The sequence below is a fragment of the Streptomyces sp. NPDC001270 genome (assembly GCF_042896695.1).
Classification (GTDB): Bacteria; Actinomycetota; Actinomycetes; order Streptomycetales; family Streptomycetaceae; genus Streptomyces.
The window spans coordinates 451,352-507,870 of the sequence record NZ_JBIAXM010000001.1 but is presented as its reverse complement, the minus strand read 5'-3'; the positions used below and the strand labels follow the sequence as shown (position 1 = coordinate 507,870).

Sequence of the window (56,519 nt, the reverse complement as noted above, 5' to 3'; positions counted from 1 at the left end):
CCGGACCCGCGACCTCGTACGCCCAGCGCACCGTGACCTCGCCCTGGGCGGCCTGCTCCGGCCGGCGGCGCTCCAGCGTCTCGCGCAGGTGGTCCATGATCTGGTCGGTCTCCGCCCGCACCGGACCGGACGGCTCGGCGCCGTCCGCCTGGCCGCCGCCGAAGCCGAAGGCCGCGCCGCGGCCCGCACCGGCCACCGTGCCCGCCCGGCCGCGGCCGGACGTGCCGGACTCGCCCGACCCGCCGGACCGGCCGCCGGGACGCGCCGCCGTCTCGGCCCGCGCCTGCCGCCGGACGGCCTTCTTACGGGCCCGCAGCGAGACGGGGATGGCCCACAGCTGGTACTTGGCACCGGACTGGGCGACGACCTCGTTCGAGTAGCCGGAGCGCAGGCCGGCGATCTCGCCCCAGGGCAGGGTGATCACCCGGAACGGGTTGCGCACCCGCAGCCGGTCCTCACCCTCGAACACGGCCGGGCGCAGGGTGAAGGCAGCCACCAGCGGCACGAGGAGGATCATCGCGGCGAGGGCCAGCCACGGGGCCCGGCCGTGCCCGGTGAACAGTGCGTCGAAGCCGAGCCACAGGACGAGGGCGAGCAGCAGCACCCCGCCGGTGAGCGCGGCGGGCGACCGGTACACCCGGTCCTTGGCGGTGGGCACCGGGGGCTGTGGCACGGAAGACGGGTGGTCCGGGGTCGTCATGGTCCCGATTCTGCACGACGCCGCCCGCGGCCCTCCCCGCGGCATCGGATCGGACCCGGGGCCGTGGACCGGAAGGGGGGTGGTCCGCGAGGCGAAACGGGACGGGAGACCCGCGGAACAGCCGCCCCGGGCCCTGTCCGGCGGCGGCCGGTCCCCCGCATCCGCCCCCATTACGGGGCTGTACAGCCGCTACGCGCGTAGATATGCTCGTCTGGTGACCATGCCCACCACTGATCCCGCACCAGCGGCCCACGCTCTCGCCGACGTCACCGCGTCCGACAGCTCGCTGCGCCGCTTCCTGCACGGGCTGCCCGGCGTCGACGCGGTCGGCCTGGAGGCGCGCGCCGCCTCGCTCGGCACCCGTTCCATCAAGACCACCGCGAAAGCGTACGCCCTCGACCTCGCCATCTCGATGGTCGACCTGACGACGCTGGAAGGCGCGGACACCCCGGGCAAGGTCCGGGCGCTCGGCGCCAAGGCGGTCCACCCGGACCCGACGGACCGTACGGCCCCGACGACCGCGGCCGTCTGCGTCTACCCCGACATGGCCGCCGTCGCCAAGGAGGCCGTCGCGGGCTCCGGCGTCAAGGTCGCCTCGGTCGCCACCGCCTTCCCGGCCGGCCGTGCCGCGCTGGAGGTCAAGCTGGCCGACGTGCGCGAGGCCGTCGCCGCGGGTGCCGACGAGATCGACATGGTCATCGACCGCGGCGCGTTCCTCGCCGGCCGGTATCTGAAGGTGTACGACGAGATCGTCGCCGTGAAGGAGTCCTGCGGCGCGCACGCCCGCCTGAAGGTCATCTTCGAGACGGGCGAGCTGGCCACGTACGACAACATCCGGCGCGCCTCCTGGCTCGGCATGCTCGCGGGCGCCGACTTCATCAAGACCTCCACGGGCAAGGTCGCCGTCAACGCCACGCCCGCGAACACCCTGCTGATGCTCCAGGCGGTGCGCGACTTCCGCGCCCAGACCGGCGTGCAGGTCGGCGTGAAGCCCGCCGGCGGCATCCGCACCAGCAAGGACGCGATCAAGTTCCTCGTCCTGGTCAACGAGACGGCCGGCCCGGACTGGCTGGACAACCACTGGTTCCGCTTCGGTGCCTCCTCGCTCCTGAACGACCTGCTGATGCAGCGTCAGAAGCTGGCCACCGGCCGCTACTCCGGCCCCGACTACGTAACGGTGGACTGACTCATGGCATTCGAGTACGCACCCGCGCCCGAGTCGCGCGCGATCGTCGACATCGCCCCGTCGTACGGCCTCTTCATCGACGGGGAGTTCGTCGACGGCTCGGGCGGCGACCTGGTCAAGACGGTCTCCCCGGCCACCGAGGAAGTGCTCTCCGAGTACACGCAGGCCACCGCGGAGGACGTCGACCGCGCGGTCGGCGCCGCCCGGAAGGCGTTCGAGACGTGGTCGGCGCTGCCCGGCGCCGAGCGCGCCAAGTACCTCTTCCGCATCGCCCGGATCATCCAGGAGCGCAGCCGCGAACTCGCCGTCCTGGAGACGCTGGACAACGGCAAGCCCATCAGGGAGACGAGGGACGCCGACCTGCCGCTGGTGGCCGCGCACTTCTTCTACTACGCGGGCTGGGCGGACAAGCTGGACCACGCCGGTTTCGGCCCGTCGCCGCGGCCGCTGGGCGTGGCCGGCCAGGTCATCCCCTGGAACTTCCCGCTGCTGATGCTGGCGTGGAAGATCGCCCCGGCGCTCGCGACCGGCAACACGGTGGTCCTGAAGCCGGCCGAGACGACGCCGTTGTCCGCCCTCTTCTTCGCGGACATCTGCCGCCAGGCGGGCCTGCCCAGGGGTGTCGTGAACATCGTGACCGGTGACGGCAGGACCGGCGCCGCGCTCGTCGCGCACCCGGGCGTCGACAAGGTCGCCTTCACCGGTTCCACGGCCGTCGGCAAGGCGATCGCCCGCACGGTCGCGGGCACCCGCAAGAAGCTCACCCTCGAACTCGGCGGCAAGGGCGCCAACATCGTCTTCGACGACGCCCCGATCGACCAGGCGGTCGAGGGCATCGTGACCGGCATCTTCTTCAACCAGGGCCAGGTCTGCTGCGCGGGCTCGCGGCTGCTGGTCCAGGAGTCGATCCACGACGAGCTGCTGGACTCGCTCAAGCGCAGGCTCGCCACGCTGCGCCTCGGCGACCCCCTGGACAAGAACACCGACATCGGCGCGATCAACTCCGCCGAGCAGCTCGCCCGGATCACCGCGCTCGTCGAGCAGGGCGAGGCGGAGGGCGCCGAACGCTGGTCCCCGGCCTGCGACCTGCCGTCCGCCGGCTACTGGTTCGCCCCGACGCTGTTCACGAACGTCACCCAGGCGCACACCGTCGCCCGCGACGAGATCTTCGGGCCGGTGCTGTCGGTGCTCACCTTCCGCACGCCGGAGGAGGCCGTCGCCAAGGCCAACAACACGCCGTACGGCCTGTCGGCGGGCATCTGGACGGAGAAGGGCTCCCGCATCCTGGCGGTGGCGAACCGGCTGCGGGCCGGGGTGATCTGGTCCAACACGTTCAACAAGTTCGATCCGACCTCGCCGTTCGGCGGCTACAAGGAGTCGGGCTTCGGCCGCGAGGGCGGTCGCCACGGCCTGGAGGCGTACCTCGATGTCTGACCACGTGTCCGTGAGCGGCTCCGCCGCACGGCTTCCCGACGACCGTCCCAGCAACCGTCTCAGCGTCTTCAAGACCTACAAGCTGTACGTGGGCGGCAAGTTCCCGCGTTCCGAGAGCGGCCGGGTGTACGAGGTGACAGCAGGAGCATCAGCCGCGGACGCGGCGGGGAAGGGCGAGTGGCTGGCGAACGCGCCCCTGGCCTCCCGCAAGGACGCCCGGGACGCGGTGGTGGCCGCGCGCAAGGCGTTCGGCGGGTGGTCCGGCGCGACCGCGTACAACCGGGGCCAGGTCCTCTACCGCGTCGCGGAGATGCTGGAGGGCCGCCGCGAGCAGTTCGTGCGCGAGGTCGCCGACGCGGAGGGCCTGTCGCCGGCGCGGGCCGCCACGCAGGTGGACGCGACGATCGACCGCTGGGTCTGGTACGCGGGCTGGACCGACAAGATCGCCCAGGTGGTGGGCGGCGGGAACCCGGTCGCGGGCCCGTTCTTCAACCTCTCCTCGCCGGAGCCGACGGGCGTGGTCGCCGTGCTGGCCCCGCAGGAGTCGTCCTTCCTCGGTCTGGTGTCGGTGCTCGCCCCGGTGATCGCGACCGGCAACACCGCGGTGGTCGTGGCGAGCGAGCGGTCCCCCCTCCCGGCGCTCTCCCTCGCCGAGGTGCTGGCCACCTCGGACGTGCCCGGCGGCGTCGTCAACGTGCTCTCCGGCCGTACGGCGGAGATCGCGGCGCCGCTGGCCGCGCACCAGGACGTCAACGCGATCGACCTGGCCGGCGCGGACACCGACCTGGCGAAGGAGCTGGAGATCGCGGCGGCGGACAACCTGAAGCGCGTCCTGCGTCCACAGTCTGTGGACGACTGGTCGGCGACCCCGGGCACCGACCGCCTGACGGCGTTCCTGGAGACGAAGACGGTCTGGCATCCGACGGGTTCGCTGGGCGCGTCGGGCTCGTCGTACTGACCGCCGCCCGCACCCCATGACCGAGCGCCGCGTCTCCCCTCCGCCCGGGGGAGGCGCGGCTCTCCTCCGTACGGCCGCCCCGTCCCACCGCCCCGGCCGGACACCGAGACGACGCCGACGGAGACAGCGACACCGACTCCACGATTAATACATGCCACACACACAACTCCCCCATATCCGCGTATCGTTGCCCGGGTTTGCATCGCAAAGTGCATGCCAACGGTCAACACTTGGGGGGTCAGGTGTTCCATCACCTGCGCACGAACGGCCGTACCCGGCGCACTCACCGTACGGCCACCGCCACCGCCGTCGCCGCCGTCCTCGCCGCCACGCTCACCACCGTCCTGCCGGTGACGGCGCACGCGGCCGACGCGGCCGAGGTGCTGATACCCGCGCCCGACGCCTACGGCGACGGTCCCGAGACGGTACTGGCGACCGGCAGCCAGGGCGTCCTGCACCGCGAGGGCGGCAGCTACCTCTGGACGACGACGTACAACCGCACCACCAAGTCCGTCCCCGCCCTCGACGGCGTACCGCAGGACGCCATCGTGCCCACCCACGACGAGTACAACCGCGCCGGCTACCTGGCGCCGCGCGCGGACGGCGGCACGGACCTCGTGCGGATCGGCATCGAGGACCCCGCCTTCACCAGCACCATCAGCCTGCCCGCCGGCTACCTGAACCCGCGCGTCGCGAACGGCTGGGTACTGGCCACCGTCGATCAGGGCGACGGCACGTACCAGTTGCGCGTGGCACGCGGCGGGAGCCCGGCGAGCGACCCCGTCGTCAAGCTGCCCGCCGGGGCCACCACCGGCGCCGAGCCCGAACTGCTCGGCGCCTACTACAACCAGCTCGTCATCGGCTACCGCACCGCCGACGGCACCCCGGGCTACGGCATCCTCACCGCGTACAACGGCGCGGTCACCCCGCTGCCCGTGACCGGCGAGGCGAGCAGTTTCCGCATCACGCAGACCACGGTCAGCTGGTTCTCCCGCGGCGACCAGCCGGGCGTGCGGGTCATGCCGCTGGGCAGCACGGCCGCCCCGCGCGTCGTACCGCTCGCCACCCGGACCCCGGACAGCCGGGTCACCGCCTTCGTGGTGGGCGACAACGTGCTCTGGTACGAGGGCGACGGCGGCCCGCTGCACCTGACGCCGTTCGCCGGGGCGGACACCGAGCGGACGCTGCTGAGCGACGTCCAGCAGGTGTTCCTGCGCAGTGAGGGCAAGGGTTCGCTGGTCGCGCTCGGCAGGGACGCCGACGGCAGCCGCGCCGTGCACCTGTTCAGCGTGGACGGCCTCGGACTCGTCGCCGGCCTGCCGCTGCGCCAGGTGGCGGACGTCAAGACGGCGGACGGCACGACCGAGGCGCTGAGCCTCGACCGGGGAACGCTGCGGTACGTCAACTCCCTCGCCGGAACGCGGACGTTGAACGGCAAGGACATCGGCACCGGACCGGACCCGGCGGACGGCCCGGCGCTCGCGGCCTTCCCGGGCCTGGCGGCCGGCCGCTTCGCCGACGGCCCCGACGAGGGGCCGGCCCGGCTGGTCACCGACCCCGGCACGGGCACCGACGCGCTGGTGACCGGCGACGACCCGGACCACCCGGCGGACAGCTTCCCGCTGCCGGGCCACAACGGCCGGATCCTGGACGCGGCACCGGAGTTCGTGCTCTACGAGGCGAACGGGGAGCAGTACGTCGTGGACACCGCCCGTGACCTGATCGTCCGCGAGCAGCCGGCGCAGGCCGCCGTGCTGGACCAGAAGCGGCTACTCAAGCCGGCGCTGAACCAGCCCGGCACGGTGAAAGTCATCAACGTACGCTCCGGCAGCCTCCTCGACACCGTCGACCTCGGCAGCGCCTGCGTCCCGGACGAACTGCAACTCGGCGGCACCCTGCTGTACTGGAGCTGCGCCGCGCAGCACACGGCGGGCGTACGCGATCTGGCGACCGGGCAGACCTTCCCCGCCCCGGCGTCCGGCGTCCTGCTGGGCGACCGTTTCCTGGCGCATCGCGAGGCGTCCGGCGAACTGCGCCTCACCGGCCTGGGCACGGACGGCGCCACCGCCGACCTGGGCACCGTCACGGGCCTGAAGCAGCCCGCGGACGGCGACGGGCGCGGCACCACCTGGGCCGTCGACCCGGGCGCGGGCAAACTCGCCTGGGTCGACGCGGACGACACCGTCCACGTCACCGCGCCGCAGCACGACGTCTCCGCGCTGCGCGTCGCCCGCACCGCCGCGCCCGGCACCACGACCGGCGCGTGGTCCGCCACCTGGTGGCTCTCCAAGCCCGCGGCCTCCTGGCAGGTGACGCTCACCCGCCGCGCGACCGGCGAGACCGTCCGCACCTGGACGGACGAGGGCACCCGCAGCGCGGTACGGGTCACCTGGGACGGCACGGACGGGTCCGGCGCCCCGGCGGCGGCCGGTGGCTACACCTGGCGGCTGACCGCCGCCCCGGCGGACGGCACGGGCCCGGACGTGACGGCCTCGGGCGTCGTGACGGTCACCGGCTGAGCACAGCGGCACCGGGCGGCCGGTCCCTTCCCCGGCGTGCGCAGGACGGGACCGGCGCCCGGTACACCGCCGGACGGACCTCAGCGCTGCGCGCCCTCGACCAGCCTCGCCGCCGGCCCCACCACCGGCATCTCACCGACCGACTCCGCCTGTGCCACGGGCCGGGTCAGGGCCTGGCTGTTCAGCGGCTTGAAGTCGGCGAGCTGGGTGCCGACGCCGTTGTCGAGGGGATCGACGCCGGTGCCCGCGAGGGGGTTGGGCTTGAGCGCGGTGACCGGTCCGGTGACGTAGGGGACCGAGCCGGTGACGCCCGCCAAGCCCGCCTGCGGGTCGAGGCGGCCGAGCGAAGCGGGCCGGTGCGGCAGGTCCACGGCCGGGTCGGTGGCCGCGGCCGCCGTCGCCGCGCCCGCGCCCAGGGCTGCCGAGGCGGTCGCGAGGGCGATCAGGGCGCGCTGCGCCGTGGGGTGCTGGGAGGAGGTGCGTCCGGCCATCACTGATGCCACCTTATGAGTGCAAAGAGTAACAATTTCGACACATAGGGTAGTTGAGGTGTGGCGTGTGCTCCAAAGCCGACCCGCGGGGTCGGCAAGAGCCCGGTCTTACGTCAAACTGGTGTTCCGTGAGCATTCATCCCCCGTCCCCCGCCCGCGTCGTGCTGCTGTGCGGCCCCTCCGGCTCGGGCAAGTCCCTCGTCGCCGCCCGCTCCGGACTGCCCGTGCTGCGCCTCGACGACTTCTACAAGGAGGGCGACGACCCGACGCTGCCCCTGGTGGCGGGGAGTTCGGACATCGACTGGGACCATCCGCTGTCCTGGGACGCGGACGTCGCCGTCGAGGCCATCGCCCGGCTGTGCGCCACGGGGTCGACGACCGTCCCGGAGTACGACATCGCGCGCAGCGCCCGCACCGGCGAGACGGCGCTGCACATCGGCCGCACCCCGCTGTTCGTGGCGGAGGGCATCTTCGCGGCCGAGATCGTCGCGCGCTGCCGTGAACTCGGTCTGCTCGCCGACGCGCTGTGCCTGAGCCGCGGTCCGCTCACCACGTTCCGCCGCCGCTTCCTGCGGGACCTGAAGGAGGGCCGCAAGTCGGTGCCCTTCCTGGTGCGCCGCGGCGTCCGGCTGATGCGCAGGGAGCAGTCGATCGTCGCCCGTCAGGTGTCACTGGGCGCCCACGCCTGCGACCGGGACGAGGCACTGAGGCGGCTGGCCGTCGCGGTGACGGCCCGGCGGCCCCGGCCCGCGGCGGGAGCACACCCGCGGACGCGGCCGGAGAACCAGACGCAGACACCGGCGTAGCCGCGGCGGCCCGGCATCCGGCGCGGCCACCGCGCCCACGGGAAGCGGAACCGGAAGGACGTACGGGCGGGCGGAGCCGGACGGACCCGCGGGCGGACGGGACCGCACGGACACACGGGAAAGCGGGACTGGACAGACCCCCCGGCCCTCCAGTCCCGCTCATCCCCCGTGATCTCCCCCGTGACCCCCGTGCACCCCCTCGGGACCCCCGTGTCCCCCAGCCTTCAGGCGACCAGTTCGCCGAAGGCGCTCTCCTCGTCACGGCCGAAGCTGAGGACCTCGTCCTCACGCAGCCGGCGCAGCGAACGCCAGATGCTGGACTTGACCGTGCCGACACTGATGCCGAGTATGTCCGCGATCTCCGGATCCGTACGGCCCTCGTAGTAGCGCAGGACCAGCATGGTGCGCTGGAGTTCGGGCAGCCGGGCCAGCGCCTGCCACAGGACCGCGCGCAGTTCGGTGCCGCGCATCGCGTCCGTGTCGGCGGGCGTCTCCGGCAGTTCCTCGGTCGGGTACTCGTTGAGCTTGCGGCGCCGCCAGGCGCTGATGTGCAGATTGGTCATGGTGCGGCGGAGGTATCCGCCGACCGCCGCCTTGTCGCTGATCCGGTCCCACGCCCGGTACGTCGAGAACAGCGCGCTCTGCAACAGGTCCTCGGCCTCGAACCGGTCACCGGTCAGGTGGTAGGCGGTGGCGTACAGGGAGGCGCGGCGCTCCTCGACGTAGGCGGTGAACTCCGCCTCGCTGGACGAACGCCGCTCCCCCGAGTCCTCCCTGTACGCGGCTCCCCCGTGAGCCCCCGTGGTGCCCGCCCCCGTATGTGCGTCGACCACCGTCATGTACGCGGTGTGCTGACGCCCGGCGCCGCGGGCGCAACTCCGCCCTCCCCCGAGCGGAGCGGTGCCCGCACCGGCACCGGACTTCTCCGAACCCCGGTTCACGTCGTGCAGACGCGTGACCACTGCGGTGGTGCTCATACCGTGCAGCGTGTTCATCTCGCGCCCCCTGTCGTGGACTTCGGTGTTCGGTTCTTCCTTGCCTGTGCCGAGAAGCCTGCCGGGGCGACTTCATGGCCGTGTCCCCCGACTGTCACAGACGTGTCACAGGGGCCCGGCACACTGGTATTCACAGAGAGTGCATGGGCTGTGGCGGTAACGGGGTTTCCGGCACCCGCGGGACCCACAGGTCGTACGACACCCCCTCCATGGGCCAGAATGAGCCTCGTGCCTTCCCTGTTGCTGATCGAGGACGACGACGCCATCCGAACGGCCCTGGAGCTCTCACTGACGCGCCAGGGACATCGGGTGGCCACCGCTGCCACCGGCGAGGACGGTCTGAAACTGCTGCGTGAGCAGCGGCCGGATCTGATTGTGCTGGACGTGATGCTGCCCGGCATCGACGGCTTCGAGGTGTGCCGGCGGATCCGGCGCACGGACCAGTTGCCGATCATCCTGCTGACCGCGCGCAACGACGACATCGACGTGGTGGTCGGGCTGGAGTCCGGCGCCGACGACTACGTCGTCAAGCCCGTCCAGGGCCGGGTGCTCGACGCCCGGATCCGGGCCGTGCTGCGCCGCGGGGAGCGGGAGTCCAGCGACTCGGCGACGTTCGGGAGCCTCGTCATCGACCGTTCGGCGATGACCGTGACCAAGAACGGCGAGGACCTCCAGCTCACCCCGACCGAGCTGCGGCTGCTGCTGGAGCTGAGCCGGCGGCCCGGCCAGGCGCTGTCCCGGCAGCAGTTGCTGCGGCTGGTGTGGGAGCACGACTACCTCGGTGACTCGCGGCTGGTCGACGCGTGCGTCCAGCGGCTGCGCGCCAAGGTCGAGGACGTGCCGTCGTCCCCGACGCTGATCCGTACCGTCCGTGGTGTCGGCTACCGCCTGGACGTCCCTCAGTGACGAACGCGCAACAAGGGCTCCGCAGTTGGGCCGACGGTCGTAGGGGAGCCTTGTCACGGCTGCGTTTCACCAGTCTGCGGCTACGGCTGGTGGTGGTCTTCGCCCTGGTCGCGCTGACGGCCGCGGTGTCCGCGTCCGGCATCGCCTACTGGCTCAACCGGGAGGCCGTGCTCACCCGGACCCAGGACTCGGCGCTGCGCGACTTCCGGCAGGAGATGCAGAACCGCGCGAGCGTGCTGCCCGTGCAGGCCACCCAGGACGAACTGCAGCACACCGCGAGCCAGATGGCGGGCAGCAGCGAGCGCTTCAGCGTGCTGCTGGTCGGCCAGGACACGACCGGCCGCACGGTGTACGGCAACTCCGGCGGGCTGAACGGGTTCTCGCTGGAGGACGTGCCCGCGTCGCTGCGCGCCACCGTGGGCAAGCAGCAGCCGCTCGGCGACGGCAACAAGTCCCCGTACCACCTGTACTGGCAGCGCGTCGACGCGCACGGCACCCCGTACCTGGTGGCCGGCACGAAGGTGATCGGCGGCGGTCCGACCGGCTACATGCTCAAGTCCCTGGAGCCGGAGGCGAAGGACCTCAACTCCCTTGCCTGGTCGCTCGGCATCGCCACGGGGCTCGCGCTGATCGGCGCGGCGCTGCTCGCGCAGGCCGCCGCGACGACCGTGCTGAAGCCGGTGCACCGGCTGGGCGTGGCGGCCCGGCGGCTCGGCGAGGGCCGGCTGGACACCCGGCTGCGGGTGTCCGGGACGGACGAACTGGCCGATCTCTCCCGGACGTTCAACAACGCGGCCGAGGCGCTGGAGAAACGGGTCGCCGACATGGCCGCCCGGGACGAGGCGTCCCGGCGCTTCGTCGCCGACATGAGCCATGAGCTGCGTACCCCGCTGACCGCCATCACCGCCGTGACGGAGGTGCTGGAGGAGGAGCTGGAGTCGGAGTCCGGGAGCGTGGATCCGATGATCGAGCCCGCGGTGCGGCTGGTGGTGAGCGAGACGCGGCGGCTGAACAACCTGGTCGAGAACCTGATGGAGGTCACCCGGTTCGACGCGGGCACGGCCCGGCTGGTCCTGGACGACGTGGACCTCGCCGACCAGATCACGGCCTGCATCGACGCCCGTGCCTGGCTGGACGCGGTGGACCTGGACGCCGAGCGCGGCATCCACGCCCGGCTCGACCCGCGCCGCCTCGACGTCATCCTCGCCAACCTGATCGGCAACGCGCTCAAGCACGGCGGCTCGCCGGTGCGGGTCTCGGTGCGGGTGGCCGACCACCCGAACGACGGGACGGACGGGGCCGACGGGGCCGACGGGGCCGACGGGACTGGCGAGGCCGACGGGGGCTCGCAGATCGTCATCGCCGTCCGCGACCACGGGCCCGGCATCCCCGAGGACGTCCTCCCGCACGTCTTCGACCGCTTCTACAAGGCCAGCGCGTCCCGCCCGCGCTCCGACGGCAGCGGACTCGGCCTGTCCATCGCCATGGAGAACGCGCACATCCACGGCGGCGAGATCACCGCCGCCAACTCGCCTCAGGGCGGTGCGGTGTTCACGCTGCGGCTGCCCCGGGACGCCTCCGAGCTGACGCGGCGGACCGAGGAGCCGGCCGCCGGCGGCGACGACGGGGGGCAGGCGTGACGCGGGTTCGGCGGCTGCTGGCCGTCCCCGTGCTCGCCGTGCTGCTGGCCGGCTGCGGGATCCGGGCCACGCAGGTGCCGACGGACTTCGGCGGGGCGCCCTCACGGGTGCCGTGTTCGCTGTCGGAACCGGACCCGTCGGCGCAGACCACGCGGGGCGTGCCCGTGCAGGTGTTCCTGCTGTGCGGTTCGTCGCTGGTGACCGTGGACCGGTCGGTGACCGTCCCGGACGGCACGGTGGACAGCCGGCGCCGGGTGCTGGTGGCGCAGGCCCTGCTGGACCAGCTCGCCCGGACACCGTCCGAGGGCGAGCGGAACGCGGGCTACACGACGTACGTGCGGGGCGGCATGACCGTGAGCGGGCCGCGGGCCAAGGACCCCGAGGACACGCTGCGGCTGAGCACGGCACCTGAGCAGCTGACCTCGTACGCGCTCGCCCAGATCGTCTGCACGTTCTCCGACTCCACGGCCGCCGAGGGCGACGGCTCGGTGATCCTGGGCGGGCCGGACGGCGAGCCGCTGCGCCGCTACGAGTGCAGCGACGACGTCCGCTCCCGCCCCGGCACCACCCGGCCGCCGTCCAGCGAGGTGACGGCCGGCTGAGCCGCGTGGGAGCGGCGGCGGACCCGGCCCGCACGGTGCGGGGCGGCCTGGCCGGTGGGCGGCGGCCGGTCCGCCCGCGGGCGGGGACGACGGGATGTGTCGCACGCCTCACGCGGTGCGGGGCCGCTGCGGAACCGATCGTGCATGGGGGCGCGTCTAGGGGGGCGTGCAGCGTCAAGGCTCCATCGGCGGCAGCGCCGCGATCCGTATCCGGGTGACAGGGAGTGTCCTCCTCGTCGCGCACCTCGCGCTCGTCGCCTGGCTGATGCTGCGCCCGCTGCACGTGCCCTGGGTGCTGCCCGCCAACCTGCACCCGCTCGCCGGCATCCGGGCCGATCTGGCGCTGGGCTGGCCCCAGGCGGCCCAGCGGATCGGTGAGGGACTCGCCCTGCTCGCCCCGCTGGGCGTGCTGCTGCCGATGGCCCACGGCCGGCTCGCCGTCTCCCCGCTCGCCTCCCTGCTGCGTACGGCGGCGGCGGGCGCCCTGCTCTCGCTGGGCATCGCCCTGCTGCAGACCGGTGTGCCGGGCCGGGTGGTGGACGTGGACTCGCTGCTGCTGAACACGGTGGGCGTGGCGGCGGCGCACCTCGCCGTGGTACCGGCGGGCCGCCACCGGCTCCGCCGCAGGGGCGAGCGGGCCGGGCGCGCGCCCCTCCCTCAGGAGGAAGCGACTCAGGGCCGCACCCCGACGATTCCCAGGGTCGGCATCGCTCCGTAGAGCGACGCCCCGCGGGCCGCGGCTCCGTAACGTTGCAGGCAGCTGGGCAGCCGAGCCCACGAGAACAGCGTCCAGGGCCGTCGCGGGCCCGTGTCCCCACGCATCGGCCGGGAGTGTGCCGAAGGGGGCGCGCCGGTGGCGGGAGGGCGAGCCGTCCAGGTCCGCGGGGCCGGGCACGGCCGCCGTCCCGCTGTCGGCTGAGGCGCCCCATGGACACACGACCAGATCGAGCCCGATCAAGCCGGACCGAGCCCGATCAAAACCGATTCAGCCTGATTCATCCTGTTCAAGAAGGAGGGCGACATGAGTGCCCTGGCCCGCCCCACCCACGGCCGTGTGATCGGCGGAGTGTGCGCAGCTCCCCCAGACTCCGTCCGGGGGTACCCCCAGCGCGGCGCTTCGGCACCTCGGCGACGACGATGCGGGTGATCTTCCTGGTGTCCTGCCTGCTGCCGGGACCGCAGTTCCTGGTCTACCTGGCGCTGTGGATCCTGCTGCCCGCGGAGGGGAAGGCCCGGACGGCCTGGTAGCCGCCCGGCCGGATAGCCGCCCGGCCCGGTCCGCAGACGCGAGAACGCCGTTGGAGCGCACCCCGGGAGGAGGAGGTGTGCCCCAACGGCGCGTCGTGGTGCCGGCTCAGCCGAGCGGGATCCCGTTCACCGGCAGGCCGTGCGTGGGCAGCCCCTGCACCGGCAGTCCGCCGATCAGGCCGGCGGCCGGCGCGGCCGGCGCGGCCGGACGCTTGGCGAGCGCCTTGTGAGCGGCGGGCCGGGCGGTGGCCAGCCCGGTACCGAGGGCAGCCTGTCCCTGGGCGAGTGCCCCGCCGGCGCCCGGCAGCGCCTTCGTGACGGTCTCGGCGGGCAGCGTCCGGGTGATGCCGTCCAGCGCCTGGGCGGCGGCCGGGGCGGCCGGGGCCGCGTCGGCGGTGCCCGCGCCGACGGCGGCGAAGGCGGCACCGAGGGCGGCGACACCGAGGGTCTTGGCAGCAGACTGCTTCATGGTGAATGCGTCCTTGAATGCGTTGACGGGGATGAGCGGTTCCCGACCGTAAACACCGCGGGCCGCCCGCCGCAAACATCAAAATGCGGACGGGTCGTGAAACCCGTCCGCATTCCGTACACCCCGACCGGGTGAATTCACCCCTCCTGCGGGACAGAGCCGCTGGTGGAGGCGGTCTGCCGGAACAGCCATTCGGATTTCAGCTCCGCATATCCGGGCTTTACCACGTCATTGATCATGGCCAGGCGTTCATCGAAAGGAATGAACGCTGATTTCATCGCATTGACGGAGAACCACTGGAGGTCGTCGAGCGTGTAACCGAACGCGTCGACGAGGTGCTCGAATTCGCGGCTCATGCTGGTGTGCGACATGAGCCGGTTGTCCGTGTTCACCGTGGCCCGGAAGTGCAGCCGGCGCAGCAGCCCGATCGGGTGCTCGGCGTAGGAGGCCGCGGCACCGGTCTGGAGGTTGGAGCTGGGGCACAGTTCGAGCGGGATGCGCTTGTCGCGGACGTACGAGGCGAGCCGGCCGAGCTTCACCGAGCCGTCCTCGGCGACCTGGATGTCGTCGATGATCCGCACCCCGTGCCCGAGCCGGTCGGCGCCGCACCACTGGAGGGCCTGCCAGATGGACGGCAGCCCGAACGCCTCACCGGCGTGGATGGTGAAGTGGTTGTTCTCGCGCTTGAGGTACTCGAACGCGTCGAGGTGCCGGGTGGGCGGGTAGCCGGCCTCGGCACCGGCGATGTCGAAGCCGACGACGCCCAGGTCCCGGTACCGGTTGGCCAGCTCGGCGATCTCCAGCGCGCGGGCGGCGTGCCGCATCGCGGTGAGCAGGGCGCCGACCCGGATGCGGCGGCCGTCCTCGCGGGCCAGCGCCTCACCCTGCCGGAAGCCCTCGTTCACGGCCTCGACGACCTCTTCCAGGGTCAGGCCGCCCTCCAGGTGCTGTTCGGGGGCGTAGCGCACCTCGGCGTAGACGACACCGTCCGCGGCGAGGTCCTCGGCGCACTCCCGGGCGACCCGGACCAGCGCGTCCTTGGTCTGCATCACCCCGACGGTGTGCGAGAAGGTCTCCAGGTACCGCTCCAGGGAGCCGGAGTCGGCGGCCTCGCGGAACCAGACGCCGAGTTTGTCCGGATCGGTCTCGGGGAGCTGGGAGTAGCCGGAATCCCGGGCGAGCTCGATGACGGTGCCGGGGCGGAGGCCGCCGTCGAGGTGGTCGTGCAACAGGACCTTGGGGGCGCGGCGGATCTGGTCCGGTGTCGGGACGGTCCCGGTTGGCGCAGTCTGGCTCGTCATTTCCGCACTGTAACTCCTACGCGCGTAGAACGCCCGTCCCCGGACGGCGTCGATACGTAAAGGTGACCGCACGGAGGGGTCGCGTACATCGGCACTTCTGACACTGTTCTGCCATGGCACAGCAAGCGACACCGGTACGAACGGCCAGGCTGGGGAGGGCAGTCGGCCAGGAGCCGACGGCGGTGAGCGGGGCGGTGCTGCTGCTGCCCGGCGGCGAGGAGGTGTCCGGCCGCAGACCGTCCCCCGTGTGGGCGACGGTGTTCGTCCGTGCGCTGGGCCGGACCCTCGCCCGGGCGGGCCGCGGCGAGGGGCTGGTGACGCACGCCGTCCACTACCGCTACCGCGGCTGGAACGGCAGCGAGGCGCACCTCGCGCGGGACGCCTCCTGGGCGGTCGAGGAGGTCGTACGGCGCCACGGCGACGTGCCGGTGTGCCTGGTCGGGGTCGGCATGGGCGGCCGGGCGGCGCTCCGCGCGGGCGGCCACGAGGCGGTCAACTCCCTGGTGGCCATCGCCCCTTGGCTGCCCGAGGACGACATGGCGGCACCGCCGGAACCCGTACGGCAGCTGGCGGGGCGCCGGGTGCTGATCGTGCACGGCACGAACGACGAGCGGACCGACCCGGAGCTGTCGTTCCGGCTGGCCGCCCGCGCGAAGAAGGCGAACCGGGACGTGTGCCGGTTCGAGGTGCACTCCGACGGGCACGGGCTGCACCAGCACCGGGACGAGGTGCTCGCGCTCGCCGCGGACTTCGCGATGGGCGCGCTGTTCGGGCACCCGGTCTCCCGGCCCGTGGAGGACGCCCTGGCCGCGCCACCGCCCATCGGCCTCAGAATGCCGCTCGCCGCCGGATTCGGCAGGTCACTGCGCCGAGGCTGAGGCGGGACGCGGGCCGGGCGTCCCGGCTCAGGCGAGCAGGCTGCCCCGTTTCGACAGCAGGAACCGCTTGAACGCCGCCACCGGCGGGGTGTCCGGACGGCCGTCCAGCCAGGCCACGCCGATCTCCCGGACCACCCGCGGCGCCGTCACCGTCAGCTCGACCACGCCCGGACGCGGGACGGCCGGCGGCGGCAGGAGGGCCACGCCGAGACCGGCCGCGACCAGCCCTCGCAGGGTCTCCACCTCCTCCCCCTCGAAGGCCACCCTGGGCTTGAAGCCCGCCTCCCGGCACGCGTCGTCGGCGATGCGGCGCAGGCCGTAGCCGGGCTCCAGGGTGACGAAGGTCTCGTCGGCGGTCTCCGCCAGCCGGATCCGGCGGCGGTCGGCCAGGCGGTGGTCGGCGGGGACGACCAGGCGCAGCCGCTGCTCGTCCAGGCGGCGGGCCACCAGGTCGGGGGCGTCCGGGACCGGGGAGGTCAGACAGAGGTCGAGTTCGCCCCTGCGCACCCGTTCCACCATGGCCTCACCGTAGTTCTGCACCAGGCTGAATCGCACCCGCGGATGGTCGGCGCGGAACTCGTGGATGAGGCCGGGAACCGTCTCGACACCCATGGTGTGCAGAAAGCCGAAGGCGACCTTGCCGGCGGCCGGGTCGGCGTCCGCGCGCACCTCGTCGGCGGCCCGCCCGATCTCGGTGAGGGCGCGTTCCACGGAGGCGAGGAAGGTGCGGCCGGCCGGGGTGAGGGAGACGGTGCGGCCGCGGCGCGTGAAGAGGTCCACGCCGAGGTCCTGTTCGAGGCGGACCATGGCCCGGGACAGCGTGGACTGCGGGACCTGTGCCTCCAGCGCGGCCCGCGTCACGTGCTCGGTACGGGCGACGGCGGCGAAGTGGGCGAGCCGCGGGGCCAGCAGTCTCGCCATGTCGGCCTTGTCTTCTACGTCACTGGACGGTGACAGGCGAGGCTGTGGCCTTTGCTGATGCACCATGGGAACGATTATGCCGATTCCATGCATTGGACGGATGAACCGCGGGGTCCGTAGCGTCGCAGCATGTCTCCCGCCAGTACCGGGGCGTCCACCACCGTGGGCGCCGTCCCGACCCCTTCCGCCGAAGTCCCCGTCCCCGATCCGGCCACCGCATCCGGCTCCGCATCCGGCTCCGACCCGGCGGCCGCGTCCGACGCCGAAGCCGCCGACACCCGGCTCGCCCCGGGCGACCCCGGCTACCGCCGGATCAGCTTCGCCCTGTTCCTGGCCGGTGTCGCGACCTTCGCGCTCCTCTACTCCACCCAGGCCCTGCTGCCGCTGATCTCCGGGGAGTTCGGGGTGGCGGCGAGCGACGCGAGCTGGACGGTGGCGGCGGCGACCGGCGGACTCGCGCTGTTCGTGCTGCCGATGAGTTCCCTGTCGGAACGTTTCGGCCGTCGTACGGTGATGACGGCCTCGCTGGCCGTCGCGGTGGCGGTCGGCCTGCTGGTGCCGTTCGCGCCCTCGCTGGGCGTGCTGGTGGTGCTGCGGGCGGTGCAGGGCGCGGCGCTGGCCGGACTGCCCGCCTCGGCGACGGCGTACCTGGCCGAGGAGGTCCGGCCGCGGGCGCTGGTCACGGCGATCGGCCTGTTCGTCGCGGGCAACAGCGTGGGCGGCATGAGCGGCCGGATCATCACCGGCTGGGTCGCGCAGGAGTGGGGCTGGCGGGTGGCGGTCGGCGTGGTCGGCGTGCTCGCGGTGGGCTGCGCGGTGGCGTTCCGGATGCTGCTGCCTGCGCCGAGGCACTTCACGCCGGGCTCACTGCGCCCGCGCGTCCTGCTCCGCACGGTCCGCGACCACCTCGCCGACCCGCTGCTGTGCCGCCTGTACGCGATCGGCGCGCTGTTCATGACGGTGTTCGGCGGCGTGTACACGGTGATCGGCTACCGGCTGAGCGAGGCGCCGTTCGGGCTGCCGCAGGGCATCGTCGGCTCGATCTTCCTGGTGTACCTGGTCGGTACGGTGTCGTCGGCGGCGGCCGGCCGCCTGGTGCTCCGCCTCGGCCGCCGCGGCACCCTGTACCTGGCGGGCGGTACGACCGCGGCCGGGCTGCTGGTGTCCCTGGTGCCCTCGCTGCCGCTGGTCCTGCTGGGCCTGGTGCTGATCACGGCGGGCTTCTTCGCGGGGCACGCGGCGGCGTCCTCGGCGGTCAGCAGGACGGCGACGCACGGCCGGGCCCAGGCCGCGGCGCTGTACCAGTCCGCGTACTACATCGGGTCCAGCGCGGGCAGCACGGTGGGCGCCCTCGCCTTCCACGCGAGCGGCTGGTCCGGGACGGTCGGGGTCGGTGTGCTCGCGGTCGTCGGTGTCGTGGTCATCACGGCCTTCGGTTCGCTGGCGGCCCGGCACGCCGCGCGCCGGGAGCCGGTGGCGGCCCGCTGAGTTCCGGCCTTCCCGGTACCGGTGGTCCGGCCTTCCCGGTGCTGGTGCCGGGTCGCGGCAAGCGGTCAGTAATGCGAACAGTCCGGAAGCAAATGGTCTGGCCTGGGCGTTTGTTGGCTCGGGGGGCCATTGTCAGTGGGCTGCGGTAGCTTCCCGAGTACTGGGCGCGACGACGCGCGGACCGGAACGGCCACAGGGGTGGGTGGACGATGGGCAACAGTACGGCGACGACAGATCTTGACGTCGCACTGGAGAAGCACCGGATCGAGCTGACCGGCTACTGCTACCGCATGCTCGGGTCCTCCTTCGAGGCCGAGGACGCGGTGCAGGACACCCTGGTGCGCGCCTGGCGGAGCTACGCGAAGTTCGAGGGCCGCTCCAGCCTCCGCTCCTGGCTGTACCGCATCGCGACGAACGTCTGCCTGGACATGCTGGCGGCCGGCACCAAGCGGGCCCGGCCGGTGGACCTGACCGACGCGACACCGCTCGCGCAGGCGGCCCTCACCCCCCGTCCGGACAACACCTGGCTGGAGCCCATGCCGGACGCCCGTGTGCTGCCCACCCTCGACGACCCGGCGGAGGCCGCCGTCGCCAAGGAGTCCGTCCGGCTGGCCTTCATGGCGGCCCTGCAACAACTGCCGTCCAAGCAGCGCGCGGTGCTGATCCTGCGCGAGGTGCTGGCGTGGAAGGCGAGCGAGGTCGCCGAGCTGCTCGGCACCACGGTGGCCTCCGTCAACAGCGCCTTGCAGCGAGCCCGGGCGACGCTCGCCGAGCGGGCGGACGCGGGGGCGGACGCGGCCGTCTCCGACCCGTTGGACGAGGAGCAGCAGAGACTCCTGGAGCGCTATGTGAAGGCGTTCGAGGGGTATGACATGACGGCGCTCACCGCCCTGCTCCACGAGGACGCCATCATGACGATGCCGCCGTTCGACCTGTGGCTGCGCGGCCCGGCCGACATGGCCGGCTTCATGACCACCATCGGCGCCAGTTGCGCGGGTTCCCGGCTGCGGCCGGTCCAGGCGAACGGGCTGCCCGCCTTCGCGCACTACAAGCCGGACCCGGAGAAGGGCGGTTTCAGCCCCTGGGCGGTGCAGGTGCTGGAGATGTCAGGGGGCCGCATCACCGGAATGCACTGCTTCCTCGACACCGCCCGCTGGTTCCCCCTGTTCGGCCTGCCGCTCCATCTGGAAGCGGAGACCGACGACATCGAGGAAGGCGCGTAACGCGGGATCGGTGTCCCGCAGCCGAATCCGCCCGCCGGCCCGGCGGGCGGTCAGTTCCAGCCGGGCCAGCAGGTCCACGGCTGCGAGTCCCGGCGGCCCCAGCCCGCCCACGTCCACGACGACATGCCCGAGCCCGGTGGCCTCCAACAGCCCTCGCACGCGGTCGCAGAGCCCTGTCACCTCGTCCTGGGCGACGGGGCCGGTCAGCACGAGCACGGCTGGTGTCTTGGCGTCCACGTACGGATAGACCGCACGGGCGGGCCCAACTCATCGGCGGGCAGGCGTGTCCCCGCCCGGCCGGACTACTCCGCCGGGAACTCGGCGGTGTCGACCGTGATGCCGAACGGCTCCGGCAGCTTGATGGGATCACCGAACTTCACGGCGCTGAGGACCCGGTAGACATCGCCCTTCGGCTCGCCGTAGAGCGTCACGGTGGGACCGCCGGGGGCCCAGCGGTCGACGAGGAGGTAGAGCGGGATGCCTGCGGTGGCGTAGGCGGCGGGTTTGGTGACCCGGTCGTGACGGCCGTTGGACTGGGACGTGACCTCGACGACGAGTTCAGCGAGGCTGGCTGGAAGGTAATTGTCCGTCTCCGGGTTCTCCTGGAGTGGAGCCACCACCAGGTCGGGGATGAACATGCCCAGACGAGAAGGCACAGCGATGGCCTGTGTCTGGAAAACCTCCCAGTCGTCGGGGATCACGGAGTAAAGGCGACGCTGGATGCGTGCCGCGATCACATTGTGGCGGTACGCGGGAGCAGGTGACACGGTGACGATCCCCTCGATGATCTCCACCTTGCAGCCCTCTGGCGCGTCCGTCTCCTGCCAGATCCGGACGAGGCCGTCCCACTCGTGGCCGTTGGCCGTCATGTGGTCGACGGTGAGTGCGCTCATGGCGGTATCTCCTTCGGTACGTCACCGATCCCAGCATGCCGAACGGGACCGGCGCGGGTCCACCGATCCCGTTCACCCGAAAGGGAATGTCCGGGGAATCTCCCCTGGTCAGGCGATTCGTTCCAGCACCACCGGCGATGCGGTGAAGGGAGTGCCCGCGGGCGCGACGTCGTAGGCGCCCTCGATCGCATCGAGCGCGTACGCGAAGCGTTCCGGGGTGTCCGTGTGCAGGGTGAGCAGGGGCTCGCCCACGGTCACCGGCTCGCCCGGCTTGGCGTGCAGCTCGACGCCCGCCGCTGCCTGCACCGGGTCCTCCTTGCGGGCGCGGCCCGCGCCCAGGCGCCAGGCGGCGACCCCGATGTCGTAGGCGTCCAGGCGGGTGAGGACGCCGGTGGCCGGGGCCGGGACGACGTGCTGTTCGCGGGACGTGGGCAGCGGGGCGTCGGGGTCGCCGCCCTGGGCCGCGATCATCCGGCGCCAGACGTCCATCGCCGAGCCGTCGGCGAGGGCCTTCGCCGGGTCGGCGTCCCGGATGCCCGCCGCAGCCAGCATCTCCCGGGCCAGGGCGAGGGTCAGCTCGACCACGTCCGCGGGGCCGCCGCCGGCCAGCACCTCGACGGACTCGCGTACCTCCAGGGCGTTGCCGGCCGTGCGGCCGAGCGGGGTCGCCATGTCGGTGAGGAGCGCGACGGTCCGTACCCCGTGGTCGGTGCCGAGGCCGACCATGGTCGAGGCCAGTTCGCGGGCGTCCTCGATCGTCTTCATGAAGGCACCGGAGCCCACCTTGACGTCCAGGACGAGCGAGCCGGTGCCCTCGGCGATCTTCTTCGACATGATCGAGGAGGCGATCAGCGGGATCGCCTCGACCGTGCCGGTGACGTCCCGCAGCGCGTACAGCTTCTTGTCCGCCGGGGCCAGCCCGTCGCCCGCCGCGCAGACCACCGCGCCGGTGGTGTCGAGGACGTGCAGCATCTCCTCGTTGGAGAGCAGCGCGCGCCAGCCCGGGATGGACTCCAGCTTGTCGAGGGTGCCGCCGGTGTGGCCGAGGCCGCGTCCGGACAGCTGGGGCACGGCGGCCCCGCAGGCCGCCACCAGGGGCGCCAGCGGCAGGGTGATCTTGTCGCCGACCCCGCCGGTGGAGTGCTTGTCGGCGGTGGGCCGGGACAGCGAGGAGAAGTCCATGCGCTCGCCGGAGTCGATCATCGCGGCGGTCCAGCGGGCGATCTCGCGCCGGTTCATGCCGTTGAGCAGGACGGCCATCGCGAGGGCGGACATCTGCTCGTCGGCGACCTCCCCGCGGGTGTACGCGTCGATGACCCAGTCGATCTGCTCGTCGGTCAGTTCGCCGCGGTCCCGCTTGGTGCGGATGACGGAGATGGCGTCCATGGCCATGGCATTCCTTCCGGAGGTGCACAGGGGTGCGGCCCCCCTGAGCGAAGTCAAAGGGGCCGCACGGGAGTTACTTGGTGAGATGGTCCGGACCGAAGGCCTGCGGCAGCATCTGCGACAGCGGCAGGACGCCCGCCGGGGTGTCGAGCACCAGATCGGGCCCGCCGAACTCATACAGCAGCTGGCGGCAGCGCCCGCACGGCACGAGCAGCTCGCCCCTGCCGTCCACACAGGTGAAGTGGGTGAGCCGGCCGCCTCCGGTGCGCTGGAGTTCGGAGACGAGACCGCACTCCGCGCACAGGCCGAGACCGTACGAGGCGTTCTCCACGTTGCAGCCGGAGACCGTGCGCCCGTCGTCGACCAGGGCCGCCGCCCCGACCCGATAGCCCGAGTAGGGGGCGTACGCATGGGACATGGCCTCCCGCGCCTCGGCGCGCAGCGCCTCCCAGTCGACGTCGTCGGCCCGGGTCACTTGCCCTGTCCCTTCCGGTACGGCAGGCCGTCCGCCTTCGGCATCCGCAGGGACTGCGCGGACAGCGACAGGACCAGCAGGGTGACGAGGTACGGGGTGGCGGTGACGACCTGGTTGGGCACGTCGTCCGTGGTGGCGTACCAGAGGAACATCAGGGCCGTGATCACGGCGGTCACGACGGCAGGGACGTACTTCTTCCGCCAGGCGAGGTACGCCGCCCCGAAGACCAGCAGGATGGCGAGGAGCAGGATCAGCGCGTGCACGTTCACCGTGCCGCCGCGCAGGTTGAGGCTGTCGGTGTAGCCGAACAGGCCCGCGCCCAGCGCGAGGCCGCCCGGCATCCAGTTGCCGAAGATCATCGCCGCGAGGCCGATGTAGCCGCGACCCGCGGTCTGGCCGTCCAGGTACACGTTCGAGGCGACGATGGACAGGAAGGCGCCGCCGAGGCCGGCGAAACCGCCCGAGATGATCACCGCGAGGTACTTGTACTTGTAGACGTTGACGCCGAGGGATTCGGCCGCCACCGGGTTCTCGCCGCAGGAGCGCAGCCGCAGGCCGAAGGACGTGCGCCACAGCACCCACCAGGTGACCGGCACCAGGGCCACCGCGATGACGGTGAGCGGCGACAGGTCGGTGACCAGACCGCCGAGCAGCCCGGCGATGTCCGAGACCAGGAACCAGTGTTTCTGGTTGAGGGTGTCCAGCCAGCCGGACAGTCCTGGAATGTCGAAGGTGCCGAGCGAACTGATCGGCGGGGACTGCTTGGCGGAGCCCTGCGGTGCGTCGGCGAAGGTGAACTTCGACAGATAGCGGGTGGTGCCGAGGGCGAGGATGTTCAGGGCCACACCGGAGACGATGTGGTTGACGTTGAAGGTGACGGTGGCGACGGCGTGCAGCAGGGCGCCGAGCGCACCGCCGATCACGCCGAAGAGCACACCGGCCCACGGGCCCCACTGGTATCCGGCCCAGGCGCCGAACCAGGTCCCGAGGATCATCATGCCTTCGAGGCCGATGTTGACGACGCCGGCGCGTTCGGCCCACAGACCGCCGAGGCCGGCGAGCCCGATCGGCACGGCGAGGCGCAGGGCGGTGGACATCTGGCCGGTGGAGGTGATGCCGTCCGCGCCGGTGACGAGGCGGACGATCGCCGTCAGCACCAGGACACCCGCGATGATCAGCAGGAGTACCGGGAGGGACAGGCGGCGGCTGCCCCGGACGGGCTGGGGCGCCTTCGGCTTCGTGACGGTCGCGGTGCTCATCAGGCCGCCACCTCTTCCTTCTTGATGGTCACGGCGGCGGCGGCCAGTTCGGCACCGACCTGGCGCTGCTGGCGGCGCAGACCCCACTGGCGTACGGCCTCGTACGAGATGACGACCGCGAAGACGATCAGACCCTGCATGATCGTCGCGATCTCCTTCTCGTACGCCACCGGGGTCGCGTAGTCGAGGGCGGGCGATGCCTTGTCGAGGAAGGCCCACAGCAGGGCGGCCAGCGCGATGCCGCCGGGGTGGTTGCGGCCGAGCAGGGCGATGCCGATGGCGGTGAAGCCGAGGCCGGCCGGGAAGCTCAGGCTGTAGGTGTGGGTGTCGCCGAGCAGCAGCGGCAGGCCGGACAGGCCCGCGACCGCGCCGGAGATCAGCATGGAGACCAGCACCATGCGCCTGGCGTTGACGCCGGAGGCCGCGGCGGCGGTCTCGGAGGCGCCGGTGGCGCGCAGGTCGAAGCCGAACCGGGTGCGGCCCAGGACGAGCCAGTACAGGACGCCCAGTACGACGGCGAGGAAGACCAGGCCGTAGATCTCGCCGACGTCGGAGCCGAGGTCGATGCCGGGGAACCAGCCGGACTCCTTCATGACGCCGGTCGTCATGTTGTTGCCGACCTGCACGCCCCAGACGTTCGCGAGGGTGACGTAGCCGATGACGGAGGTCGCGATGGAGTTCAGCATGATCGTGGCGACGACCTCGCTGACCCCTCGGGTGATTTTCAGGACACCGGCGATGCCGGCCCAGAAGGCGCCGGTGAACATGGCGACCAGCAGGAGCAGCGGTATCTGGAGGAAGGCCGGCAGGCCGATGTTCGCGCCGACCACGGCGGTCATCACCGCGGCGAGCCGGTACTGGCCGTCGACACCGATGTTGAACAGGTTCATCCGGAAGCCGAGGGCGACCGCCAGGGCGGCGATGTAGTACATCGACGCCTGGTTGACGATCAGGACCTGGATGTCCGAGTACGGCAGCTGCTGGAGCATCAGCACGTACGGCTGGAACGGGTTCTTCCCCGAGGCGAGCAGCACGATCGAGGTCAGCGCGATCGCGAGGACGAGCGCGATGACCGGCCCGGCCACCGCGAGGAGCACCCGCTCCTTGTCGAACTTCTTCATCGGGCCTCGTCCTCCGGAGGGGTGCCTACGTGTTCGAGGTGGCCGGAGACGGCCCCTGTCATGGCCGAGCCCAGTTCCTCCGGGGTGACGGTGGCCGGGTCGGCGTCCGCGACCAGCCTGCCGTTGTAGATCACCCGCAGGGTGTCCGACAGGCCGATCAGTTCGTCCAGGTCGGCGGAGATCAGCAGCACCGCCAGGCCCTCGCGGCGGGCCTGGCGGATACGGTCCCAGATCTGCGCCTGGGCGCCGACGTCGACACCGCGGGTGGGATGCGCGGCGATCAGGAACTTCGGTGCGTGGCTCATCTCACGGCCGACGATCAGCTTCTGCTGGTTGCCGCCAGACAGCGAGGCCGCGGTGACGTCGATGCCGGGGGTGCGGACGTCGTACTCCTCGACGATCCGCCGGGTGTCCGCCTGGGCGCTGCCGAGGTCGAGCCAGAAGCCCCGGGCGTTGGGCTTCTCGGTGACATGGCCGAGGATGCGGTTCTCCCACAGCGGGGATTCCAGCAGGAGGCCCTGGCGGTGGCGGTCCTCGGGGATGTAGCCGACGCCGGACTCGCGGCGCCTGCGGGTGGGCCAGGGGGTGATGTCCTCGCCGAGGAAGACGATCCGCCCGGAGTCGGCGTGCTTGGTGCCGATCAGCGCGTCGATCAGCTCGGTCTGGCCGTTGCCCTCGACACCGGCGATGCCCATGACCTCGCCGGCGTGGATGGTGAAGGAGACGTCGTCGAGGACGCGTTTGGCGCCGTCGGCGCCCGCGGACTCGGTGCGGCCCTGGCCGGCCGGTTCGGCCTCGGTGCCGAGGGAGGCGCCGCCGCCCGCGTAGACGGTGAGGTCGTCCACCTGGAGGACCACCTGGTCGGTGACGGTGGACTCGGCGGTCTCCGGGGTGGGCAGCTCGCTGCCGACCATCATCTCGGCGAGCTGGCGCGGGGTCGTCTCGGACGGGACGGCGGTGCCGACCGTCGTGCCGCGCCGGATGACGGTGATGTCGTCGGCGACGGACAGCACCTCGCCCAGTTTGTGCGAGATGAAGATGACGGACAGGCCCTCGGACTTGAGTTCGCGCAGGTTGTCGAAGAGGGCGTCGACCTCCTGCGGCACGAGGACGGCGGTCGGCTCGTCGAGGATCAGGATCCTGGCGCCGCGGTAGAGGACCTTCAGGATCTCCACGCGCTGCCGGGCGGCGACGCCCAGGTCCTCCACCAGTACGTCGGGGCGGACGCCCAGGCCGTAGCGGTCGGAGATCTCCTTGATCTTCTTGCGGGCGGCGCCGCCGATGCCGTACAGCTTCTCGCTGCCGAGGGCCACGTTCTCCAGCACGGTCAGGTTGTCCGCCAGCATGAAGTGCTGGTGCACCATGCCGATGCCGTGGGCGATGGCGTCGGCGGGGCTGGCGAAGGCGACCTGTGCGCCGTCGACGGCGATGGTGCCCTCGTCCGGCTTCTGCATGCCGTAGAGGATCTTCATCAGGGTCGACTTGCCGGCGCCGTTCTCGCCGACGAGGGCGTGCACGGTGCCCTTGCGGACGCTCAGGTGGATGTCGTGGTTGGCGACGACACCGGGAAATCGTTTGGTGATGCCCGCGAGCTCGACCGCGGCTGTCGACGGAGCGGTGGGCGGAGGGCTGCTGGACGCGTCGATGGCGCACTCTCCTCGGAAAAGGGGCCGCTCTACGCGCATAGCGCCCCTGCTTTAGATAGTGCTCGGGTCCGGTCGACTTGTGTCGCACTCGATCCGTTCCGAGCGGTCTGCCGCGCGAACGGGGCACGGGGAGGTCATCCTCCCCGCACCCCGTTCCGCGGCCGTAACGCTGCCATTACAGCGCTCTTTTGGCCATGCCCCGGACAGGCCGGCGCTCCGGTTCAGGACGTCTTGACCGTGATGCTGCCGTTCTTGATGCCGTCCTCGGCCTTCTTGAGCGCGGCCTGGAGGGCGGCGTTGTTCTTGAAGACCGGGTTGGAGTCGGCGATACCCACGCCGCCGTTGTCAAGGGAACCGCGGATCTCGCCCGACAGCGGCTTCTTGTCCTTGAGGACGGACTTGGCGAGGTCGTACACCGCGCCCTCGACGTTCTTCGTCGCCGAGGTCAGGATGTGGTCCTTGTACTGGGCGAGCGCGCCCTGGAGGTACTGGTCGGAGTCGACGCCGATCGCCCACACCTTGTGTCCGGCGGCGGACTTGATCACGCCCTGGCCGGAGAGACCGGCCGCCTGGTAGACGACGTCGGCACCGGCCTCGATCTGACCGTCCGCCGCGTTCTCGCCCTTGTCGGGGCTGGAGAAGCCGCCCTCGGCGGCGGTCTCGGTCAGGTACTGCTTCTCGATCTTGATCTTCGGGTTGACCGACTGCGCGCCCTGCACGTACCCGGCCTCGAACTTGTGGATCAGCGGGGTGTCCACGCCACCGATGAAGCCGATGTGGTTCTTCTTCGTGGTCATGGCCGCGGCCACGCCCGCCAGGTACGACGACTGCTCCTCGTGGAAGACCATGTCGGCGACGTTGTCCGCCTTGATGGTGTCGTCGTCGATGATCCCGAAGCTGACCTTCGGGTACTTGGCGGACACTTCCTTGACGGCCGGCGCGTACGCGTAGCCGACCCCGATGATCGGGTTGTAGCCCTCCTTGGCGAGGGTGTCGAGGCGCTGCACCTTGTCCGCGTCGGACTCGCCGTCCTGCGGCTCGATGTCCCGGCCGCCGGCGCCGAAGTCCTTCTCGGCCTTCTGGAAGCCCGCGTAGGCGGCGTCGTTGAAGGACTGGTCGCCCTTGCCGCCGACGTCGTACGCCAGACCGATACCCTTGGACTTTCCGCTGCCCGCGGACGAGGTGGACGAGCTGCCACAGGCAGAAACTGTGACGGCGAGGGCTGCGGTTGCAACGCCCGCAACCGCGATACGGGACACCCGGCGCATGGAACGAGACTCCTTCGTGCAAGCGCCCATACCAGGCGCTGATTCCGGCGCAGCGTAACGCGCGTAGACCAGACGGAAAACCCCTTCTGTCCGCTCCGTTATCGAGATGTGGCGTAAGCCGGGCCCAGCCGACACACAGCAACGTGCCCCTTGCGGGAGGCAAGGGGCACGTCATCGCGGGGAAGCGCGGGCGGCGCCGGCCGGGACCAACCGGCTTCGGTGCCGGGGCGCGGGTCCCGGTGGGCTCAGGTCCGCGGGCTCACTGGGTCCTGACGGTGATCTTGCCGTCGATGATGTCCTGCTTGGCCTTGTCCACGGCCGAGACGACGTCCTTCATCGCCTGGTACTTGGGGTTGGTGTCGGCGAAGCCCACCCCGCCCGACGTGAGGTCGCCGCGCACCTCACCGCTGAGCGGCTTGCCGTCGACGACGGACTTGGCGAGGTCGTACACGGCCCCGCCGACGTTCTTCAGGGCCGAACCGAGGATGTAGTCCTTGTACTGGGCGAGCGCGCCCTGCTCGTACTGGTCGGAGTCGACACCGATCGCCCACACCTTGTGCCCGGCGGCGGACTTGATCACACCCTGACCGGAGAGACCGGCCGCCTGGTAGACGACGTCCACGCCGGCCTCGATCTGACCGTCCGCCGCGTTCTCACCCTTGTCCGGGCTGGAGAAGCCGCCCTCGGCGGCGGTCTCGGTCAGGTACTGCTTCTCGATCTTGATCTTCGGGTTGACCGACTGCGCGCCCTGCACGTACCCGGCCTCGAACTTGTGGATCAGCGGGGTGTCCACGCCACCGATGAAGCCGATGTGGTTCTTCTTCGTGGTCATGGCCGCGGCCACACCCGCCAGGTACGACGACTGCTCCTCGTGGAAGACCATGTCGGCGACGTTCTTCTCCGTGATGGTGTCGTCGTCGATGATCCCGAAGGTGACCTTCGGGTACTTGACGGAGACCTCCTTCACCGCCGGGGCGTAGGAGTAGCCGACCCCGATGATGGGGTTGTAGCCCTGCTTGGCCAGCGTCTCCAGGCGCTGCACCTTGTCCGCGTCGGACTCGCCGTCCTGCGGCTCGATGTCCCGCCCGCCGATCTTGAACTCCTGCTCCGCCTTCTGGAAGCCGGCGTAGGCGGCGTCGTTGAAGGACTGGTCGCCCTTGCCGCCGACGTCGTACGCCAGGCCGATGCCCTTGCCCGCGTACTTGCCGTCCTTGGTGGTCCCCGCGGAATCGCTGCTGGACTTGCCGCATCCCGCGGCGGCGACGGCGACGACCGCGACGGCCACCGCGACTTGGGAGAACCCCGTCCTCCGAGAGTTCAGACGCACAGCAAGCACCCCTTCATCCCCACGGCGCCGTCGCCGGCCCCGCCGCTTCCCCAATGTGCCGCCTCTGGAGGCGATTTCGGCGCACAGTAACGCGCGTAGAAGGGGAGGGGAACGGGGTTGTACCCGGCCGTTACCGATTCGTGCCGCCCCATGGTTACGGCCCCGCGTCACGGGTTACGCCCGGATGACACAAGGGGACGAAGCGGCACCGATCCGGCACCGCTTCGTCCCCTGTCCTCTGCGTCGTCTCCTGCTGGCGTCGGCGCCGTCTCCTGACGTCTGCGCCCCGCGCGGCGGGCTTCGCCCGGCCCCGCTTACCGTGCCGCGTCGAGCAGCACGGCGGCGGTGAACAGCTCGACGCCGACCGTGATGGCGTACTCGTCCACGTCGAAGTCACCCTGGTGCAGGTCGCGCGACTGCCGCTCACCGGGCGGCCGTACGCCGAGCCGGGCCATGGCGCCGGGCACGTGCTCCAGGTACCAGGAGAAGTCCTCGCCGCCGAGGCTCTGCTCGGTGCCCTCCACGGCCTCGGCACCGCGCCGGGTGACCATGGCGTCCCGCAGCAGTTCGGTCACCGCCGGGTCGTTGACCACGGGCGGCACCCCGCGCACATAGGTGATCTCCGACTTCGCCCGGTGCATGGTGGCGACCTCGTCGACCGCGGCGTGCACCACGTCCGGGGCCAGCCGCCAGGCTCCGAGGTCGAGGCAGCGCACCGTGCCCGACAGCTCGGCGTGCTGCGGGATCACGTTCGGCGCGTGTCCCGACTCGATCCGCCCCCAGGTCACGGCGAGCCCGCCGCGGCTGTCCACCCGCCGGGCCACCAGCGCGGGCACGTCGGTGGCGACGCGGGCCGCGGCGGTCACCAGGTCGGTGGTCAGGTGCGGCCGGGCGGTGTGCCCGCCGGGGCCGTCCAGGGCCACTTCCAGCCGGTCGCAGGCGCTGGTGATCGCACCCTGCCGCAGCCCGATCCGTCCTGCGTCCACCCGTGGATCGCAGTGCACGGCGATGATCTTCCCCACGCCGTCGAGCACCCCGGCCTCGATGGCGTCGGCGGCGCCGCCGGGCAGCACCTCCTCGGCGGGCTGGAAAAGCAGCCGCACGGGCCGCGGCAGCAGCCCCTGCCGGTGCAGCTCGGCGAGGACGAGACCGGCCCCCAGCACCACCGTCGTGTGCACGTCATGCCCGCACGCGTGGGCCCGGTCCGGCACCGTCGACCGGTACGAGCAGTCACTCTTGGTGTCCGGGATGGGCAGGGCGTCGATGTCGGCGCGCAGGGCGAACAAAGGTGCGGACGGGCCGCTCTCCGGTACGCCGATGTCACAGACGAGACCGGTTCCGAGGGCGAGGACCCGGGGTGCGAGCCCGGCCTGTTCGAGTCTTGCCTTGATCGCCTCGGTGGTACGGAACTCCTGGTTGCCGAGTTCGGGGTGCATGTGCAGGTCGCGCCGGAACGCCACCAGCTCGGCGTGCAGCGCCTCGCTGAGCGTGCCGGGGAGCACGGCATCCTCGGGAAGGTCGGCCTCGGACTCTCTGGACATCAGTTGGTTCACCCTTTGAAGGGTATGCCGACCCGCCGGTCAACTACCCCTCGATCAACAAAACTTCAGCCCGTCAGGCGAAAAAACCTGGCCACCGGGCGCATAGCGGTCGACAAAGATGGGTAAACTCGCTCGCTCGTCGTCCGTGACGATCATGAACCCGACGGTTCCTCCCTCCACGACTACCACGCCCGGCCCGGCCGGGGCCCCGGCCGTCCACCTGGCGGGACCACCGGCGCGGGTCCGCGGCGGTGGTCCCGGGAGGGCCCGCGGCAGCACCGCACCCGGCCGCGTTCAGCCACCACAGGCCCGGTAGCCCGCGCCGACGTGACCGACGCCGACACCACCACGGATTTCCTCGACGCCACCCGTTCCTTCTCTCCTACGACGTCATCGCCCCCAGGACTACGCGGGCCGCTTCCCGGACGGGTTCGGGGAGGGCGTCGACCATGGTTCCCGCGGAGGTTCGTCCCGGCCCGGAAGGCCGGGTGACGCGTGCCGAGCCGGGGGGAGCCTGATCACCGGGGAGGCCGGCCCGGGTGTAGGTCACCCGCCTCCGGATACGCCGCGCCGACTATTTCTTCCGGGGTGTACCGGATCCCGTCCTGGTCCAGGAGAACGTGGCCGGGATCGCGGTAGTAGGCCGACATCAGACGACCGTTCCACGGAGTGATGACCCGCTCCATCGGATAAAAGCCACAGGAGTGGTAGTCCAGATCCGCCTTTCGCGCCAAGTCGGCGGCAGAGGTGAATATCTTGTGTTCCGACAGATCCTCGACGCTGATGAGCAGGCGTTTTTCACCCGCTTGTTGAGCGGTGCCCAGATGAAGGTACTCAACGGCGTAGGAAGTATTTGCCACGTCTCGCAGACTCAACGGCTTTTTTGATGCGGCAACCGGACGCCAGAGCGGATCCATTCCGGCCAGATGATCGACGGTCTCCACCGGATCGAGCGTTCCTCCGTGGTTTGTTTTCGACTCGATCAGCGGCATCAGGACCGACAAGAAGTCGGAGGCACTTATCGTCGGCGACGTATGCACTTCATTGGCCGCCAGATATCTGCGCAGGTGCGTCTTGAAGACACTGCACAGCAGCTCGTGCCGCTCGTCCACCAGGAACATCCATTGCTCCAGTGCCTGCCTGGTGAGCGTTCCCTGCGCGTACCAGGGAAAGAGGTGGAGGTAGTACTGCACGCGGGGCACCTGGATGACCACGTCGACGGGGATCGCGGTCGGCAGGACCGATACCAGTGCGGCCGTCATGCCGGCGAGCAAGGTGCCCATCTGTATCTCGTACAGGTTCAGGCGGGGATCGCTCCTTATCTCGTGGATGACGTGGCGTGGGTCGGGCTGGACATCGAGTATGGGCGCGTCGAGCCGACTGCCGTTTTCGAGGTGGGCGTGTACGGAGCGCGCACTGAACAGGCATGAACCGAGGACGAGGGTCACCCGGTCGTATTCGGATACTTTCTTCAGCAGGTTCGCGCCGCGCCGCAGCAGCGCGAAGTCGGTCGTCCCGCCGACGGTGACCTGCGGCAGGAACACCGCGGAGCCGTCGCCGCGTGTCTCACGTATGACATCTCCGCCAGGGTTCACCTCGGCCGTCTCAAGGAATTCGGCGAACCATCGGATACGGTCGCGGCTCCGCCGGAGGGGTCGGGCGTCCTGGTGGGCGACAGGGTCCGGTCGATGGGCCGCCTTGGGCCGTTCGGCTGCTTCGTCGAACTCGGGTAGGCCGACGACGGTGAGGTTTTCGGCATTCTCCAGGGGACGGTCTCGTCGATCAGCACCAAGATCCTGCCACGAAAACCTTGCTTCACTCCCATCCTCATGCATGACCGAGGTTGTCTGTTCATCAAATATCGCAACCTTTGGCGACATCTTACCGCCCTTCGTGATTCAGATTCGGCAGCAAGGCCGCACGGCAACGTATTCGCATTCCCCGGCAGCCCCCTTTCACTTTTCTATCGATCACGTGCGTCCTACAATCAATTACCTGGTGAATTCGCGGTCGACCTTGACCATCAAGTGGGTTCGCATCCTCAGGCACGGTCGTCCGGCGCCGAGCGGCGGGGCCCGATGACGTATCGGGAGGCGTTCGATGGCCAGGGCGGGGTAGACGTGCAGGATCGGCGGTAGGCGGTGGGACACCGGCCGGGCGACCGAGCGGCCCGGTGCCGGGGAGGGGAGACCGAGGTATGACAGCGGAGCGGGCCGACGCGGACACGGTGGAAGCGCTCGTCGGCTACGACGGTCGGCTGCTGCTCATACGCGGGACGGACGGCTGGGGTCTACCCTCCGGCACCCCGCAGCCGGCCGAGACGGCCGAGGCCACCGCGGCACGTGTCGTCTACGAACTGACGGGCTATCTGGTCGACGGCGCCCAGCCGCTGGAGCCTCAGGAGGGCGTGGTACCGGCCGTGGTGTGCCAGTTGCTGAGCGAGTCACCGTCGGAGGGCGGCCGGCTCCCATCCGATCGGATCCGCTGGATCCCGTACGAGGAGACCGCGGAGGCGGCGCTGTCCACGGTCGTACGGGACTATCTGGAGGGGCACACGCCCACGTGACGGCCCCGTTGCAGCCCTGGCCCGGCGGCGGCAGGGCGTGGGCCGTCTTCCGTCTGCGGCGGCAGTGTCGTGATGGGCCGCCGCCCGCTCAGGCTGCGGCGAGTTCGCACCACACGTATTTACCCCGGTCCCCGAACCGGGCCGAGGGCCGCCAGCCCCAGCAGTCCGCGCAAGCCATCACCAGCCCCAACCCCCGCCCCTCCTCCACATCCAGGGCCAACTCCAACGGCTTGGGTGGTCCGGCGGCTCCGGGTCGGTGTCCCACGCCCCGATCCACACCATGCCCTCCAGGGAACGCCGGACCCTGAGCGCGGCCGGCCCCTTCGTATGCCGCACGGCATTGGACACCAACTCCGCCGCCAGCAACTCCGCCGTGTCCACCAGCCCGATCAGACCGTGGACGGTCAGGATCAGACGGAGAGTACGACGGCAGACCGTGACCGCTCTGAGGTCGTTGGGAACATAGAGGGTGTAGTCCCAGCTCTCGTGCACGTTCTCGGGCATGCAGCGTCAACTCCATTGCGGTGAAGGGGATTTCGCGCGCGGTGGCATTGCCGCAGCCGTCGCGGCAGGACGGGGCGGTGCGCTTCCGCAGCGTGTGCGGTACATCACCGACGGTAGACCTTAGAATTAAGAATTGGCAAGCCGATCCCGTAATCTGGCCCCCGAACGAGTTGCACAGCCACACATGTTGAACCAGGAGCGGCCCATGGGGACCAAGCGCGAACCCACAGCGCGACAGATGCGGCTGGCCGTGGAACTGCGCAGGCTCCGCGAGGCGGCAGGCATCAGCTCCCGTGAGGCAGCCGCACTGCTCGGCGTGAACTCCGTCCAGATCAGCCAGATCGAGTCCGGCACGTCAGGGGTGAGCGAGGAGCGGTTACGGCGAATGGCAGCCAACTATGCGTGCGTGGACAGCGAGTTCATCGACGGTCTGTCAGCAATCGCCACGGATCGGACGCAGGGCTGGTGGGAAGAGTACCGAGGCCGACTGCCTACACCGTTCATGGACCTGCCCGAGCTTGAACATCACGCCCGCTTTCGATGGGATGTGGAATTCCTGCACGTCCCGGGCCTTCTCCAGACGGAGGATTACGCTCGGTCTCTCTTCTCGTACGTGAACCCGGAGTTTCCGCAGAGCGATGTCGAGCAGTGGGTCGATCACCGGATGAAGCGCAGGGTCATCATCGAACGCCCGAACCCGGTGCCGTATGAGGCGGTGATCCATGAGGGAGCACTGCGCATCAGGGTTGGCAACCGACCCACAGCGCAGGTTCAGCTCTCCCGCATCCTGGAGCGCTCCGAAGCCGACCATGTCACCGTACGTGTAATCCCCTTCGACTTGGACGACTTCGGTGGAGCGGGAAGCGCAATGGTGTATGCGGGCGGCTCCACTCCCAGGCTGGACACTGTTGTCCGTGACGGCCCCGGCGGCCCGGTCTTCATCGATGCCGAAGCCCAGCTCAACCGATATCGAGCCCGGTTCCATAAGGTGGAAGCAGTGTCGTTCGACCCCAGCCGTTCGCGTGACTTCATCCACCGGCTATCGAAGGAGCTGTGAGCATGCTGTCCCCCGCCCCCTGGCAGAAGTCATCCTTTTCCGGTGGCGACCAGGGCGACGCCTGCGTCGAAGTCGCCGACCTGGACACCCACATAGCCATCCGCGACTCCAAGGACCCCGCCGTGGGCACCTTAGCCTTGCCCGCCGAGGCATTCACGGCGTTCATCACGGCATTGAAGGCGCGGCCGAACCTCTGAGGAGACACCAGGTCAAGCGCCGGGTGTCACAGCCAACGGGCCTCTATCCCACGGCCGTTCGGCAAGGTGGGGCACGGCGGACCATCGGCCAGCACGAACCCGGCGGCCGTCGGCCCACACGCCGACGCGGCCTTCCTCGACTCGCGCCCCGCCCGTATCGTCCGCAGCCCCAGGTGGGCGCGGCCGAGGTGCGCGGCGACCCAGAACACCACCCGCGCCCAGGCCCTGGCCCTGGCCGCGCGAGCGGAAAGCCAACTCTCCGCCGCCCCCGTATCCGGTCATGAGGGGGCGGGCAACCAGTGACAACTGCGCCCGCCGGTGGGCGCCCCGCTGGCGTGAGCGCGGCGCTGCCCACCGGCGTCCGGACGTCTTCGGCAAGGTCCACCGGTCACGTAAAGCACCGGTCGTCGGACCGTAAAGACTCCGTACAACCATTCCCTGGTCCCGCGTGTCGTGATCGCGGACGCTCTTTTCCGCGTCCTGATCCGATCAGAGGACCGAATGAACCCAGCCAGACGACGCACGACCGCCGCCACCGCCACCGCTGTCGTGCTCGCCACCACGGGCGGCCTGCTCACCGCGCTCGCCACGCCCGCCTCCGCAGCCGTCAACTGCACCTCCCCCGTCTACAAGCGGCAGTTCTTCGCGAACACCGCGTTCTCGGGGACGCCGAAGAAAACCGACTGCGACTCCACGATCAGCGAGAGCTGGGGCGCGGGCGCCCCCGCCTCCGGTCTGCCGTCCAACAACTTCGCCGTCCGCTGGTCACTGACCCGCGACTTCGGCTCCGGCGGCCCCTTCGCGCTCAGCGCGTCGGCCCAGGACGGCATCCGCGTCTACCTCGATGGCACCCGCAGGATCGACCTCTGGAAGAACGTCTCGTCGACGGTCTCGAAGACCGTCAACGTGACCGTCCCCGCGGGCAAGCACACCCTCCGCGTCGACTACGTCAACTGGACCGGGAACGCCAACGTCAAGTTCGCCTACGCGCCCCGGACCACGGCGGCCGTGGACAAGGTCAAGCCGCTCGCCCCGGCCGGAACCTCCGTGTCGTACGACAAGGCGACGGGCAAGGCCAAGCTCGCCTGGTCCAAGAACAAGGAGATGGATCTCGCGGGTTACCGGGTCTACCGGCGCCCGAAGGACAGCACCACGTGGACGAGGCTGGCGGCCACCACCGCCACGTCGTACACGGACGCGACCCTGCCGGTGACCGGCGCCGCCTACTTCTACGAGATCCGTGCCTACGACAAGGCGGGCAACGAGTCGGCGGGCACCGCCGATCAGCTGGTCACCACCGTCGACCGCACGGCGCCGGCCGTGCCGACCGGCCTGAGCGCCGACTCAAGACAGGACGGTCTGCAGGTCGGCTGGAGCGCGGTGCCGGGAGCGGTGTCGTACCGGGTGTACCGGGCGGCCGGTGCCGACGGGACCTACACCCGCGTCGGCAGCACCGGCCAGGTCTCGTACCTGGACACCTCGGCCGCCGAGTACACCCCCTACTACTACCGGGTTACCGCGCTGGACGCGGCGGGCAACGAGTCCGCGCGGTCCGCCGCCGTCAGCGGCACGCGCGAGGACCTCACCCCGCCGTCCGCCGTCACCGGGTTGACCGTCACCCCGACCGAGTACGGCTTCGAGGTGCGCTGGGACGCCAACCCGACCCCCGACCTGGGCTGGTACGTGGTCCATCGGGGCGAGCTGATGGAGTACGACGAGGGGCAGTACGTGTGCTACGCGAGCGGGGCGGGCACGTACCTACCGGCCGGCACCACCTCGTACACCTACACCGCCCTCCCGGACGGCGAGGAGTCCTGTTTCATGGTCGACGCCGTCGACGACGCCTCGAACTCCTCGTACGAGTGGACCGGCGAGATACAGGTCGTGAGCGCGACCGAGCTGGACATGACACCGACCGTGGCGACGCCGGAGGGCTCACCGGTCCGGTTGACGGCGGAATCCGTAGGGACGGGTGTCGCACTGTCCTGGTCCTCGGTGACCGACGCCATCGGTTACCACGTCTACCGCTGGAACCCGGACACCGAGACGTACGACAGGCTGGCGGCCACGGCGGAGACCTCCTACAAGGACACCGGCGCCGCCAAGGGCACCTCCCACTTCTACTGGGTGACCGCCCGGTACGCGGACGGCACCGAGTCCGCGCCCGGCGCCGACGGGGCGGCCCTGGCGCCCTGAGCGGACGGGACGGGGCCCGGAGCAGTCACCGGGCCCCCGGCCGAAGCGGACCGCTCCGCGGCCTGTACCCGATACCGCCCGGGTGTGGTGCCGAACTCCCTCTGGAAGGCGTGGGAGAGCGCGTACGGACTGCCGTAGCCGACGCGGCCGGCGATGGCGGCCAGGGTGTCCGGAGTGTCCCGGAGCAGACCGGCGGCCAGGATCAAACGCCACCACGTGAGGTACGCCATCGGCGGGCGGCCGATCCGGGCGGTGAACCGGCGCGCCAGTGTGGGCCGGGAGACGCCCGCCTCCGCCGCGAGGCGGGCGTTGTCCCACGGCGCGGCCGGGTCGGAGTGCAGCGCCCGCAGGGCGGCGGCCGTCACCGGGTCACCCAGCACACCGGGCCAGACTCCGCCGGTGGACTCGGTCATCCAGGCCCGGATCATGTAGACGAGCAGGAGGTCGAGCAGGTTCGGGAGCGCGACGCAGGAACCGGGCCGCCGTTCGTCCAGCTCACCGGCGAGCAGGTCGATCGCGGCACGCAGTTCGAAGTGGCCGCCCACCCGGTTGGGCAGGTGAACGACCTCGGGCAGCTCCGCCATGAGCGGGTGCATGCGGTTGCAGTCGAGCCAGTACGTGCCGCACAGCAGCTCCGTCCCGTCACGGTCCGGCCGCTCTCCCGGTCCTGTCCGCAGTTCCGTCCCGTCACCGTCCGACCGCTCTCCTGGCCCTGTCCGCAGCTCCGTCCCGTCACCGTCCGGCCGCTCTCCCGGTCCTGTCGCCGCGAGCCAGTGCGCGAACGGCACCGCCTTCTCCCGCGCGACCGCCGCGTCCAGCGGCGCGTCGGCGATCACATGGCCGGTGCCATGAGGCAGCAGCGCCGCGTCACCCACGCCCAGCGGCACCGGGGCACCGCCGTCGGTGAGCAGCCAGCAGGCGCCCTTCAGAACGACGTAGAAGCCCGCGCCGTCGTACGGGTCCAGCCGCGCGCACCAGCTCCCCCTCGTCCGCACCCGGTGGGACGAAGGGCGCCCGAGGTGCGCGGCAGAGATCGCGTCGCTCACCACATCCATCCGTGCAGCGTATCGCCCGTATGAAGGATGAGACGGATGCGTATTTCATTGAGCTGGATACGCATTGAAGGGATCGTTCCGGACTTCTTAGGGTCGGGCACGTGACGGATGAGGACAAGGACGAGAACGTGAACGAGCGTGTGCAGCGGATGGTGCTGGGGGATGTCGAGGTCGTCCGGGTCGTCGAGTGGCACAGACCGTTCGCGCCGGCTTCGGGCATGTTCCCGACAGTCGCCGCCGAGGTGTGGCAGGACAACGCGGACTGGCTGGCACCGGACCACTGGGAGCCGGACAGCGGCCGGGCGGTGCTCGCGCTCCAGACGTGGGTGCTGCGCAGCGGCGGGCGGACCGTCCTGGTGGACACGGGTGTGGGCAACGGGCGCGAGCGGCCGGGCATGCCGCCGTTCCACCGGTGCCAGGGGGATTTCCTCGGCCTGCTGGCGCGGGCCGGTGTTCGCCCGCAGGACGTCGACATCGTCGTCAACACCCATCTCCACGTCGACCACGTCGGCTGGAACACCGTCGACGCCGACGGGGAATGGGTACCGACGTTCCCCCACGCCGAATACCTCATTCCGGCCGCCGACGACTTCCATTACGGTCCGGACAACGCGTACGGGCAGGGTAAGCAGGAGGTCGACCGCCTGATCTACGAGGACAGCGTCGCGCCCGTCCACCGGGCCGGGCAGGCCGTGCTGTGGGACGGCTTCCACCGCATCGACGAACACCTCACCCTGGAGTCCGCGCCCGGCCACACCCCCGGCTCCTCCGTACTGCGCCTCACGTCCGGGAGTGACCGCGCGGTGTTCGTCGGGGACCTGCTGCACAGCCCGGTGCAGATCCTCCAGCCCTGCTGCAACAGCAGCGCCTGCCTCGACCCGGAGCAGGCGGTGACCAGCCGCCGCGGGATCCTCGCGCGGGCAGCCGACGAACGGGAACTGCTCGTCCCCGCGCACTTCGGCGGCCCGGGTGCCCTGGAAGTCCGGCGGGACGGTGCCGGGTTCGCCCTCGGGCCATGGGCGGCGGCCGGCCCGGCGAGGAGCGCGGAGGGCGGGAGCGCGGCAGAGGACGGGAGCGGGGCGGAGGACGCCTCCCGGTAGCGAGGACGACCGGGAGCGTCAGCTTTCCCCGGGCTTCCCGGTGTCCACGGGCTTCACAGGCTTCCCGGTCGTCCAGGTGTCCACAGTCCCCCCGCTGTCCATGCTGTCCATGCTGTCCACGCTCTCCCCGCTCTCCCCGGGCGTCAGCATCTCGCGCAGGTCCGCGCGGCTGGTCACGCCGGTCTTGCGGTAGACCCGGTAGAGGTGGTTGTCGACGGTCCGTACGGTGATGCCCAGCCGGTCCGCGACGTCCCGGCTGCTCAGGCCTGCCGCGGCGAGCCGGGCCACGTCGCGTTCCCGGTCGGTCAGCTGGGGAGACCGGCAGGCCAGCACGGCGGGCGTGGTGACGCCCTCGCACCGGCGGGCGAGGCGGTGGCAGCGGTCGGCGGCCCGTTGGGCGGCCAGCGTGCGGCCCGTTCCCGACCACAGGCGCGCGGCCTGCGCGGCGGCCTCCGCCGCGTGCAGGTGCAGGCCGCCCGCCTCGAACGCGTCGCAGGCCCGTTCCAGGGCGTCCGCGTCGCGGGCCGCCAGGGCCGCGGCATGGTCGGCGTAGACGGCGATGTGCGGGGCGTCGCAGACGGCGACGAGTTCGGCGAGCCGACGGGCGACGGTCGAGGACCGGCCGAGGCGCACCGGGATGTGCAGCAGCTCGGCCTCCCACAGCAGGGCCCGCCGGTCACGGGCGTCAGCCGCGGTGCGCAGCGCCTGCCGCACGGCGTCGTGCCCGCGGCCCTGGGCGACCAGGATCCACGGCCGGGCCAGTTGGAACGCCGGCACGTCGAGGACGCGGTACGACTCCACGCGCGCCAGGTGCGCCCGGTCGAGCAGGGTCCGTGCCTCGGCCACCTCACCGAGCAGGGCCTCGATGGTGGCCAACTCCCCGAAGACCAGGGCCTGCTGACCCCAGGTGGTGTCCTCACGCAACGTCGAGGCGGCCTCCCGCATGTGCCGCCGGGCCGACCGGAGCCGCCCCCGGCGAGCGGCGATCCGGCCCAGGAAGAACTGCCACGCGCCCTGGTTGCCCACCCATCCGGACTCCCGCGCCACCCGGTACTGGGCGTCGGCGGTGGCCTCTGCCTCGTCCAGTCGTCCCGCGAATGCCTGGGCGGTGGCGAGCCAGCTCAGCAGCCCCACGCCCAGCATGGGCATGTCCTCCTCGGCGTCCCCGGCCGCCAGGGTCGCGAGGGCCGACTCGGCCAGTTCGAGCGCCGCGCATGTCCGGCCGTGGGTGAAGGCCGCCACGCATTCGGCGTAGCGAGTCCTGACCAGGGTGGCCGAGCCCGGCGACGCGTGCGGCCGGGCGCGCGCCAGGTCCCGTTCGCAGGCGGGCCAGTCGGCCTGGGTGGCCTGCAACACGGCCTGGAGTCCGGCGAGTTCGGAGCCGGCCGCCGGGTCGCGCACGGTGCTCTCGGCGCGGCGCAGCAGGTCGAGCGCGTCGGTGGGCCGGTCCAGCGACAGGTACATGTTGGCCGCCCGCAGTTGCACCGAGCGCACCTGTTCGCGTTCGGACGTGCCGGTCTGCGGCAGGCCGCGGTGCACCTCCTCGGCCTGGACGCCGTCCCCGGTGTGGCCGAGCGCCGCGGCCAGCACGCGCCGGGCGGGGCTGCCGCCCCCGGCGGCGCAGGCCGCCTCGGCGAGCCGGGCTGCCAGCGCGAAGTCCAGGGTGCGGACGGCGTGTTCGGCCGCGGCGAGCAGGAAACGCGGGTCGGTGTTGTCTCCGGCGGCCAGGCGCCAGGCACCCACCCGTGCGATGTCCCCGCGTCGGCGCAGACCCGTCCGTTCGGCCGCCGCGGCCAGTTCACGGCAGCGCCGGCGCCGCCGGTGGGGCGGCGTTCCCCGGCGCAGCACCTCGCCGTAGAGGGGGTGCGCCAGCCGGAGCAGGGTGCGCCGGCCGTCCTCCTCGCCGAGGACGAGGCCGTGCCGGTCGAGTGCGTCCACGACGGTGGGACCGGTGAGGTGTTCGAGGACGGCGGCCCCCAGGGGCTCGCCGAACGCCAGTAGTTCGGCGGCGCGTTGCTCGTCCGGCCCGAGCCGTCCCATCCGGTGGCTCACCAGGTCGGTGAGTTCCGTCGGCAGCCCCAGCGGACCCCGCCAGCGCCACACCCTCGCGACGGGCGCCAGTGTCCCTGCGGCGAGTCCCGCCTCCACGAGCTGCCGCAGCCACAGCACGTTGCCGCCGCTGACCTGCCAGAGCCGATACGCGCTCGCGGTCTCCACCTGCCCGGCCAGCGCCCTCTCCAGCAGCCGGACGACATCGCCTTGGTCCAGCGCCGGCACTTCGACGCGCGTCGCGTAGTCGCCGCGCAGCAGCGCCTGCACGGCGTCCGGTACCGGAGCGCCGGAGCGTGCGGTGAGGACGATCCGGGTACCGCCGCGCACGGCCAGGTGCAGCAGCAGGGCCGCGGAACCGTCGTCCAGCAGGTGCGCGTCGTCCACGAACAGGGTCCGGTCGTCGCCCGCCTCGGCGAGGAGCGCGTCGGCGAGGATCCGCAGCAGGTTGGGCCGCCCGCCGGTGGCCGGCAGGGACGCCGGCAGCAGGTGGGCGAAGGCTCCGAACGCAAGCTCCGCGGTGCTCTCGGTCGCCGCGACCACCAGGGCCCGGCCCGCGGCCGACCTCGCCAACAGCTCGCGGGCCAGCCGGGTCTTGCCGACCCCCACCGGACCCGTGATCAGAACGCCGGCCCGAGCCGGATCCGCCAGCAACGACGTCAGCTCCGCCAGCGAACCGTCCCGGCCGGTGAACGGCCATGAGCGGTCGAGGACGGGGCCGGGGCCTGGGCCGGGACCGGGTCTGTGGTCCGGCGCGTTCTCCTGATCCTTCATCAGCAGCCCCTCCACCCCTCCGCACAGGTCGGCCCGGGGCCGCCGGGCAATCCCGGGTCCGCACATTGAGTAACACATTACTCACGACTGGGCGCCGCATTACAGGTACGTTTTCGCCTTGCCGGCACGCGCCACAGGGAACGATTCCTCGGGCCACCCGAACAAATCGGCAGAGGAATTCATTAAACCGACGCGTGAATTCGACGTTTCCTTGCATCCGACCTATCCAGAGGGGTCACATGCGCGACACCGGAAACACCTCCGCCCGAAAGAGCCGAAAGGCCCGATCCGCTCGGCAGGCCCGATCCACCCGATCCATCCGGCCCGCCCGACGCGCCCGACGCGCCACGGCCGCGCTGGCCGCTGGGGCCGCACTGGTGACGGGTCTACTGGCGACGACGGGCGCCCAGGCGAGCGCGGCCGACCTGCCGTACGGGCCGTACACCTGCGTGAACGGCTATGTCTGGCGCACGGCCGTCCCGTCCGACCTGGTCTGCGTCACCCCGCAGGTCCGCGACCAGACCGCCACGGAGAACTCGCTCGCCGCCTCGCGTCGCGAGCCGAACGGCGGCCCCTACGGGCCCGACACCTGCAAGCAGGGCTACGTATGGCGGGAGACGAACCCCACGGACCATGTGTGCGTGCCGCCGGCCGCCCGCGACCAGGCCCGCGCCGACAACGGCAACGCGCCCTGGCGACTGGTCGACCCGGGCGCCACACCGCGCGGCGGGGTGTCGGTGACCACTGAATACGGCTACTCGACGGGCGCCTACCTGAAGGCCACCGGCAACGGCCTGTCCCCCGGCGGCACCGTGTCGTTCTACGCCGTCGGCATCAACACGACCGGCCCGTTCTCGTTGGGCCAGTTGACCGCCGACGCCTCCGGCCGGATTCCGGGCTACCAGTACGTCGGGTTCATCAACTGCCGCAGCGGCGTCACACAACCCGCCACCGTCGTGGTCCTCGACCGGAATTCCGGCCTCGTCACCACGGCCGGGACCACGGACGCGTTCCGCAGTTGCGGCTGAGCACCGCATCGTCCGCCCCGGGCACGGCGACGATGTCCGCCCCTGTTCATTCCTCCGCACTCGAAACAGAAAGCAGGCGACGACGACCATGTACTTCAAGGCTGCTGGACTGATCGCGGCAACCGCGGCGGCGATCGGCGGTTCGCTCCTGACCGCGCCGACCGCCTCGGCGACCGCCTCGGCATCCGGTTCGGCGTCCGGTCCCGCGTCGGTGACGCCCCGAGCGGCGTCCGCGACACCGGCGGCGGGGGCCGGGGCGGCAGCGTTCGGCCTCTACCTCGTGAATTCCAACAGCGGCAAATGTCTCAGCCCCGCCGGTGGCCGGGTGGACAACAACGCCTTCACCGTCATCTACAACTGCGACACCGACCCGTCGCGTTCCTGGTATCTGGTGAACAAGGGGAACAACATCTACCAGATCCTGAATCTCAACAGCGGCAAGTGCCTCAGCCCCGCCGGGGGTGCCGGCACCAACAACACCGAGACCGTCATCTACAACTGCGACAACGACCCGTCGAGACTCTGGTACTTCGTCGACAAGGGCAATCTCAATTACCACCTGGTGAACAACAACAGCGGCAAGTGCCTCAGCCCGGCAGGCGGGGGTGTCCTGAACAACACCCCCACCGTCATCTACAACTGCGACACCGACCCGTCGCGTCTTTGGTCCCTCAGAGCGCAGTAGCGCCCGCCCGGACTCAGAGCGTGAGCAGCCGCTTCATGAGGTGGGCCGCCGTGTCGGGCCCCGCTTCGAGGACGACACGGCAGTGCGCGCCGGGCTGGGCGGGGTAGCCGAGGTACTGTCCGCGCAGGTCGCAGATGGTCTGGTCGCGGCCGGGACCGTCCGTGGCGTCGACGAGTACGTCCACCACGGGTGCCAGGGTGGGTACGACGCCGCCGACGGCGACGGCCGCGGCCAGCGGGTCGTGGACCGCGGAGCAGCGACGTCCGTAGGTGGCCACGTGGAACTCGAAGTCGAGGTCGGTCGATCCTCCAGTCACCCCAGCCGGGAGCCATGCTGCGGTCCTGATCCGGCGCGGACCCGAACCCCGGCGGACATGACCCGGCACCGGCGAGCCCTGCTGCAACAGCAGCGCCTGCCTCGGCCCGGAGTAGGCGGCGGCCAGTCGCCGCCGGATCCTCGGGCAGGCCGCCGAAGAACGGGAACTACTCATCCCCGCACACTTCGGCGGCCCGGGAGCCGTGGAAATCCAGTGGGACGACGACTGGTTCGCCCTCGGCTCATGGACGGCAGCCGTCAGCCGGGCCAGAAGGACGGGAGCGGCGCAACGGGCGCCTCTCGCGCACAAGCCCCGCCTTGACCTGGGCCTTTCGGAGCCCTAGGGACTTACCTACCTAGTGGGACCGGACGCCCCTCCACCCCTCGACTGATGGGCCGTTCTTGCCAAGTACGCAGCACGCTGGCGCGACGCCTGCTCAGCCTGACGCCGCTGGGCCGCGCGGTCTGCGGCCCTGGCCAGCCCCGCGGGGTCCGTAACGATCGGGTGCGTCCAAGCCCCCGCCCCCCGGCGTTGTTGCACCTCCTGGTACGACGTCGAATGACCCTGCTGCGCTTGCTGTCCGTACTGTGCCTGTCCGTACTGCGCTTGTCCGTGCTGCGACTGCTGTCCATACTGCACGGGCTGCTGCTGGTACAGCGTCGCCTGACCGGCTTGTCCCGGCAGGAACGACATCGCCTGATGAACCGCAGGATCCACCGCGCTGACCGGACTTTCCGTCGGCGCCTGCGAGTAAGGAGCGGGGTAACTCGCGGCGTAAGCCGCGAACGATGCCGTTCCGGGCTGCGCGGCCTGGTTCGCTGCGGCTTGCTCCCGCAGCCTCCGAGCCCCCACACGACTTTCTCGCGCCCGGTCCGCAGCATCGTACGCACCCGCCGCGAACCTTGGACTGGTTACCCACAGTTGCTAGTCGTCACCACTTGCTCCATAAGGGTTCTGGTTTCCGCTCATGTCATCCCTACGTTGTGTATCCGCTCATGGTTCATTTTTGGCTTCCTGGCGTCAGGACGCGGTGGTCGGGCCCGCTGCCCGCTGCCGCGATGCGCGTGCTCGGGCGGATCGCGGCACAGGGTGATGCCTTGGAGTTGGGCATACAGCCGGAACGTTCGGCTTGGCGGTGGAATGCCGACGGCCCGGTCGGCATCATCACTTCTTCTTCAGATGGTTCTCTGTGCCGATTGGTTCGGTCATCTTGGCTGAATTCACAGTTCTCACGGAAGATCCACACAGAGGTGACAGGTAGGTACCGGCGTACGCGACGACGGTTGCCCGGACACGCCGGGCCAGGGCCCGGCACTTCATCGGGAAGCCGACGGCCAGGATCTTCGCACGCGGGGCCCGCTCGTGGAGGACTCCCGGGGCTGGGGGCGGACGACCCGCTGCTGATCCTGACGCAGACCGTCCAACTGGGCGGCAAGGCGGCCTACTTGGCGAAGTATCCGGTCGCGCCCACCGGAGACCGCTGTCGATCCTCCAGTCACCCGAGCCGGGAGCCACACGCGGTCCTGATCCGGTGCGGACCAGAACCGCAGCGAACTTCGCCCGGACTGCCGGGAGCACTGCGAAGCCGATCGGCCGCATTCCCGGCAACGCGGCGCATGCCCGTGCCAGGGGCGTTCCCGGCCACGGCCCCGGGCCGCGCACTTCGGCGGCCCGGGTGCCGTGGAAATCCGGTGGGACAGCGGCGGATTCGCCCTCGACCCATGGGCGGCAGCGGTCAGCCCGGAAAGCCAGGGCGGAAGGACGGAAGCGGCGCGACGGGCGCGTCTTTCCTATCAGCGCCTGCCTTGAACCGCTTTTCGGAACTCAAAGGACCTGCTAGCCCTACTTCCTTTTTGGCTTCTTCTTGAAGAGATCCTTCACGGCCGTGAAGTTTCCAGACGACGACGCTGCGCCCTTGGCTCCCTTCGAAGGGCCTTGCACAGGGTGCGGATTCGCGTTCAAGTACCTGCCTGCATTTGCATTTGCCGACGCGGCAGGCGTGTCATAACCTCTAGTCGATTCCATTTGCCACTGCTGCTCCGCCGCGGGCGGGACTGCCCTGACCGACGGGTTAGGCGTCGCCAGCGGTGATACATCATACACCGGGTCATTCGCCCCATATACCCGTGACATCTGTGATATCTGTCGCGCTTGTGATTGCTGCTGGTCTTGCTGCTGGTATTGCTGCTGGGACCAATCCACTGGCTGCTGCTGGTATTGCTGCTGGGACCAATCCGTTGATTGCTGCTGGTATTGCTGCTGGGACCAATCCGTTGATTGCTGCTGGTATTGCTGCTGGGACCAACCCGTTGATTGCTGCTGGTATGACTGCTGGGACCAACCCGTTGATTGCTGCTGGTATTGCTGCTGGGACCAATCCGTTGATTGCTCGGCAGTGGCCTCTGATGGAAACCCCGTCGCCGTTGCGAACGCGAGAGGATCGTCTACCGGGTGCTCCGACCCCGCGGCGTAAGACGCAAACGCTGACGATCCTGGCTCTGCGGTAGCCGTGTTCTGTGCATCTACCGCTGCACGTCTAACACGCCCCACAGCCTCAGGTCGGCGCGGTGCTGCACGCCTGGCCTCCTCCCAAGTTCGCCCCTCAAGGACAGCCGCGCGCCGTGCTTTAGCCCTGACCTGCTCCTTAGTACGCCCATCAGCGGTTACCCATGCTGTATCTTGGCCAATAGGGATCACATCGTCGTCCATACCACCACTACGTTTCATTCCCGCTGATGGTTCAATGCCACTTCCTGGCGTCGCGCGGAAGGGTGGTGGGGCGGGTTCACCCGCCCCGGCCGCAGGCGGGCCGCGATTCAGTCGGTACCGGTCACCGGCTGAATCCCGGCCTCCAGACACTCAAGGCCGCGCAGCCCTTTGTTGATCTGATCAGCGGCCGGGACTCCTGAATCTCGAAGCGGGCCACATGGTCGGCCAGCCGCTCCAGCAGCACGCCGATCTCCAGGCGAGCCAGGTGTGTGTCCCGGGGCAGACATGCTCGCCACGCCCGAAGGCGAGGTGGTCGGAGGGGCGCCGGGTGATGTCGAAGCGCGCCGGGTCCGGGTACTGGCGTTCGTCGCGGTTGGCGGAGCCGTAGAGCAGCGCGACCCGTGAGCCGACCGCCGGCGGAACCCCGTCGATCTCGTGGTCCTCGGTGAGCACCCAGCTGAACTGGGGTACCGGGCACTCCACCCGCAACGACTCGTTGATCGCGTGCGGGATCAACGACCGGTCCGCGCGCAGCAGATCCCACTGGTCGAGGTTCTCGGCGAACAGCGCGACCACGTTGGTGATCGCGAGGATCGTCGTGTCCAGGCTCGGCGTGACGTAGTCGAGCATCACCATCGGGCACTTGTCGAGCGGGATCTCACCCTGCTCGGCGGCCTGGTAGAGGTGGGCGGGCCGCCCGGTGGGGTTGAGCTTGCCCGGCACGGCGTCCTTCGCGGCGAACGCCATGAACTCCTGGACGGCCGGCAACGCCGCGGCTGCCCGCTCGTCGGCGGGACCCTGGGTGTCCCAGATGGCCGCCGCCCACTGAAGCATCTTCTGCCGCCCGTGATCGGGAGGCCCGACCAGATCGGACACGACGGCCATCGGCAGGTGCTCGGCCAGTTCGGTGACGGCCTCGAACCGGCCCCCGCCCACCAGTTCGGCGACGACCCGATCGGCCTCGGCCTCGATCCGCGGCATGACCTCACGCATACGGTCCTGGCGCAGCGGACGGCCCAGTACCGAGCGCATCGCCGTGTGCTCGGGCGGGTCGCTGCACAGGGCGATGCTGCGCGCCCGCGGCGGGGGCGCGCATCGTCCGACGGGCGGCACTTGGCCGCCGCCCGCTCAGGCTGCGGCGAGTTCGCACCACACGTACTTGCCCCGGTCCCCGAACCGGGCCGAGGGCCGCCAGCCCCAGTAATCGGCGCAAGCCATCACCAACCCCAACCCCCGCCCCTCTTCCACATCCAGGGCCAACCCCAACGGCTGCGGTGGGTCCGGCGGCTCCGGGTCGGTGTCCCACGCCCCGATCCACACCACGCCCTCCGGAGAACGCCGCACCCTGAGCGCGGCAGGCCCCTTCGTATGCCGCACGGCATTGGACACCAACTCCGCCGCCAGCAACTCCGCCGTGTCCACCAGCCCGATCAGACCATGGACAGTCAGGATCAGACGGAGAGTACGACGGCAGACCGTGACCGCTCTGAGGTCGTTGGGAACATAGAGGGTGTAGTCCCAGGTCTCGTACACGTTCTCGGACATGCGGCGTCAACTCCATTGCGGTGAAGGGGATTTCGCGCGCGGTGGCATTGCCGCAGCCGTCGCGGCAGGACGGGGCGGTGCACTTCCGCAGCGTGCGCGGTACGTCACCGACAGTAGATCTAAATCTAGAGATTGAGCAAGCTGGTCGCGTAAACTGACACCGAACGAGTCGCGCTCTTGCGCGCGTTGGACAGGGAGCAGTTGAGAGCTTTGAGGCGCCAATCAACGGGCCGTCAGTCACGTCTCGCGACAGAACTTCGCAGACTTCGCGAATCGGCGGGTCTGAGCGCCCGCCAGGCGGCGGGGCTGCTTGGCGTGAGCCCCGCACAGATCACCCACATCGAGTCCGCACTCGCAGGTGTCAGCGAGAAACGACTCCGTCGTCTCGCCTCGCATTACGCGTGCACGGACGCGGGTTTCGTCGACGCTCTGGCCACCATGGCCGCTGACCGGACAGTCGGTTGGTGGGAGAAGTACCGGGGTTCGTTGCCCACATCCTTCCTGGACCTGGCAGAGCTGGAGTACCACGCCACCTATCGCTGGGACGTGGACTTCCTGCACGTTCCGGGCCTTCTCCAGACGGAGGATTACGCTCATGCTCTCTTCTCCCGCCGGGTACCCGAACTCACCGAGGACGAGCTGAGTTTGCGTGTCCGTCACCGCCTTGAGCGGCGCATCATCATCGAGGGACCAAGGCGGGTGCCGTACGACGTACTGGTGCACGAGGCGGCATTGCGAATCAGAGTGGGAGGGCGCGCCGTCTCCAGGGCCCAGCTCGCCCACATCCTGGAGGTGTCGGAGGCGGAGCACGTCACCGTACGCGTTATCCCGTTCGACCTGGACAGCTTCGCCGACATCACGGCTGCCATGGTCTACGTCGGCGGTGCCGTACCCAAGCTGGACACCGTAGTGCGCGACGGTCCGCATGGATCGCTGTTCATCGACTCCGAGGCACAGCTGGCGGTCTTCCGAACGCTCTTTCGTAGAGTGGAGGCGGCATCACTCGATCCTGAACGGTCGCGTGATCTCCTCCACGAGCTGGCCAAAGAACTGTGAGGCGTTCGGTGATCACCTTCGATAACTGGCGGAAGTCTTCCTACAGCGGCAGCGGCGACGGCAATGCGTGCGTAGAGATCGCCACCAGCCCCGCCCACATAGCCATCCGGGACTCCAAGGACCCCACCGTCGGCTCCCTCTCATTCCCCGCCGAAGCCTTCGCCACCTTCGTCGAAGCCCTCAAGGAACACCCCAACCGCTGAGCCCCGCCAAGTCACGAGACTTGATCAACCACACGTCGAAGGAAATGTGATGACCGCCCCTGACAACTGGCAGAAGTCGTCCTACTCAAGCTTTGGCGACGGAGACTCCTGCGTGGAGATCGCCGACCTGGACACCCACATAGCCGTCCGCGACTCCAAAACCCCCACCCGAGCCACCCTCACCTTCCCCACCCCCGCCTTCGCCGCCTTCGTCGAGGCGCTGAAGGAGCCGCATCACTCCTGAGCGGGTGGCTGCACCGTGCTGCCGGGTCGGCATCACATGTGGGAGCTGATCACACCGCCGGCGCTGAGCACGATGTAGGAGCCGTTGGCGTCGAGGCCGACGTCGTGCCCGTTCGTCTCCAGCGTGGCTTCCACGTCGCCCTCGTTGCCGAGGATCTCCGCGCGGTACTTGAGGTCGCCGACCTTGGTGACCTCGGCCTGCCAGCCGCCTTCGAGCACGAAGGTGCCCGGCCCCTGGTCTCCGCCGCCCATCCAGGACTTGACGTCGCCGCCCATCGTGAGCACGACGAACATGTCGTTGGCGTCGAGCCCGGCGTCGTGCCCGTTCGTCTCCAGCGTGGCCAGGACCGAACCCTGGTTGACGATCTTGGCGAGGTAGTCCTGGTCGCCGTCCTGGTAGACCTCGGCCTTGCTGCCGTCCACCAGCGACACGGTGCGGACCGGGGAGGACTTCGTGCCGCCCGCGGCGTCCGGTGCGGCGGTGTGCTCGGTGGACGTCTCGGTCTTCACGCCGGTCTGGTCCTTGTTCTCACTGGTCTTGGCGTCGTTGGACGCACCACCGTCACCGGTGGAGACGGAGCCGGAGGCAGTGCCGGAGACGGAGCCGGAGTCGTTCTTCACCGAACCGGCGGCGGCACCCGTGCCACTGCCCTGGCAGGCGGTCAGCGAGAAGGCCGCGGCGGCGGCGACAGCCAGCAGGGTGGCGGAACGGACGGTACGGCGAGTACGGCGAGTAGTGTTCATCGAAGTTCCCCCACGGGTGTCTGGGTGCGGCACCTGCGCCTGCTTCCGCAGGGCGACCGACCGCATCGGCTGTTCGTTTACACCCCGTGAGATGGCACCCCCGATGGGAGTTGTTCGCCGGGTTCTGTCCGCGCTTGGTAACAGGGGTATCCCGGCGCTGCGACACGAATTTTCAGGGGCTGGCCGAAGTCCGCCTGGTCGGCGGCGCACCACCACCGCGGACATCGTGTTCTCCGGCAGACGGGGACCCGCTCCCGTCCGGATGGTGGGCAACTCCTCGAACCCCGACAAGCCCTGGACCCTCCCCCGGGACGCGCACCTGGTCTCGTTCCTCGGCGGCATCGTGTCGACGACGGAGACCGGTCAGACGCAGTGGAAGGGCGGACGGGACTGGGTGTTCGCCTTCGACACCACGACCGGGCAGATCAAGGCGCGTGAACGAGAGACGCAGGAGACCGGCACCGCGGCGGCGAGTCCCGTGATGCTCGCCGCGGTGCCCCTGGTGGCGGGGGCAACCCGCTACCGGGCCGAAGTCATGGCCACCGACCCGACCGGCCAGGCCGCGACCTGGGTCGTCGAGCAGGGCCTCAGCAACATCGGCGACACCGTCACCCGGTGGGCGCCCGCCTCCCGGGTCCTCGACTCCTTCGGCACCGCCGGGGGCACGGTACCGGCCGGCTGGAACCCACCACAGATCGTCTCGCTCGGCCCGAACGCCGTGGTGGAGTGCACGGCACCGCAGGGACTGACGCTCGCCTACACCGTCAAGTTGCGGGCGACCGAAGGGCTGACCGCCTGACCCGGCATGGTCACCGCGCCGGCCCCTTTCAGCGTCCGCCTCTCGCCGGACCCTGCCCGCCGCCGTACCCGGGATGGCCCGGGGCTGTATACGGCGTGGGAGAAGGTGCTCTGCCGGTGCCGTAAGGGCCGGAGTACGGAGCCTGGTCGAACGAGGCGATAGGAGGAAGTGCTGTGCCGTACAGGCCGGCGATACGGTCGAAGGACTCGATACCGGGGAGAGGAGTGGGAGCGGCCTCCAGAGGGAGAGGTGTCGCGCCGTACGAGTCGGAGGAGCTGAGAGGGGTGGGCGTGGGCTGGGCCGCGGCGGCGGACGCCATGGCGCTCGAACCGAGGCCGCCGGATGGAACGTGCGGCGCGTCGGTCATCGTGACAGGGCGCCGCATGAAATCTCTCGATCTTAGGTTCTCCTCCAGACGCTCAGCCAGTTCTTTCCGCTCGTCATCCGTCAAAGCACTGCGACCACCCGGAGTCTTTGCGGATCTAGCCAACTCATAGGCGCTTCGCTCATTTATCCCATGGGATCCATTTCTGAGATATTCAACCAACCGCGCGCCCCGCGGCTGACTCAAAAAGCCTCGCAGGAACTCCGTCTCCTTCTCTCGCCCCATGCGGGGCGCACGATGCTTCGCCTGCCCGGGGGCCGATTCCGCCCCCTTCCTGTTAATGCTCGTACGCTGCTCAAGCTGGGTCCGCTCTCGTTCTGTCAAGCCTTGCAAATTTCCCTGACACGCTTCTTTGACCCACCGAGAGAGACTCACGTGGGATACACTCTCCCCCTCCTTCCTCTCAAATTCCTTCACGAAATCTCTGAACGACATAGGAAGTTTCGTATTCAAAAATTCCCGGATGATCTTTATCTTCTGCGCGTCGCCCAAATGGGGCCGACGAGGCAAATCAACACCGACACTCTTCTTTCCCCTGCTTTTATTGCTCCTACGCCGATCAAGCTCGGACTGCTCCCATGGTTCCAGTTCGCCTCGCGCACCATTTTCGTCATCGGCCCATCTGCTCAAGCTCGGTGCGGAAAAGTCCCTCCCGTCAACGAAACCCCTCAACGTCACGGTATCGTCCGCCGCCATAAATTCTCGGAGGATGGCAACTTTCGCTTCGAGGGATCGCCCAGTCCGGGAGCGCTGGTCGGGCATCGTGTGACCTCCGGTCGTCTGCAGCCGGGAAACCCCCGGCCGCCGCGGGCTTTCTCCCACCTGCAACGGAACCGATCCGCCGATGGTTCACGCTGCCGCCTGCGTCCGCGGAGATGCCGAAACCCACCGGACGTGCCTTGGCGGGGGCGGACGTCGTCCGACGGCACTTCACGCCCGCCCCCGACGGGTCAGACCTTGGCGGTGGGGTGGTGGAGGTCGAACCAGGCACCGAGGCCGAGGACGCGTTCCAGCAGCATCCGCTGCTGCTGGGTCAGGTCCGCGGCGGGCCCGCCGGTGGCCGCGGCCAGGCCCTCGCCGCTGACCAGGTGCACCGCCGCGCAGCCGACGTATTCGGCGAGGGCGTGCACGTACGGGGTGTCCTGGGTCGGCGCGACATCGATGGCCTGGAAGTGCTTGTCCTGGTCGGGGAAGTCCACCGCGAAGCTGCGGACGGAATCACCCTGGAACCCACCGCAGACCGTCCCGCTCGGCCCGAACGCCGTGGTGGAGTGCACGGCACCGCAGGGACTGACGCTCGCCTACACCGTCAAGTTGCAGGCGACCGAAGGGCTGACCGCCTGACGCGACATGGTCGCCGCGCCGGCCCCTTTCAGCGTCCGCCTCTCGCCGGACCCTGCGGACCGCCGTACCCGGGGTAGCCCTGGGCTTTGAACGGCGTGGGAGAAGGTGCTCTGCCGGTGCCGTAAGGGCCGGAGTACGGAGCCTGGTCGAACGAGGCGATAGAAGGAAGTGCTGTGCTGTACAGGCCGGCGATACGGTCGAAGGACTCGATACCGGGGAGAGGAGTGGGAGCGGCCCCCAGAGGGAGAGGTGTCGCGCCGTACGAGTCGGAGGAGCTGAGAGGGGTGGGCGTGGGCCGACCCGCGGCAGCGGACGCCATGGCGCTCGAACCGAGGCCGCCGGATTTAGCGCGCGAAATATTCTCCCTGCGATCCAGAAGCTTGCTCCGCTCCTCATCGTCCAACCCTGGTAGCTTCACCACCCCCCCGACTTCTTCACTTGCATCTTGGAGCCAACGACTGAAACTCGTCCTGGATAGATTCCTCTCGCTGTCGTCTGTACCATTCTCTCTAATTTGATCAACGTACTCCTTAATTGACACATTCTCGCCCGAGCTCAAAAATCCCCGAATGAGGACTAGCTTCCACGCGTCGGCGTCCCAACCGGGGTCGCCGATTTTACGCCGATTATTCTTCTGCCTGCGATCCTGAAGCTTGCTCCGCTCCTCATCGTTCAACCCTGGTAGCTTCACCACCCCCTCAACTTCTTCACTTGCATCTTGGAGCCAACGACTGAAAGTTCTCTTGGAAAGACTTCTCTCGTCGTCACCTTTACCATTCTCTTTAAGATCTGCAACGAACTGCCCAATTGACACACCCTCGTCCGAGCTCAAAAATTTCCGGATGAGGACTAGCTTCCACGCGTCGGCGTCCCGACCGGGGCCGCCGATTTTACGCGGATTATTCTTCTCCCTGCGGTCCAGAAGCTTGCTCCGCTCCTCATCGTTCAACCCTGATAGCTTCACCACCCCCTCGACTTCTTCACTTGCATCTTGGAGCCAACGACTGAAAGTGCTATCCTTTAGACTCCTAAATTCAGCGAACCCCCTAATCGAGATGCGCTCGTCCGAATCCAGAAATTCCCGGATGAGGACTAGCTTCTGATCGTCGGCGGTCGAAACGAGGTGCCGATTCTTCTGCCTGCGGTCCAGAAGCTTGCTCCGCTCCTCATCGTCCAACCCTGATAGCTTCACCACCCCCTCGACTTCTTCACTTGCATCTTGGACCCAACGACTGAAAGTGCTATCCCTTAGACTCCTCTCTTTGTCGTCTTTACCATTGTTTCTAACAAATTCAGCGAACCCCCTAATTGACATGCCCTCGTCCGAATCCAAAAATTTCCGGATGAGGACTAGCTTCTGATCGTCGGCGGTCGAAACGAGGTGCCGCCTGCGCGCCAGAAGCTGCTGCTCCTCAGCACTCAACCCTGGTAGCTTCACCACCCCATTGACTTCTTTAATTGCATCTCGGATCCAACGACTGAGAGTTTTATCCTTCAGATTCCTCTCTTTGTCGCCTTTACCATTGTTTCTAACAAATTCAGCGAACTCCTCAATCGACATGTCCGCGTCCGAATCCAAAAATTTCCGGATGAGGACCAGCTTCTGATCGTCGCTCATGACGACACGCATCGTGTGGCCTCCCGATCGTCTGTGACCGGGACCCCCGGTCGCCGCAAACTTTCTCCTGTCCATAACGGAACCGATCCGCCGCTGGTTCACGCCGCCCACGCCCGCGAACCTGCCGAAAACCGCCGGGCGTGCCTTGACGGGGGCGGACGTCGTCCGACGGCACTTCACCGCCCGCAGCCGGCCGCCAGGGCGAAGGCTGGTGGGGTGGCGGGGGCGGGCCGAGGCGCCCGCCCCCGTCGGGTCGTCAGACAGGTCGGACGCGTCAGACCTTGACCGTGGGGTGGTGGAGGTCGAACCACGCGCCGAGGTCGAGGACGCGTTCCAGCAGCATCCGCTGCTGCTGGGTGAGGTCCGCGGCGGGCCCGCTGGTGGCCGCGGTCAGGTCGTCGTGGCTGACCAGGTGCACCGCCACGTGGCCGGTGCGCAGCAGGTCGGCCGCCTGGGACTGGATGGCCGCGACGTAGTTCGGGTCGAACGTGCCCGGGTAGCCGCTCTTCTTGCGGTTGGCCACCGATTCCGGCAGGACGTCCCGGGTGGCAGCGCGCAGCAGACTCTTCTCGCGGCCGTCGAAGGTCTTCAGGGACCAGGGGGTGTTGAAGACGTACTGCACGAGGCGGTGGTCGCAGAACGGGACGCGGACCTCCAGGCCCACGGCCATGCTCATCCGGTCCTTGCGGTCCAGGAGGGTCTGCACCATGCGGGTCAGGTGGAGATAACTGACCACCCGCATCCGCTGGTCCAGGCCCGTCTCGCCGTCGAGCACGGGGGTTTCCGCGACCGCCGAGCGGTAGCTCTCCAAGGTGTGCTCCCGCAGGCCGAGCACGGGTTTGAGGTCGTCGCCGACCATGCCGCTGGACTCGATGATCGACTGCCGGCCTGCCAGCCAGGGGAAGGTCTCGGTGTACCGGCGCTCATCGTGGAACCACGGGTAGCCGCCGAACACCTCGTCCGCCGACTCGCCGGACAGGGCCACCGTGGAGTGCTTGCGGACCGCGGCGAAGAGCAAGTAGAGGGAGTTGTCGCGGTCGCCGATGCCGATCGGCAGGTCGCGCGCGCCGACGGCGGCCCGGCGGACCTCGGGGGCGGAGAGCGCGGCTCCGTCCAGGACGATGTCCTGGTGGTCGCAGCCGACGTATTCGGCCACGGCGTGGACGTACGGGGTGTCCTGGGTCGGCGCGACGTCGATGGCCTGGAAGTACTTGTCCTGGTCGGGGAAGTCCACCGCGAAGCTGCGGACGGTCTCGCCCTGCGGGGCGAGGTGGATCTGGGCGAGCGAGGTGAGCGCGGAGGAGTCCAGGCCCCCGGAGAGCAGGGTGCAGCGGGGCACGTCGGCGACGAGCTGGCGCCGGACGATGTCGTCCAGCAGCTCGCGGATGTGCGCGACGGTCTCCTGTCGGGTGTCGGTGTGCGGTTCGGAGCGCAGCTGCCAGTAGGTGCGGCGGCGCAGTCCGCCGCGGTCGAGGAGGATGATCTCGCCGGGACGCACCTCCCGCATGCCCTCCCACACCGCGGCGCCGGGAGTCTTGGCCCCGGTGAACAGCTCCCGCAGGCCGTCGAGCCCGACGACGGGGTCGACGAGGGGGTTGGCGAGGATCGCCTTCGGCTCCGAGCCGAAGATCACGCCGTCGTCGGTCTCGTAGTAGTAGAACGGCT

50 protein-coding genes and 2 pseudogenes (2 of these 52 running past the window's edge) are annotated in these 56,519 nt (G+C 70.0%); 25 read left to right on the top strand and 27 right to left on the bottom strand.

Annotated features, from left to right (window positions below; translation table 11 throughout):
• Positions 1-700, bottom strand: the 5' portion of a protein-coding gene (locus ACFY2B_RS02355; RefSeq protein WP_390761235.1) for a PH domain-containing protein. Its footprint begins 47 nt before the window's first position; 700 of the gene's 747 nt are visible here — the first part of the coding sequence; it begins with the start codon at positions 698-700; its stop codon lies off the left edge, out of view.
• 220 nt (positions 701-920) lie between these two features.
• Here ACFY2B_RS02355 and deoC point away from each other — a divergent pair, with 220 nt between their 5' ends.
• From deoC to ACFY2B_RS02335, 4 genes are all read left to right on the top strand, one after another.
• On the top strand, positions 921-1,886 hold the full coding sequence (gene deoC, locus ACFY2B_RS02350; protein WP_390761525.1) for a deoxyribose-phosphate aldolase: 966 nt from the start codon (positions 921-923) through the stop codon (positions 1,884-1,886).
• A 3-nt stretch (positions 1,887-1,889) separates the two neighbouring features.
• On the top strand, positions 1,890-3,320 hold the full coding sequence (locus tag ACFY2B_RS02345) for an aldehyde dehydrogenase family protein (RefSeq protein ID WP_390761234.1): 1,431 nt from the start codon (positions 1,890-1,892) through the stop codon (positions 3,318-3,320).
• Positions 3,313-4,278, top strand: a complete 966-nt coding sequence (locus tag ACFY2B_RS02340) for an aldehyde dehydrogenase family protein (RefSeq protein ID WP_390761233.1) — start codon at positions 3,313-3,315, stop codon at positions 4,276-4,278. Before ACFY2B_RS02345 ends, ACFY2B_RS02340 begins: the two co-directional genes overlap by 8 nt.
• Positions 4,279-4,508: 230 nt before the next feature.
• Positions 4,509-6,797, top strand: coding sequence for a FlgD immunoglobulin-like domain containing protein (locus ACFY2B_RS02335; RefSeq protein ID WP_390761232.1), 2,289 nt, complete (start codon positions 4,509-4,511; stop codon positions 6,795-6,797).
• An 80-nt stretch (positions 6,798-6,877) separates the two neighbouring features.
• On the opposite strand, the gene ACFY2B_RS02330 is transcribed toward ACFY2B_RS02335, so the two are convergent.
• Positions 6,878-7,288, bottom strand: coding sequence for a hypothetical protein (locus ACFY2B_RS02330; protein WP_390761231.1), 411 nt, complete (start codon positions 7,286-7,288; stop codon positions 6,878-6,880).
• Between the two features lie 128 nt (positions 7,289-7,416).
• Here ACFY2B_RS02330 and ACFY2B_RS02325 point away from each other — a divergent pair, with 128 nt between their 5' ends.
• The gene (locus ACFY2B_RS02325; RefSeq protein ID WP_390761230.1) at positions 7,417-8,094 is read left to right on the top strand and encodes a uridine kinase; all 678 of its coding nucleotides are present in this window, start codon (positions 7,417-7,419) and stop codon (positions 8,092-8,094) included.
• Positions 8,095-8,318: 224 nt separating this feature from the next.
• On the opposite strand, the gene ACFY2B_RS02320 is transcribed toward ACFY2B_RS02325, so the two are convergent.
• A complete protein-coding gene (locus ACFY2B_RS02320) occupies positions 8,319-9,089 on the bottom strand; it encodes a SigE family RNA polymerase sigma factor (RefSeq protein ID WP_390761229.1) in 771 nt (256 codons plus the stop codon).
• A 228-nt stretch (positions 9,090-9,317) separates the two neighbouring features.
• Between ACFY2B_RS02320 and afsQ1 the strand changes: the two genes are divergently transcribed.
• From afsQ1 to ACFY2B_RS02295, 5 genes and pseudogenes are all read left to right on the top strand, one after another.
• Complete coding sequence (afsQ1, locus tag ACFY2B_RS02315; RefSeq protein ID WP_376524262.1) at positions 9,318-9,995, top strand: two-component system response regulator AfsQ1; 678 nt, start codon at positions 9,318-9,320, stop codon at positions 9,993-9,995.
• The gene (locus ACFY2B_RS02310) at positions 9,992-11,635 is read left to right on the top strand and encodes an ATP-binding protein (RefSeq protein ID WP_390761228.1); all 1,644 of its coding nucleotides are present in this window, start codon (positions 9,992-9,994) and stop codon (positions 11,633-11,635) included. The genes afsQ1 and ACFY2B_RS02310 overlap by 4 nt, the downstream gene beginning before the upstream one ends.
• Positions 11,632-12,237 (top strand): hypothetical protein, encoded by a 606-nt coding sequence (locus ACFY2B_RS02305; RefSeq protein WP_390761227.1) that lies wholly within the window; start codon positions 11,632-11,634, stop codon positions 12,235-12,237. Before ACFY2B_RS02310 ends, ACFY2B_RS02305 begins: the two co-directional genes overlap by 4 nt.
• A 166-nt stretch (positions 12,238-12,403) precedes the next feature.
• Entirely contained in the window at positions 12,404-12,955 is a 552-nt protein-coding gene (locus ACFY2B_RS02300; RefSeq protein ID WP_390761226.1) for a VanZ family protein, read from the top strand.
• 303 nt (positions 12,956-13,258) lie between these two features.
• Positions 13,259-13,485, top strand: a pseudogene (locus tag ACFY2B_RS02295) (PspC domain-containing protein).
• 106 nt (positions 13,486-13,591) lie between these two features.
• Here the strand turns inward: ACFY2B_RS02295 and ACFY2B_RS02290 are convergent.
• Both ACFY2B_RS02290 and ACFY2B_RS02285 read right to left on the bottom strand, forming a co-directional pair.
• Positions 13,592-13,954, bottom strand: coding sequence for an ATP-binding protein (locus ACFY2B_RS02290; protein ID WP_390761225.1), 363 nt, complete (start codon positions 13,952-13,954; stop codon positions 13,592-13,594).
• A gap of 137 nt (positions 13,955-14,091) precedes the next feature.
• A complete protein-coding gene (locus ACFY2B_RS02285; protein ID WP_390761224.1) occupies positions 14,092-15,255 on the bottom strand; it encodes an adenosine deaminase in 1,164 nt (387 codons plus the stop codon).
• 113 nt (positions 15,256-15,368) lie between these two features.
• Between ACFY2B_RS02285 and ACFY2B_RS02280 the strand changes: the two genes are divergently transcribed.
• A complete protein-coding gene (locus ACFY2B_RS02280; RefSeq protein ID WP_390761223.1) occupies positions 15,369-16,133 on the top strand; it encodes an alpha/beta hydrolase in 765 nt (254 codons plus the stop codon).
• A gap of 27 nt (positions 16,134-16,160) precedes the next feature.
• On the opposite strand, the gene ACFY2B_RS02275 is transcribed toward ACFY2B_RS02280, so the two are convergent.
• Positions 16,161-17,120: a LysR substrate-binding domain-containing protein gene (locus ACFY2B_RS02275; protein WP_390761222.1), complete on the bottom strand. Its 960-nt coding sequence runs from the start codon at positions 17,118-17,120 to the stop codon at positions 16,161-16,163.
• A gap of 63 nt (positions 17,121-17,183) precedes the next feature.
• On the opposite strand from ACFY2B_RS02275, the gene ACFY2B_RS02270 reads away from it, so the two are divergent.
• On the top strand, positions 17,184-18,542 hold the full coding sequence (locus ACFY2B_RS02270) for an MFS transporter (protein WP_390761221.1): 1,359 nt from the start codon (positions 17,184-17,186) through the stop codon (positions 18,540-18,542).
• A gap of 209 nt (positions 18,543-18,751) precedes the next feature.
• Positions 18,752-19,765 carry a sigma-70 family RNA polymerase sigma factor gene (locus tag ACFY2B_RS02265; RefSeq protein ID WP_390761220.1) on the top strand — a complete coding sequence of 338 codons (1,014 nt, stop codon included), beginning with the start codon at positions 18,752-18,754 and terminating at the stop codon, positions 19,763-19,765.
• Here ACFY2B_RS02265 and ACFY2B_RS02260 read toward each other — a convergent pair.
• From ACFY2B_RS02260 to ACFY2B_RS02210, 11 genes are all read right to left on the bottom strand, one after another.
• Positions 19,649-19,924 (bottom strand): STAS domain-containing protein, encoded by a 276-nt coding sequence (locus ACFY2B_RS02260; protein WP_390761524.1) that lies wholly within the window; start codon positions 19,922-19,924, stop codon positions 19,649-19,651. The genes ACFY2B_RS02265 and ACFY2B_RS02260 overlap by 117 nt on opposite strands.
• Before the next feature lie 143 nt (positions 19,925-20,067).
• On the bottom strand, positions 20,068-20,658 hold the full coding sequence (locus tag ACFY2B_RS02255; RefSeq protein WP_390761219.1) for a Uma2 family endonuclease: 591 nt from the start codon (positions 20,656-20,658) through the stop codon (positions 20,068-20,070).
• Between the two features lie 108 nt (positions 20,659-20,766).
• A complete protein-coding gene (locus ACFY2B_RS02250) occupies positions 20,767-22,050 on the bottom strand; it encodes a thymidine phosphorylase (protein WP_390761218.1) in 1,284 nt (427 codons plus the stop codon).
• A gap of 67 nt (positions 22,051-22,117) precedes the next feature.
• A complete protein-coding gene (locus ACFY2B_RS02245) occupies positions 22,118-22,519 on the bottom strand; it encodes a cytidine deaminase (protein ID WP_390761217.1) in 402 nt (133 codons plus the stop codon).
• Positions 22,516-23,778 carry an ABC transporter permease gene (locus ACFY2B_RS02240; RefSeq protein ID WP_390761216.1) on the bottom strand — a complete coding sequence of 421 codons (1,263 nt, stop codon included), beginning with the start codon at positions 23,776-23,778 and terminating at the stop codon, positions 22,516-22,518. The genes ACFY2B_RS02245 and ACFY2B_RS02240 overlap by 4 nt, the downstream gene beginning before the upstream one ends.
• The gene (locus ACFY2B_RS02235; protein ID WP_390761215.1) at positions 23,778-24,899 is read right to left on the bottom strand and encodes an ABC transporter permease; all 1,122 of its coding nucleotides are present in this window, start codon (positions 24,897-24,899) and stop codon (positions 23,778-23,780) included. Before ACFY2B_RS02235 ends, ACFY2B_RS02240 begins: the two co-directional genes overlap by 1 nt.
• Positions 24,896-26,584 carry an ABC transporter ATP-binding protein gene (locus ACFY2B_RS02230; RefSeq protein WP_390761214.1) on the bottom strand — a complete coding sequence of 563 codons (1,689 nt, stop codon included), beginning with the start codon at positions 26,582-26,584 and terminating at the stop codon, positions 24,896-24,898. Before ACFY2B_RS02230 ends, ACFY2B_RS02235 begins: the two co-directional genes overlap by 4 nt.
• Positions 26,585-26,766: 182 nt before the next feature.
• Complete coding sequence (locus tag ACFY2B_RS02225) at positions 26,767-27,813, bottom strand: BMP family protein (protein ID WP_390761213.1); 1,047 nt, start codon at positions 27,811-27,813, stop codon at positions 26,767-26,769.
• A 259-nt stretch (positions 27,814-28,072) separates the two neighbouring features.
• Positions 28,073-29,098 carry a BMP family protein gene (locus ACFY2B_RS02220; RefSeq protein WP_390761523.1) on the bottom strand — a complete coding sequence of 342 codons (1,026 nt, stop codon included), beginning with the start codon at positions 29,096-29,098 and terminating at the stop codon, positions 28,073-28,075.
• 356 nt (positions 29,099-29,454) lie between these two features.
• Positions 29,455-30,681 (bottom strand): amidohydrolase, encoded by a 1,227-nt coding sequence (locus ACFY2B_RS02215; protein ID WP_390761212.1) that lies wholly within the window; start codon positions 30,679-30,681, stop codon positions 29,455-29,457.
• Between the two features lie 518 nt (positions 30,682-31,199).
• Positions 31,200-32,516 carry a hypothetical protein gene (locus ACFY2B_RS02210; protein WP_390761211.1) on the bottom strand — a complete coding sequence of 439 codons (1,317 nt, stop codon included), beginning with the start codon at positions 32,514-32,516 and terminating at the stop codon, positions 31,200-31,202.
• Between the two features lie 362 nt (positions 32,517-32,878).
• Here ACFY2B_RS02210 and ACFY2B_RS02205 point away from each other — a divergent pair, with 362 nt between their 5' ends.
• The gene (locus ACFY2B_RS02205; protein ID WP_390761210.1) at positions 32,879-33,247 is read left to right on the top strand and encodes an NUDIX domain-containing protein; all 369 of its coding nucleotides are present in this window, start codon (positions 32,879-32,881) and stop codon (positions 33,245-33,247) included.
• Between the two features lie 88 nt (positions 33,248-33,335).
• Here the strand turns inward: ACFY2B_RS02205 and ACFY2B_RS02200 are convergent.
• Positions 33,336-33,751 (bottom strand): annotated as a pseudogene (locus tag ACFY2B_RS02200) (ATP-binding protein).
• 205 nt (positions 33,752-33,956) lie between these two features.
• Between ACFY2B_RS02200 and ACFY2B_RS02195 the strand changes: the two are divergent.
• The 3 genes from ACFY2B_RS02195 (at position 33,957) to ACFY2B_RS02185 (ending at position 37,201) form a co-directional block, all read left to right on the top strand.
• On the top strand, positions 33,957-34,808 hold the full coding sequence (locus tag ACFY2B_RS02195; protein WP_390761209.1) for a helix-turn-helix domain-containing protein: 852 nt from the start codon (positions 33,957-33,959) through the stop codon (positions 34,806-34,808).
• Positions 34,809-34,810: 2 nt separating this feature from the next.
• Complete coding sequence (locus tag ACFY2B_RS02190; protein ID WP_390761208.1) at positions 34,811-35,005, top strand: DUF397 domain-containing protein; 195 nt, start codon at positions 34,811-34,813, stop codon at positions 35,003-35,005.
• 501 nt (positions 35,006-35,506) lie between these two features.
• Positions 35,507-37,201, top strand: coding sequence for a PA14 domain-containing protein (locus ACFY2B_RS02185; RefSeq protein ID WP_390761207.1), 1,695 nt, complete (start codon positions 35,507-35,509; stop codon positions 37,199-37,201).
• On the opposite strand, the gene ACFY2B_RS02180 is transcribed toward ACFY2B_RS02185, so the two are convergent.
• Complete coding sequence (locus tag ACFY2B_RS02180) at positions 37,126-38,256, bottom strand: cupin domain-containing protein (protein ID WP_390761206.1); 1,131 nt, start codon at positions 38,254-38,256, stop codon at positions 37,126-37,128. The two genes, ACFY2B_RS02185 and ACFY2B_RS02180, sit on opposite strands and share 76 nt — an antisense overlap.
• A 149-nt stretch (positions 38,257-38,405) precedes the next feature.
• Between ACFY2B_RS02180 and ACFY2B_RS02175 the strand changes: the two genes are divergently transcribed.
• Positions 38,406-39,356: an MBL fold metallo-hydrolase gene (locus ACFY2B_RS02175; RefSeq protein ID WP_390761522.1), complete on the top strand. Its 951-nt coding sequence runs from the start codon at positions 38,406-38,408 to the stop codon at positions 39,354-39,356.
• 18 nt (positions 39,357-39,374) lie between these two features.
• On the opposite strand, the gene ACFY2B_RS02170 is transcribed toward ACFY2B_RS02175, so the two are convergent.
• The gene (locus ACFY2B_RS02170; protein WP_390761205.1) at positions 39,375-42,179 is read right to left on the bottom strand and encodes a LuxR C-terminal-related transcriptional regulator; all 2,805 of its coding nucleotides are present in this window, start codon (positions 42,177-42,179) and stop codon (positions 39,375-39,377) included.
• Between the two features lie 377 nt (positions 42,180-42,556).
• Between ACFY2B_RS02170 and ACFY2B_RS02165 the strand changes: the two genes are divergently transcribed.
• Together ACFY2B_RS02165 and ACFY2B_RS02160 are read left to right on the top strand one after the other, a co-directional pair.
• Positions 42,557-43,207, top strand: a complete 651-nt coding sequence (locus ACFY2B_RS02165) for a hypothetical protein (RefSeq protein ID WP_390761204.1) — start codon at positions 42,557-42,559, stop codon at positions 43,205-43,207.
• 88 nt (positions 43,208-43,295) lie between these two features.
• Positions 43,296-43,892 carry an RICIN domain-containing protein gene (locus ACFY2B_RS02160; protein ID WP_390761203.1) on the top strand — a complete coding sequence of 199 codons (597 nt, stop codon included), beginning with the start codon at positions 43,296-43,298 and terminating at the stop codon, positions 43,890-43,892.
• 13 nt (positions 43,893-43,905) lie between these two features.
• Here ACFY2B_RS02160 and ACFY2B_RS02155 read toward each other — a convergent pair whose 3' ends face one another.
• Positions 43,906-44,382, bottom strand: a complete 477-nt coding sequence (locus tag ACFY2B_RS02155; RefSeq protein ID WP_390761202.1) for a hypothetical protein — start codon at positions 44,380-44,382, stop codon at positions 43,906-43,908.
• Positions 44,383-46,334: 1,952 nt separating this feature from the next.
• Here ACFY2B_RS02155 and ACFY2B_RS02150 point away from each other — a divergent pair.
• Complete coding sequence (locus tag ACFY2B_RS02150) at positions 46,335-46,715, top strand: hypothetical protein (RefSeq protein ID WP_390761201.1); 381 nt, start codon at positions 46,335-46,337, stop codon at positions 46,713-46,715.
• A gap of 382 nt (positions 46,716-47,097) precedes the next feature.
• Here ACFY2B_RS02150 and ACFY2B_RS02145 read toward each other — a convergent pair whose 3' ends face one another.
• Positions 47,098-47,949 (bottom strand): cytochrome P450, encoded by an 852-nt coding sequence (locus tag ACFY2B_RS02145; RefSeq protein ID WP_390761200.1) that lies wholly within the window; start codon positions 47,947-47,949, stop codon positions 47,098-47,100.
• 96 nt (positions 47,950-48,045) lie between these two features.
• Positions 48,046-48,462: an ATP-binding protein gene (locus ACFY2B_RS02140; RefSeq protein WP_390761199.1), complete on the bottom strand. Its 417-nt coding sequence runs from the start codon at positions 48,460-48,462 to the stop codon at positions 48,046-48,048.
• Positions 48,463-48,663: 201 nt separating this feature from the next.
• Here ACFY2B_RS02140 and ACFY2B_RS02135 point away from each other — a divergent pair, with 201 nt between their 5' ends.
• Genes ACFY2B_RS02135 through ACFY2B_RS02125 form a run of 3 tightly spaced genes read left to right on the top strand, consistent with a single transcriptional unit; the run spans position 48,664 to position 49,965 of the window.
• Positions 48,664-49,518: a helix-turn-helix transcriptional regulator gene (locus ACFY2B_RS02135; RefSeq protein ID WP_390761521.1), complete on the top strand. Its 855-nt coding sequence runs from the start codon at positions 48,664-48,666 to the stop codon at positions 49,516-49,518.
• 8 nt (positions 49,519-49,526) lie between these two features.
• Positions 49,527-49,721 (top strand): DUF397 domain-containing protein, encoded by a 195-nt coding sequence (locus tag ACFY2B_RS02130; protein ID WP_376524223.1) that lies wholly within the window; start codon positions 49,527-49,529, stop codon positions 49,719-49,721.
• Between the two features lie 49 nt (positions 49,722-49,770).
• Positions 49,771-49,965, top strand: coding sequence for a DUF397 domain-containing protein (locus ACFY2B_RS02125; RefSeq protein WP_390761198.1), 195 nt, complete (start codon positions 49,771-49,773; stop codon positions 49,963-49,965).
• A 32-nt stretch (positions 49,966-49,997) separates the two neighbouring features.
• Here ACFY2B_RS02125 and ACFY2B_RS02120 read toward each other — a convergent pair whose 3' ends face one another.
• A complete protein-coding gene (locus tag ACFY2B_RS02120; protein ID WP_390761197.1) occupies positions 49,998-50,708 on the bottom strand; it encodes a hypothetical protein in 711 nt (236 codons plus the stop codon).
• A 226-nt stretch (positions 50,709-50,934) separates the two neighbouring features.
• Here ACFY2B_RS02120 and ACFY2B_RS02115 point away from each other — a divergent pair, with 226 nt between their 5' ends.
• Entirely contained in the window at positions 50,935-51,507 is a 573-nt protein-coding gene (locus ACFY2B_RS02115) for a hypothetical protein (RefSeq protein ID WP_390761196.1), read from the top strand.
• Positions 51,508-52,842: 1,335 nt separating this feature from the next.
• Here the strand turns inward: ACFY2B_RS02115 and ACFY2B_RS02110 are convergent.
• From ACFY2B_RS02110 to asnB, 3 genes are all read right to left on the bottom strand, one after another.
• On the bottom strand, positions 52,843-53,169 hold the full coding sequence (locus ACFY2B_RS02110) for a hypothetical protein (RefSeq protein WP_390761544.1): 327 nt from the start codon (positions 53,167-53,169) through the stop codon (positions 52,843-52,845).
• Positions 53,170-53,264: 95 nt separating this feature from the next.
• Positions 53,265-54,854 carry a hypothetical protein gene (locus ACFY2B_RS02105; RefSeq protein WP_390761195.1) on the bottom strand — a complete coding sequence of 530 codons (1,590 nt, stop codon included), beginning with the start codon at positions 54,852-54,854 and terminating at the stop codon, positions 53,265-53,267.
• A 274-nt stretch (positions 54,855-55,128) separates the two neighbouring features.
• Positions 55,129-56,519, bottom strand: partial view of an asparagine synthase (glutamine-hydrolyzing) gene (asnB, locus tag ACFY2B_RS02100; RefSeq protein WP_390761194.1) — the 3' portion only. It continues 439 nt past the right edge of the window; 1,391 of the gene's 1,830 nt are visible here — the last part of the coding sequence; its start codon lies off the right edge, out of view — the gene reads right to left on this strand; its stop codon occupies positions 55,129-55,131.

Bases quoted from the DNA above. Each gene is read 5' to 3' on its own strand.
- deoC (WP_390761525.1), top strand. From the start codon at position 921: ATGCCCACCACTGATCCCGCACCAGCGGCCCACGCTCTCGCCGACGTC.
- ACFY2B_RS02345 (WP_390761234.1), top strand. From the start codon at position 1,890: ATGGCATTCGAGTACGCACCCGCGCCCGAGTCGCGCGCGATCGTCGAC.
- ACFY2B_RS02340 (WP_390761233.1), top strand. From the start codon at position 3,313: ATGTCTGACCACGTGTCCGTGAGCGGCTCCGCCGCACGGCTTCCCGAC.
- ACFY2B_RS02330 (WP_390761231.1), bottom strand. From the start codon at position 7,288: ATGGCCGGACGCACCTCCTCCCAGCACCCCACGGCGCAGCGCGCCCTG.
- ACFY2B_RS02320 (WP_390761229.1), bottom strand. From the start codon at position 9,089: ATGAACACGCTGCACGGTATGAGCACCACCGCAGTGGTCACGCGTCTG.
- ACFY2B_RS02290 (WP_390761225.1), bottom strand. From the start codon at position 13,954: ATGAAGCAGTCTGCTGCCAAGACCCTCGGTGTCGCCGCCCTCGGTGCC.
- ACFY2B_RS02285 (WP_390761224.1), bottom strand. From the start codon at position 15,255: ATGACGAGCCAGACTGCGCCAACCGGGACCGTCCCGACACCGGACCAG.
- ACFY2B_RS02280 (WP_390761223.1), top strand. From the start codon at position 15,369: ATGGCACAGCAAGCGACACCGGTACGAACGGCCAGGCTGGGGAGGGCA.
- ACFY2B_RS02275 (WP_390761222.1), bottom strand. From the start codon at position 17,120: ATGGTGCATCAGCAAAGGCCACAGCCTCGCCTGTCACCGTCCAGTGAC.
- ACFY2B_RS02270 (WP_390761221.1), top strand. From the start codon at position 17,184: ATGTCTCCCGCCAGTACCGGGGCGTCCACCACCGTGGGCGCCGTCCCG.
- ACFY2B_RS02265 (WP_390761220.1), top strand. From the start codon at position 18,752: ATGGGCAACAGTACGGCGACGACAGATCTTGACGTCGCACTGGAGAAG.
- ACFY2B_RS02255 (WP_390761219.1), bottom strand. From the start codon at position 20,658: ATGAGCGCACTCACCGTCGACCACATGACGGCCAACGGCCACGAGTGG.
- ACFY2B_RS02250 (WP_390761218.1), bottom strand. From the start codon at position 22,050: ATGGCCATGGACGCCATCTCCGTCATCCGCACCAAGCGGGACCGCGGC.
- ACFY2B_RS02240 (WP_390761216.1), bottom strand. From the start codon at position 23,778: ATGAGCACCGCGACCGTCACGAAGCCGAAGGCGCCCCAGCCCGTCCGG.
- ACFY2B_RS02235 (WP_390761215.1), bottom strand. From the start codon at position 24,899: ATGAAGAAGTTCGACAAGGAGCGGGTGCTCCTCGCGGTGGCCGGGCCG.
- ACFY2B_RS02230 (WP_390761214.1), bottom strand. From the start codon at position 26,584: ATGCGCGTAGAGCGGCCCCTTTTCCGAGGAGAGTGCGCCATCGACGCG.
- ACFY2B_RS02225 (WP_390761213.1), bottom strand. From the start codon at position 27,813: ATGCGCCGGGTGTCCCGTATCGCGGTTGCGGGCGTTGCAACCGCAGCC.
- ACFY2B_RS02215 (WP_390761212.1), bottom strand. From the start codon at position 30,681: ATGTCCAGAGAGTCCGAGGCCGACCTTCCCGAGGATGCCGTGCTCCCC.
- ACFY2B_RS02210 (WP_390761211.1), bottom strand. From the start codon at position 32,516: ATGCATGAGGATGGGAGTGAAGCAAGGTTTTCGTGGCAGGATCTTGGT.
- ACFY2B_RS02205 (WP_390761210.1), top strand. From the start codon at position 32,879: ATGACAGCGGAGCGGGCCGACGCGGACACGGTGGAAGCGCTCGTCGGC.
- ACFY2B_RS02195 (WP_390761209.1), top strand. From the start codon at position 33,957: ATGGGGACCAAGCGCGAACCCACAGCGCGACAGATGCGGCTGGCCGTG.
- ACFY2B_RS02190 (WP_390761208.1), top strand. From the start codon at position 34,811: ATGCTGTCCCCCGCCCCCTGGCAGAAGTCATCCTTTTCCGGTGGCGAC.
- ACFY2B_RS02185 (WP_390761207.1), top strand. From the start codon at position 35,507: ATGAACCCAGCCAGACGACGCACGACCGCCGCCACCGCCACCGCTGTC.
- ACFY2B_RS02180 (WP_390761206.1), bottom strand. From the start codon at position 38,256: ATGGATGTGGTGAGCGACGCGATCTCTGCCGCGCACCTCGGGCGCCCT.
- ACFY2B_RS02175 (WP_390761522.1), top strand. From the start codon at position 38,406: ATGGTGCTGGGGGATGTCGAGGTCGTCCGGGTCGTCGAGTGGCACAGA.
- ACFY2B_RS02170 (WP_390761205.1), bottom strand. From the start codon at position 42,179: ATGAAGGATCAGGAGAACGCGCCGGACCACAGACCCGGTCCCGGCCCA.
- ACFY2B_RS02160 (WP_390761203.1), top strand. From the start codon at position 43,296: ATGTACTTCAAGGCTGCTGGACTGATCGCGGCAACCGCGGCGGCGATC.
- ACFY2B_RS02155 (WP_390761202.1), bottom strand. From the start codon at position 44,382: ATGAGTAGTTCCCGTTCTTCGGCGGCCTGCCCGAGGATCCGGCGGCGA.
- ACFY2B_RS02145 (WP_390761200.1), bottom strand. From the start codon at position 47,949: ATGCGCTCGGTACTGGGCCGTCCGCTGCGCCAGGACCGTATGCGTGAG.
- ACFY2B_RS02140 (WP_390761199.1), bottom strand. From the start codon at position 48,462: ATGTCCGAGAACGTGTACGAGACCTGGGACTACACCCTCTATGTTCCC.
- ACFY2B_RS02125 (WP_390761198.1), top strand. From the start codon at position 49,771: ATGACCGCCCCTGACAACTGGCAGAAGTCGTCCTACTCAAGCTTTGGC.
- ACFY2B_RS02120 (WP_390761197.1), bottom strand. From the start codon at position 50,708: ATGAACACTACTCGCCGTACTCGCCGTACCGTCCGTTCCGCCACCCTG.
- ACFY2B_RS02105 (WP_390761195.1), bottom strand. From the start codon at position 54,854: ATGAGCGACGATCAGAAGCTGGTCCTCATCCGGAAATTTTTGGATTCG.